The organism is Candidatus Hodarchaeum mangrovi (assembly GCF_975850365.1).
Window position 1 is genome coordinate 1 of the sequence record NZ_CDLCQJ010000017.1, and the last position, 47374, is coordinate 47374.

47 protein-coding genes and 5 tRNA genes are annotated in these 47374 nt (G+C 32.4%); 33 read left to right on the top strand and 19 right to left on the bottom strand.

Annotated features, from left to right (window positions below):
• On the bottom strand, window positions 1-209 hold a 209-nt coding region (locus tag ACWVCY_RS02475; protein ID WP_455140108.1), incomplete at its 3' end, for a hypothetical protein.
• Window positions 210-863: 654 nt separating this feature from the next.
• Between ACWVCY_RS02475 and ACWVCY_RS02480 the strand changes: the two genes are divergently transcribed.
• On the top strand, window positions 864-1349 hold the full coding sequence (locus tag ACWVCY_RS02480; protein ID WP_455140109.1) for a hypothetical protein: 486 nt from the start codon (window positions 864-866) through the stop codon (window positions 1347-1349).
• Window positions 1350-1396: 47 nt separating this feature from the next.
• Entirely contained in the window at window positions 1397-2053 is a 657-nt protein-coding gene (gene hypB, locus ACWVCY_RS02485; protein ID WP_455140110.1) for a hydrogenase nickel incorporation protein HypB, read from the top strand.
• A 20-nt stretch (window positions 2054-2073) separates the two neighbouring features.
• Here the strand turns inward: hypB and ftsZ are convergent, their stop codons facing one another.
• Window positions 2074-3351: a cell division protein FtsZ gene (gene ftsZ / locus ACWVCY_RS02490; protein ID WP_455140111.1), complete on the bottom strand. Its 1278-nt coding sequence runs from the start codon at window positions 3349-3351 to the stop codon at window positions 2074-2076.
• Between the two features lie 171 nt (window positions 3352-3522).
• On the opposite strand from ftsZ, the gene ACWVCY_RS02495 reads away from it, so the two are divergent.
• The 8 genes from ACWVCY_RS02495 (at window position 3523) to ACWVCY_RS02530 (ending at window position 9665) form a co-directional block, all read left to right on the top strand.
• Window positions 3523-3891: a hydrogenase maturation nickel metallochaperone HypA/HybF gene (locus tag ACWVCY_RS02495; protein WP_455140112.1), complete on the top strand. Its 369-nt coding sequence runs from the start codon at window positions 3523-3525 to the stop codon at window positions 3889-3891.
• A 208-nt stretch (window positions 3892-4099) separates the two neighbouring features.
• Window positions 4100-4204 (top strand) — tRNA-Pro (locus tag ACWVCY_RS02500).
• 260 nt (window positions 4205-4464) lie between these two features.
• Window positions 4465-5571, top strand: a complete 1107-nt coding sequence (locus ACWVCY_RS02505; protein ID WP_455140113.1) for an AAA family ATPase — start codon at window positions 4465-4467, stop codon at window positions 5569-5571.
• Window positions 5572-5617: 46 nt separating this feature from the next.
• Entirely contained in the window at window positions 5618-6754 is a 1137-nt protein-coding gene (locus ACWVCY_RS02510) for a DNA methyltransferase (protein WP_455140114.1), read from the top strand.
• Window positions 6755-7061: 307 nt separating this feature from the next.
• A complete protein-coding gene (gene lonB, locus ACWVCY_RS02515) occupies window positions 7062-8978 on the top strand; it encodes an ATP-dependent protease LonB (RefSeq protein WP_455140115.1) in 1917 nt (638 codons plus the stop codon).
• A gap of 338 nt (window positions 8979-9316) precedes the next feature.
• Window positions 9317-9394, top strand: a tRNA-Arg gene (locus ACWVCY_RS02520).
• Between the two features lie 30 nt (window positions 9395-9424).
• Window positions 9425-9529 (top strand) — tRNA-Arg (locus ACWVCY_RS02525).
• A 32-nt stretch (window positions 9530-9561) separates the two neighbouring features.
• Window positions 9562-9665: transfer RNA gene (locus tag ACWVCY_RS02530), tRNA-Arg, on the top strand.
• 78 nt (window positions 9666-9743) lie between these two features.
• Here ACWVCY_RS02530 and ACWVCY_RS02535 read toward each other — a convergent pair.
• Window positions 9744-9968, bottom strand: a complete 225-nt coding sequence (locus ACWVCY_RS02535; RefSeq protein WP_455140116.1) for a hypothetical protein — start codon at window positions 9966-9968, stop codon at window positions 9744-9746.
• Window positions 9969-10257: 289 nt separating this feature from the next.
• On the opposite strand from ACWVCY_RS02535, the gene ACWVCY_RS02540 reads away from it, so the two are divergent.
• Window positions 10258-11388 (top strand): radical SAM protein, encoded by a 1131-nt coding sequence (locus tag ACWVCY_RS02540; RefSeq protein WP_455140117.1) that lies wholly within the window; start codon window positions 10258-10260, stop codon window positions 11386-11388.
• A 12-nt stretch (window positions 11389-11400) separates the two neighbouring features.
• On the opposite strand, the gene ACWVCY_RS02545 is transcribed toward ACWVCY_RS02540, so the two are convergent.
• From ACWVCY_RS02545 to ACWVCY_RS02555, 3 genes are read right to left on the bottom strand one after another with little or no spacing between them, the layout of a single operon-like run.
• Window positions 11401-12519: a hypothetical protein gene (locus ACWVCY_RS02545; protein ID WP_455140118.1), complete on the bottom strand. Its 1119-nt coding sequence runs from the start codon at window positions 12517-12519 to the stop codon at window positions 11401-11403.
• 36 nt (window positions 12520-12555) lie between these two features.
• On the bottom strand, window positions 12556-12792 hold the full coding sequence (locus ACWVCY_RS02550) for a hypothetical protein (RefSeq protein ID WP_455140119.1): 237 nt from the start codon (window positions 12790-12792) through the stop codon (window positions 12556-12558).
• 13 nt (window positions 12793-12805) lie between these two features.
• Complete coding sequence (locus ACWVCY_RS02555; RefSeq protein ID WP_455140120.1) at window positions 12806-13279, bottom strand: hypothetical protein; 474 nt, start codon at window positions 13277-13279, stop codon at window positions 12806-12808.
• Between the two features lie 629 nt (window positions 13280-13908).
• Between ACWVCY_RS02555 and ACWVCY_RS02560 the strand changes: the two genes are divergently transcribed.
• Complete coding sequence (locus tag ACWVCY_RS02560; RefSeq protein WP_455140121.1) at window positions 13909-14187, top strand: UPF0147 family protein; 279 nt, start codon at window positions 13909-13911, stop codon at window positions 14185-14187.
• A gap of 60 nt (window positions 14188-14247) precedes the next feature.
• Here ACWVCY_RS02560 and ACWVCY_RS02565 read toward each other — a convergent pair whose 3' ends face one another.
• From ACWVCY_RS02565 to ACWVCY_RS02580, 4 genes are read right to left on the bottom strand one after another with little or no spacing between them, the layout of a single operon-like run.
• The gene (locus ACWVCY_RS02565; RefSeq protein ID WP_455140122.1) at window positions 14248-14448 is read right to left on the bottom strand and encodes a hypothetical protein; all 201 of its coding nucleotides are present in this window, start codon (window positions 14446-14448) and stop codon (window positions 14248-14250) included.
• 59 nt (window positions 14449-14507) lie between these two features.
• Entirely contained in the window at window positions 14508-15029 is a 522-nt protein-coding gene (locus ACWVCY_RS02570) for an NOB1 family endonuclease (RefSeq protein ID WP_455140123.1), read from the bottom strand.
• Window position 15030: 1 nt separating this feature from the next.
• Complete coding sequence (locus ACWVCY_RS02575) at window positions 15031-15888, bottom strand: NAD(+)/NADH kinase (protein ID WP_455140124.1); 858 nt, start codon at window positions 15886-15888, stop codon at window positions 15031-15033.
• 27 nt (window positions 15889-15915) lie between these two features.
• Window positions 15916-16350 (bottom strand): translation initiation factor IF-5A, encoded by a 435-nt coding sequence (locus ACWVCY_RS02580; protein WP_455140125.1) that lies wholly within the window; start codon window positions 16348-16350, stop codon window positions 15916-15918.
• Window positions 16351-16742: 392 nt separating this feature from the next.
• Between ACWVCY_RS02580 and psmA the strand changes: the two genes are divergently transcribed.
• The 11 genes from psmA to ACWVCY_RS02635 are packed head-to-tail and all read left to right on the top strand — an operon-like array spanning window position 16743 to window position 23473.
• A complete protein-coding gene (gene psmA, locus ACWVCY_RS02585) occupies window positions 16743-17465 on the top strand; it encodes an archaeal proteasome endopeptidase complex subunit alpha (RefSeq protein ID WP_455140126.1) in 723 nt (240 codons plus the stop codon).
• A gap of 11 nt (window positions 17466-17476) precedes the next feature.
• Window positions 17477-18211, top strand: coding sequence for a ribosome assembly factor SBDS (locus tag ACWVCY_RS02590; protein WP_455140127.1), 735 nt, complete (start codon window positions 17477-17479; stop codon window positions 18209-18211).
• A gap of 45 nt (window positions 18212-18256) precedes the next feature.
• Window positions 18257-18979 carry an exosome complex RNA-binding protein Rrp4 gene (gene rrp4 / locus ACWVCY_RS02595; RefSeq protein ID WP_455140128.1) on the top strand — a complete coding sequence of 241 codons (723 nt, stop codon included), beginning with the start codon at window positions 18257-18259 and terminating at the stop codon, window positions 18977-18979.
• A gap of 1 nt (window position 18980) precedes the next feature.
• The gene (gene rrp41 / locus ACWVCY_RS02600; protein WP_455140129.1) at window positions 18981-19739 is read left to right on the top strand and encodes an exosome complex exonuclease Rrp41; all 759 of its coding nucleotides are present in this window, start codon (window positions 18981-18983) and stop codon (window positions 19737-19739) included.
• Between the two features lie 10 nt (window positions 19740-19749).
• Complete coding sequence (gene rrp42, locus ACWVCY_RS02605) at window positions 19750-20595, top strand: exosome complex protein Rrp42 (RefSeq protein ID WP_455140130.1); 846 nt, start codon at window positions 19750-19752, stop codon at window positions 20593-20595.
• Window positions 20596-20649: 54 nt separating this feature from the next.
• Window positions 20650-20922: a 50S ribosomal protein L37ae gene (locus ACWVCY_RS02610; protein WP_455140131.1), complete on the top strand. Its 273-nt coding sequence runs from the start codon at window positions 20650-20652 to the stop codon at window positions 20920-20922.
• Window positions 20923-20945: 23 nt separating this feature from the next.
• Entirely contained in the window at window positions 20946-21512 is a 567-nt protein-coding gene (locus ACWVCY_RS02615) for a hypothetical protein (RefSeq protein WP_455140132.1), read from the top strand.
• A 6-nt stretch (window positions 21513-21518) separates the two neighbouring features.
• A complete protein-coding gene (locus ACWVCY_RS02620) occupies window positions 21519-21779 on the top strand; it encodes a KEOPS complex subunit Pcc1 (RefSeq protein WP_455140133.1) in 261 nt (86 codons plus the stop codon).
• Window positions 21780-21819: 40 nt separating this feature from the next.
• On the top strand, window positions 21820-22179 hold the full coding sequence (locus ACWVCY_RS02625) for a prefoldin subunit (protein WP_455140134.1): 360 nt from the start codon (window positions 21820-21822) through the stop codon (window positions 22177-22179).
• A gap of 35 nt (window positions 22180-22214) precedes the next feature.
• Window positions 22215-22502: a hypothetical protein gene (locus tag ACWVCY_RS02630; RefSeq protein WP_455140135.1), complete on the top strand. Its 288-nt coding sequence runs from the start codon at window positions 22215-22217 to the stop codon at window positions 22500-22502.
• Window positions 22503-22516: 14 nt separating this feature from the next.
• Window positions 22517-23473: a TIGR00269 family protein gene (locus ACWVCY_RS02635; RefSeq protein ID WP_455140136.1), complete on the top strand. Its 957-nt coding sequence runs from the start codon at window positions 22517-22519 to the stop codon at window positions 23471-23473.
• Here ACWVCY_RS02635 and ACWVCY_RS02640 read toward each other — a convergent pair.
• The 4 genes from ACWVCY_RS02640 to ACWVCY_RS02655 form a co-directional block, all read right to left on the bottom strand.
• Window positions 23457-23738 (bottom strand): hypothetical protein, encoded by a 282-nt coding sequence (locus tag ACWVCY_RS02640; protein ID WP_455140137.1) that lies wholly within the window; start codon window positions 23736-23738, stop codon window positions 23457-23459. The two genes, ACWVCY_RS02635 and ACWVCY_RS02640, sit on opposite strands and share 17 nt — an antisense overlap.
• Before the next feature lie 104 nt (window positions 23739-23842).
• Window positions 23843-26008, bottom strand: a complete 2166-nt coding sequence (locus tag ACWVCY_RS02645) for a CDC48 family AAA ATPase (RefSeq protein ID WP_455140153.1) — start codon at window positions 26006-26008, stop codon at window positions 23843-23845.
• A gap of 185 nt (window positions 26009-26193) precedes the next feature.
• The gene (locus tag ACWVCY_RS02650; protein WP_455140138.1) at window positions 26194-26481 is read right to left on the bottom strand and encodes a hypothetical protein; all 288 of its coding nucleotides are present in this window, start codon (window positions 26479-26481) and stop codon (window positions 26194-26196) included.
• 64 nt (window positions 26482-26545) lie between these two features.
• Window positions 26546-26728, bottom strand: a complete 183-nt coding sequence (locus tag ACWVCY_RS02655; RefSeq protein ID WP_455140139.1) for a zinc finger domain-containing protein — start codon at window positions 26726-26728, stop codon at window positions 26546-26548.
• A 244-nt stretch (window positions 26729-26972) separates the two neighbouring features.
• Between ACWVCY_RS02655 and ACWVCY_RS02660 the strand changes: the two genes are divergently transcribed.
• Together ACWVCY_RS02660 and ACWVCY_RS02665 are read left to right on the top strand one after the other, a co-directional pair.
• Window positions 26973-27392: a roadblock/LC7 domain-containing protein gene (locus ACWVCY_RS02660; protein WP_455140140.1), complete on the top strand. Its 420-nt coding sequence runs from the start codon at window positions 26973-26975 to the stop codon at window positions 27390-27392.
• A gap of 154 nt (window positions 27393-27546) precedes the next feature.
• Entirely contained in the window at window positions 27547-28002 is a 456-nt protein-coding gene (locus ACWVCY_RS02665; protein ID WP_455140141.1) for a hypothetical protein, read from the top strand.
• Between the two features lie 337 nt (window positions 28003-28339).
• Here ACWVCY_RS02665 and ACWVCY_RS02670 read toward each other — a convergent pair whose 3' ends face one another.
• Both ACWVCY_RS02670 and ACWVCY_RS02675 read right to left on the bottom strand, forming a co-directional pair.
• Window positions 28340-28756: an archaellin/type IV pilin N-terminal domain-containing protein gene (locus ACWVCY_RS02670; RefSeq protein WP_455140154.1), complete on the bottom strand. Its 417-nt coding sequence runs from the start codon at window positions 28754-28756 to the stop codon at window positions 28340-28342.
• 181 nt (window positions 28757-28937) lie between these two features.
• Entirely contained in the window at window positions 28938-29450 is a 513-nt protein-coding gene (locus ACWVCY_RS02675) for an HIT family protein (protein WP_455140142.1), read from the bottom strand.
• 151 nt (window positions 29451-29601) lie between these two features.
• Between ACWVCY_RS02675 and ACWVCY_RS02680 the strand changes: the two genes are divergently transcribed.
• From ACWVCY_RS02680 to ACWVCY_RS02695, 4 genes are all read left to right on the top strand, one after another.
• Window positions 29602-31080: a hypothetical protein gene (locus ACWVCY_RS02680; RefSeq protein ID WP_455140143.1), complete on the top strand. Its 1479-nt coding sequence runs from the start codon at window positions 29602-29604 to the stop codon at window positions 31078-31080.
• 2 nt (window positions 31081-31082) lie between these two features.
• A complete protein-coding gene (locus tag ACWVCY_RS02685; RefSeq protein ID WP_455140144.1) occupies window positions 31083-32735 on the top strand; it encodes a hypothetical protein in 1653 nt (550 codons plus the stop codon).
• 316 nt (window positions 32736-33051) lie between these two features.
• A complete protein-coding gene (locus ACWVCY_RS02690; RefSeq protein ID WP_455140145.1) occupies window positions 33052-34809 on the top strand; it encodes a Heimdall-CTERM domain-containing surface protein in 1758 nt (585 codons plus the stop codon).
• A gap of 274 nt (window positions 34810-35083) precedes the next feature.
• Window positions 35084-37675 carry a hypothetical protein gene (locus ACWVCY_RS02695; RefSeq protein WP_455140146.1) on the top strand — a complete coding sequence of 864 codons (2592 nt, stop codon included), beginning with the start codon at window positions 35084-35086 and terminating at the stop codon, window positions 37673-37675.
• A 54-nt stretch (window positions 37676-37729) separates the two neighbouring features.
• On the opposite strand, the gene ACWVCY_RS02700 is transcribed toward ACWVCY_RS02695, so the two are convergent.
• Window positions 37730-40321 (bottom strand): ATP-binding protein, encoded by a 2592-nt coding sequence (locus ACWVCY_RS02700; RefSeq protein WP_455140147.1) that lies wholly within the window; start codon window positions 40319-40321, stop codon window positions 37730-37732.
• A 353-nt stretch (window positions 40322-40674) separates the two neighbouring features.
• Between ACWVCY_RS02700 and ACWVCY_RS02705 the strand changes: the two genes are divergently transcribed.
• Both ACWVCY_RS02705 and ACWVCY_RS02710 read left to right on the top strand, forming a co-directional pair.
• Window positions 40675-41637: an NAD(P)/FAD-dependent oxidoreductase gene (locus ACWVCY_RS02705; RefSeq protein ID WP_455140148.1), complete on the top strand. Its 963-nt coding sequence runs from the start codon at window positions 40675-40677 to the stop codon at window positions 41635-41637.
• Complete coding sequence (locus tag ACWVCY_RS02710) at window positions 41634-42152, top strand: 6-pyruvoyl trahydropterin synthase family protein (RefSeq protein ID WP_455140149.1); 519 nt, start codon at window positions 41634-41636, stop codon at window positions 42150-42152. Before ACWVCY_RS02705 ends, ACWVCY_RS02710 begins: the two co-directional genes overlap by 4 nt.
• Here the strand turns inward: ACWVCY_RS02710 and ACWVCY_RS02715 are convergent.
• Window positions 42109-42936 (bottom strand): 6-hydroxymethylpterin diphosphokinase MptE-like protein, encoded by an 828-nt coding sequence (locus tag ACWVCY_RS02715; RefSeq protein ID WP_455140150.1) that lies wholly within the window; start codon window positions 42934-42936, stop codon window positions 42109-42111. The genes ACWVCY_RS02710 and ACWVCY_RS02715 overlap by 44 nt on opposite strands.
• A 1129-nt stretch (window positions 42937-44065) precedes the next feature.
• Here ACWVCY_RS02715 and ACWVCY_RS02720 point away from each other — a divergent pair.
• Window positions 44066-44977, top strand: coding sequence for an MBL fold metallo-hydrolase (locus ACWVCY_RS02720; protein ID WP_455140151.1), 912 nt, complete (start codon window positions 44066-44068; stop codon window positions 44975-44977).
• Between the two features lie 69 nt (window positions 44978-45046).
• Window positions 45047-47242 carry a hypothetical protein gene (locus tag ACWVCY_RS02725; RefSeq protein WP_455140152.1) on the top strand — a complete coding sequence of 732 codons (2196 nt, stop codon included), beginning with the start codon at window positions 45047-45049 and terminating at the stop codon, window positions 47240-47242.
• A gap of 43 nt (window positions 47243-47285) precedes the next feature.
• Here ACWVCY_RS02725 and ACWVCY_RS02730 read toward each other — a convergent pair.
• A tRNA-Val gene (locus tag ACWVCY_RS02730) sits at window positions 47286-47359 on the bottom strand.
• Window positions 47360-47374: the final 15 nt, after the last annotated feature.

Here is a 47374-nt window from a genome sequence, read left to right on the forward strand (position 1 = left end):
TTAATTAAATCATAATGATTTGATGAATGTATAATTTCTATATCTTCTCTTGAGGCCTCTATATTATTATATCCATAGGTGATATTTGGATTGCTCTGTGTTGAGAGCCACGATTCAACTACTTCGATTCTTTGGGCTGATTCAGGATGAAAAGTACCATTTGAATGTTTTTTTCCCTCTGTGTTAAGTAGAAAATGGATAGGAACCAAATTTTATCTCCAAAATTATTTATTTAACAAAATCTGTTATTTATCTTAAAAGTTTTTTAAATTAATATTTCCTTGTGATTGAACTATTTAGTTTAATTAATAGACAAACCAAAGAATAGTTGAATACTTTTGCAGATTGATTAATTACAAATCAAATCAGATATAATATTTATATATTTTGTACCAGATAAAATCTATAGTTATTTTCTAGGGGGATTATCCTAATTTGTTTTCTTGTTCATTATTGCTAATAAATCAATAAGAAAGAGTAGTTTGTATAAATAGCTAATATTTTTACAGTTTTTTTCAAAATACTCTAGTAAAATAAGTTCAAAAATTGATAATATTATATTTTTAATGTTTTTTCTCTATTCTGAGAATTTTTCCAAAAATTTTTTACAAATAACTCTTTTTCTTGTTTTCTAAACTGATGATAGATAACTCTACAAGCTATGATGTTGATATTGTTAATTCTCTGACAATTTAAGTCTTTTATATTTGTATTTCAGGAATTTTAAGATTCTCAAAAAGGAAAGGCTAATGAATAAATTGATATCATATGAAAATTAATGACTCTTTAAAATATCATACAGTCTGTTTTCTTTCCTGATGTTAGATTTCTAGATGTTGCTTAAGAAAGATGAGGAATATTAGGTGTCACCCAAAAAAATTGAAGTAAGTAAAATCTCTTGTCTAAGAGACACAGAACTGGAGAAAACTTCCGCAGGATTTCAAGTTTCAGGATACAAGGAATTTGAATCAACAAATGAACCTGAAAAAGTGGGTTTCATCTTATCCGGGGTGAAACTGATTTCATTTCAGCAAATAATAGTAAAAGGAATTCGGCTTAGGATCAAATGGATACCAAACGGTTTTGAAATCCGAGAAGAATTAAATCAGTTAGATGAAGCCTTACGTGGTTTAACAAGACAAAATAATATCATCTTTGTTAGTAAAGATGATAATACTCCAGTTATTATGCAAGGTGAGCCTCAAGTTGAAAAAAATGGATTTGTTGGGCATTTAATACGAATAAATTGGGAATTTAATGAAATTCAGATTTTCCCTCTTCAAAAATCATGTGTGTTTCAATGTGTGTTAAATTCCAGAAATCATCGTATAGATTGTTTTATCAAATAAGATATATTTTGATTTAGCGAATTTTTAGAAACTTTGAGCTGATTTGTATGGCTAATGTTCGGATTATTGAACTTGATCGAAAAATTCAAGAAGAAAATGACAAAATCGCTAATCGAATTAGGGAAAAAAGAATAAAATTCGAAATCCCTATGATTGATATAATGGGAAGCGTTGGATCTGGAAAAACCTCAATTTTAGAATATTTTACACAAAATTACATAAAATTTCAAAATATTCTAGTAATCAATGGTGATTTAGCAACAGATATTGATGCACAACGAATTGGGCGGTTTGGTGGGACATGTTTACAAATTAATACAGGTAGAGGTTGTCATTTAATGGCCTTTCAAATTGAAAAAGCTCTCGAGGGAATAAATCTAAATGATTATGGAATAATTTTTGTGGAAAATGTAGGAAATTTAATATGTCCATCTGCTACAGATATTGGGGCTGATCTAAAGGTAACCGTTACAAGTGTAACAGAGGGTCCGTATGTTTTTCAGAAACATCCTATAACTTTTAAATTAAGTCAATTAGCAGTAATTAATAAAATTGATTTAGCTAGAGTTATGGATATTGACTTAAGTGATGTAATAGCTAAGGCTTATGACCTTTATCCTCATTTAGAAATCTATCCCACCAGTACAAAATCAGGAGAGGGAATGGAGTCATTTGCTAAACGGTTAGGTCTAAAAGTTCAGTAATAAAGAAGGAAAGGTATTATTCAAAAAAGACCTAAAAATCGTTTCTTTGGTTTTCCTTGCGCAACAGGCGAATCATCATCAATTACAAATCTAGCAGAAGGAAAACCACGTTTTGGTTCAGACTTTTTACCTTTTTGTGAAGAAATTATTGAGAATGGAGAATCAATATCTTCTAGTAATGAGTCCAATTCTCCTTTTGGATAATAATAACCTCCTGAATCTGTAAGAGGAGAATGAACATCACTTAAAACGACGATCACTCGAATCTTATTGCTTAATTCTGGGTCTATTGAAGCACCCCAAATTATTTCTGCTGAATCATCGATTTCAGTCGCAATTTTCATAACAGCTTCTTCCGCATCTTTTAAGGCTAATCCTTCTCCGCCAGAAACACAAATTAAACATTTTTTTGCTCGACTTATATCAAGGTCATCTAATAGGGGGTTCCTTAAAGATTCAAAAACTGCATCATCAACTTTTGTGGTTTGATGGTCAGATTCTCCTAAACCTATCATCGCCATTCCCCCTTTAGTTAAAATTTTTCGGACATCAGCAAAATCAAGGTTGATCAGCTGCGGCCTGGTAATTAATTCAGTGATTGCTTTTACAGATCTAAGTAAAACTTCATCAGCAATACGAAACGCAGCCATCATTGTAATTTCTTCAGATAATTGGAGAAGTTTTTCATTAGGAACTACTATTACGGTATCAGAGGTTTCTTTCAATTTTTTAAGGCCTTTAACAGCATTTTCATATCTTTTGAGTCCTTCCATTTCAAAGGGTAGTGTACATATAGAAACAGTTAATGCACCATTCTCTTTCGCTTGTTTAGCTATAACAGGAGCAGCTCCTGTTCCTGTTCCACCTCCTAAACCACAAGTAATAAAAACCATATTAGCTTGAAGCATATTTTTTATATCATCTAAAGATTCTCGTGCAGCAGTTTCACCGATATCAGGATTATTCCCTGCGCCAAATCCTCTTGAAGAATCTTTACCTATCAGCAATTTTTTATGGGCTCTCGTAGATAATAAATGTTGTGCGTCAGTATTTACTGCAACACACTCAGCTTCTACACCAGAGTTCATCAATCTATAGACTGCATTATTACCAGCACCTCCCACTCCTATAACTTGGACTCTAGGTAATCTTTCCATTAAAATATTGGCGATTTCAGAATCAACTTGAGGTGGAGGGGTATTATATCGAGATACTGGTTCTTGTTGGTTATTACCGAGATTTTTAAAGGATCCAGAGCCATTTAGGGCTTCTTTATACTCACGATAGATAGATTGCATTAGTTATGCCTTCCTTCTTTTCATATGAGGATAACCGACAAAAAAAATAAAGGCAGATGTAATATTCTCATAATATGCTTAGATTTTAAATTAACTAACAAAGAACTCATTTTTTTTATTCAAACCACAATTTTCTTTAAAACTTCTTGAATTACTTATTTTTGAAAAATAATGCACGAATTTTCCTTAGCACAGACTGTGTTAGAAACAATTGTTTCTGTTGCAAAACAAAAAGATTTTACTAAGATTAAAAAGATTATCTTAAAATTTGGTGCCTTTGCATTAATCCAAGAAGATCAATTTAGATTTTGTTTTGAAATTGTGCAAAAAAGTATAAAAATGACTGAAAAAACCGAATTGCAAATTGAATGGGTTCCAGGTGAATTGAAATGTTTAAATTGTAATTTTGAAGGCAAAATTGAAAATCTCCCACAAGATCATAATGAATTAGCTCCTATTTTTCAATGTCCAAAGTGTAAAAGTTATAAAACTGAAATCCTTTCAGGTACTGAAACTGTAATTGACTCAATTATCGTTTAAACAAATTAATTGGATGAATAACTTTAGATACTTCAAAAGACATTTTAGTTAGTTTTCCTTTAGACAATAATTTAATGTAGAGCATAAGATAAGTATATAATATTTATTTTTTCACAGTTAATTGTCTTTTACTGGATATTAAATGCGAATAAATTAATTTATAGGTACTTCAAACGAATTTATCCTGTAACAAGAATTAAAAATTCATGGGTTCGTGGTCTAGTTTGGCTAGGATCCGCGCCTGGGGCGCGCGAGCCCGGGGGTTCAAATAGAAAGTTCAACAAGAATTTTCTTGAAAGTCCCCTCGAACCCACTCCATTTTATATTTCCTCTCCTTTATTTTCATATTCTCAATCTATCTATTATTATGATAAAAGAATTAGAATGCCTTTTTTTAATAGAACTATGATTTCATTCTTTATTATAATATTATCTACAATAAATACATATTTTATTAGGAATTTATCATTTCAATAAGATGTTGAAGATTTGACTAAACTATTTGAAAAAGGATATGAAAGTCTAGTAATCAATATTGATTTGAAATAAAACAATAGGAGACGAACATAGTAAGTGGAATATCAACCGAAAATTCTTCCTAAACAAGATACTCTTCCTGAAAAAGCGAAAAAGGCTATCACATTAGTTCTTAAGCCAGTAGGTTATCCTTTACGAGCAGGTGAAGAACTTACTCCTTTTTTGACAACTGATGATCCAACATTATTTCAGCAATATGCAAGAAGTCAATGGATTGGGTTAGTTGTTCAAAAAGGAAGTTTTTTATTTGATTCTCTCCTATTTCCAGATTATGCTTTTCGTGCAATCACTGTCGAACCTGAATCATCACAGATAACTGAAAAAACTGAAATAAGTCTGATATCTGAACAGGAACCAGAACCTCCTATAATCCAAAAGACTGATAATACTCATTTTATTGACATTGTAGGTCAAGATACCGCAAAAGAAAAATGTAAAGTCATTGCTAAATTCCTAGCCTCTGAAAAACTGATGCGTTCTGAATGGGCACCACGGAATATTTTATTTTGGGGGCCACCTGGTAATGGTAAGACCATGATGGCAAGAGCACTTGCTCAAGAATCAGATTTTCCAATGTTTTTAGTTAAGGCAAGTGATCTACTTGGAATGTACGTTGGTGATGGTGCACGGAAAATTCAAAAACTTTACATTGATGCTAAGCAAAAATCGCCATCAATTGTTTTTATAGATGAGTTAGACACGATAGGATTAAAGCGTAATTATCAAAGTATCCGAGGAGACGTTATTGAGCTCGTTAGTGCTCTACTTGGTGAATTAGATGGTATCGAACGTAATGAAGGTATCATCACAATTGGTTCAACTAATCAGCCTGAACTTTTAGATGCAGCCATTTTAAGTCGATTTGAGCAACTTATTGAATTTAAAATCCCAGATATGGATGAAAGAATGCAAATCCTAAAGAAATATGCTTCAACATCACCAATTCCCTTTATTAAAATTCACTGGAAAACTGTCGTGGAAAAAACTCATGGTTGGTCAGCTAGAGATCTCAAAGAGAAAATTATTAAGAATGCAATTCATTCTGCAGTTCTTAATGATAAAAAATCTATTAATATGTCTGATTTAATTGAGGTATTGAAAAAAAATAAAATTCTTGATGAGTCATTAAACCATTATTCATAAGATTTAATCAAGATCCTCATCCTTATTACAATTAGGAGTTTAAATTTTGGAATCAGATCTAGATCTTTCTAACTTAATATTTTATTTTTTACTTTCTGGTGAAAATCCTGAATTAGCTGAATTCGAATTTCAGACTGTTTTTAATGTTTTAGCAAAAGGACAATTCAAAGAATATGCTATTAATATATTTTCGGATAAACGAATTATTGAGCTTACTTTGAGTATCAATACTAGACAAATAGATGCTCAAAAAATCGTTGAAGATCTTTTAGATCGATTGACACAGGTTCATGTTTGTTTTAAAAGAAGTTTAAATTTAGATTTCATAAAGTATGGTATTAAATCGTATTCTGATTTGTATAGACAAGTTCACAAATCTAACATATATATTCAAAATCCAGAAAAATCATTTGGGATAATTATTAAGCGAATAGGTATACCTAAAGGATTTCTAAAAGATAAATCAATAACATTAGAATTATCTAGGAATTTGGGAGCTAAAATTCAAGCATTATATCCTCAAAAAAAGGTAAACTTGCGAAATCCCGATGAAAAATTTTTAGGTATTATTAGTGAGTATGGATTTTGGTTTGGAGTTCTTATAGGATCTTCATTACGTAAGGAAGTTAGAAAAAGAACAGCTCATACACGTCCTTTTTTTCATCCAAGCTCAATGAATCCCATTTTGCTAAGAACTATGATTAATCTTGCTGCCTTAAAATCAAATGATTTGATGCTTGACCCATTTTGTGGGTCTGGTGGAGGAGTTATGGAAGCTGCACGGATGGGAATTAGGTCGATTGGTATTGAAATAGATAAAAGAATCGTTTGGGGGGCGTTTCAGAATCTAAAATTTTTTGAATATTCAAAAATTACATCATTGATACATGGAGATGCTCTAAATATATGTATTTCAAAAGGGAGTATTTCAGGAGTAGTTACAGATCCTCCATATGGAACAGCAGCTTCTACTAAAGGGATATCTCTTTCTAAATTAATAATAAGGTTTTTTAAAGAAATATCTCCTATTCTTTCTTCAAATCAACGTGTTGTGTTAGCAATCCCTGCCAACTTGGAAATTGAAGAGCAAGCTTCAGAGATCTTGCATGCCTCAGTATATATATTCTACCAGTATGTACATAGATCATTAACTCGAAAAATATTAGTTTTTGTAAAGAAATAATTTTCTTTCAGTTATTTAGAGAAAATTTATAATTCCTGTTAATGAAACATTAACAAGAAATAATGTAAAGGGATGATTTGAAAAACTAAAATTTTATTTGAAGGTAAATATCTAAAATATTGCATTATTCAGTTACATAAAAGCTAGTCATTTAAAGGTAATCTGAGTTTGATTTTAATTGATGGAATATCATCATTAAAGAATTATATGCAATAAGATTCAGATTAATGGATGATTAAAAGTATTCAAGTAACCTTTTAAAAGAAAAATAACAAATTTCAATCTTCTATTATGCAGGAATGAATAAATGGCTGTAACAAAACTAGAATCAATTGATGTGGATATGGATTTCGAAACAACTCAAGAAATTCCCATCCCATCTAGGTTAGTCGATCAGGTTATTGGTCAAGAACTACCTGTTGAAATTATTAAGAAAGCAGCAATCCAAAGAAGAAATGTCTTACTAATCGGGGATCCTGGGACAGGAAAATCGATGTTAGGTCAAGCACTGGCAGAATTATTACCTCGTGAGGAATTGGAAGATATATTGTGCCTTCCAAATCAAAATGACTCCCATAATCCTCGAATAATGACAGTTCCCGCTCTTGAGGGAAGAAAAATTGTAGACCATTATAAACAACTAGCAAGAAAAGCTGACCAACAACGAAATATGCTCCTATTGGGAATTCCTGCTCTTATAATAATTATTGCGATTCTCTTGTTTCCAACAGAGTTGTTGTTTGCATTTTTAGTTGCCCTAGTGGCATTTTTTGTAATTGGTCAATTTAGAAGTAGACGAGAAAATTTGGTACCAAAATTATTGGTTGATAATTCAGAAAGTACTAGCGCACCATTTAATGATGCTACTGGTGCTCATGCTGGAGCTCTATTAGGTGATGTTAGACACGATCCTTTTCAATCTGGAGGCTTGGGAACTCCTGCTCATGATCGTGTAGAAGCTGGGTTAATTCATAAATCTCATAAAGGAGTTCTTTATATTGATGAAGTAGCAACTCTAAATCAGAAAACACAACAACAATTACTTACAGCAATGCAAGATAGACAACTAGCCATAACAGGACAATCTGAACTATCTAGCGGTGCTATGGTGAGAACTGAAGCCGTTCCCTGTGATTTTGTTCTTGTCGCTTCTGGAAATATAGATACCGTTCGGAGGATGCATCCAGCTTTACGTTCAAGAATTCGTGGTTACGGATATGAAATTGCAGTTAATCACTCAATGCCTGATAATATGGAAAACCGTCGAAGACTCGTTCGTTTTGTGGCTCAAGAAATTGTTAAAGATGGGAAAATTCCTCATTTCTCACGAAGTGCGGTATTAGCTATTATTCTAGAAGCAAAAAAACGAGCAGAGCGAAAAAACCGTTTATCTCTACGTTTAAGAGATTTGGGTGGATTAATTCGTGCTGCAGGAGATATTGCTAGAGAGGAAGGTGTTCCTTTTGTTGAACCTCGGCATGTGTATGCAGCACGTGATTTAGCCCGTTCATTAGAGAACCAATTAGCTGATAAACAAGTAGAACATAAAAAAGAGTATCAAGTTATCAACACGAGTGGAGGAAAGCTTGGTAGGGTAAATGGACTTGCAGTTTCATCTGATCCTGCTGGTGGTGCTAGAGGAGGTCATATTACCCCAATTGAAGCACAAGTGACAGTAGCTCAAGGTGTAGGTGGAAGAACTATTGCTACAGGTCAATTGCGAGTTATTGCACGTGAATCCGTGCAGAATGTTTCTGCATTAATTAAAAAATACACAGGTCAGAACATATCAAAAATGGATGTTCATATACAATTTTTAGGAACATATGGCGGCATTGAAGGAGACAGTGCAAGCATCACAATAGCTACTGCGATTATGAGTGACTTATTAAATCTACCTGTTCGTCAGGATTTAGCAATGACAGGATCTCTATCGGTACGAGGTGAGGTTTTACCCGTTGGAGGAATAACGGCAAAAGTAGAAGGTGCTGCTCTAGAAGGCATTTCTGAGGTCATAATTCCAAAGGTTAACGAAGCTGATCTTGTTTTAGATGATAAAATAAAAGATAAAATTAAAATTACTTCTGTAGAAAATATTGACGAAGTATTTGCAATTGCCTTGATTGGATGGAATCAAAAGGACCTAGCTGCTGCATTGAACCAACAACCTCATAAACAAGCGTCAATTCCATCATCCTCAAATCCCACAGGATTTCCTAGTTAAATAGTTATTTTTACCAATGCTTGACATCAATATGATACTCATCAAGCTCCATATTTGATTCTTCTCTCCAATGATCTAAATATTTTAAATTGATGCATTTAAGAAAAAATAATAGAATATCAACTATTCTTGGTTCAAAGTTTGATAGCTATCATAATCCAGCTATATATTTTTCTAATGATTATGAAAGAAGACACAATAAAAAGATTCTATATTGATTCCTAGAAAAAAGCTGGGTAATGACCCAATTTATTAAAAAAAACAAAAATTAAAAATCATTAATAGAAAATGATTAATTTGCAATAAAGCAGGGATTCACACAGTTTAGTATAAATTCAGGATCCGTAGCTCAGCATGGACAGAGCGGCGGCCTTCTAAGTCGCAGGCCGGGGGTTCAAATCCCCTCGGATCCGCCATTTTCCTAAATAATATATATTACGAAATTTGGACTCGTAGCTCAGCATGGATAGAGCATCTGCCTCCTATATGAAAATTTACTAAAGTTCGTTGAGAAAGCAGAGGGTTCGGGGGTTCAAATCCCCTCGAGTCCGTTCTTCAATGATCTTATTTAAATATATAACAAGGGCCCTTAGCTCAGTATGGACAGAGCGCTTGCCTCCGGAGCAAAAGAGTTGGTTATTCATATCTTCTCGAGAGAGGTCGCGGGTTCAAATCTCGTAGGGCCCGTCAAATTGATTTAGTTAAAATAGTCTTATAGGGTTTATTTTTATTAAATTTTTGTTCTACGTCTCATTTTGGTTGTTGTTACTTTTTTGATCCTAGAAACCAATCCTCGTATTCCTTATGTTTTTTTCGCTTTTTTTCATGCTCATCTTCCTGATCGTCTAGTTGAGCTTCCCATAAGGCTGTCTTCTGGCGATGATGCATACGTTCATATTCTCTACGACGTAGTGCTAACCCACAAACCGTACATACATAAAATGGTGATTGCCATTTTGCTTCACCACTACATTCAGGACATCTTGCCACATATTACACCTTTTATTTTGAAATTCTGTTTTTTTTTTCTATATGATGGATTTTAGTTAAGGATTGAAGTCTTTTTCTTAATCCCTTTAACCGATTTTTTAGTAGATCTCTATGGGATTTATAAGAGCTCGAGTATTTAAACCTTAAAGTACAATAATCAAGGTAATATTTTAGTTTATTATTTTATTATAAAAACTGAGGCTTTTTGATGAAAAACTGAAATAAAAATTAAAAAAATAAAATAAAATTATGAATTTTAAGATTAATTAGAATTGTTTGGGATAGGATAATGTTTAGAATTGTTAGCTTCAGAAATGATTCGATCTTACAAAATCCAGCAATAAAAAAACGTTTTGAACACTATCTTGATGTCCAAAATGGAAAAAAAATAGCTCATTACTTGATTGCAAAGAAAACCCCCCTTAGTATAGAAAAACTCAATAATTTTACGATTCAAGAATTATGGGATATTCATAAGAAAACCAGAAAAACATTTAATAAACTAAATCACCAGGTTCAAGACGGAAAATTATCATTTAAAGAAATCCCAACTCCTCAAATTTCATTTTTAGATTTAAAAGTATACATTGCCAGTATTATATTAAATAACTGTCATTTTTGCGAAAGAAGTTGCGGTGTAGATAGAACAAAAAATCAGCGAGGGTTTTGTCGCTTATCTACAGAAAGCGTGATCACCTCGGCTTTCTTACACATTGGTGAAGAACCCCCTTTGATTCCATCAGGAACAATTTTCTTTACAGGTTGCACTTTCAAGTGTATTTTCTGTCAGAATTGGACTATTTCTCAAGAATGGGGGAGTATTAATAAATTGAAAGAAGGCAGAATCATTGATCCTCAATCTATATCCCAAATCATGGCAGATCTATCGAAGAACGGTGCAAAAAACATTAATTGGGTAGGAGGTGAACCTACCCCGAATATACATAATATTTTAAAGTCATTAACGTTTTTCAAAGAAAATGTAATCCAATTATGGAACTCAAACATGTATCTCAGTCCTGAGGGTATGGATTTGATAGTTGATATCATGGATTTTTGGTTACCAGATCTTAAGTTCTATGAAAACCAATTTGCTTATGAGATGACTCAAGCCCAAAACTATTGGGAAATTACAACACGTAATATCAAGCAAGCTTATGATTTTGGGACTAAGGAAATGATAATTCGACACCTTGTTATGCCTGAAAGGGTTGCAAAGGATACTTTTCCAATCTTAGATTGGTGTTCACAAAAGACCGAGCAAGCTTTTGTAAATATTATGGGTCAGTGGAGACCTGAGCATAAAATTCACAGGAATAGTGTTTATCAAAATCTTAATCGGAGACTTAAAGGAGAAGAATTGCAAGATGCTAGAAACTATGCTGATAAATTGGGTATTTTATGGCGAGAAGTCTCTTAGCTACATTTTTTATTATAAAGGGATATATGTTGTTTGAAGTTGATCATAGGTTGGATATTCTTCAGCTATTCCAAGTTTTAAATTAGGGAAATAAACTAGTAATTCATCTTTGAGATCTTCTAATACCCCTGCATTTGTAAGTATTCGATGTTTTTTTGAATCTAAATGTACCCATTCCTCTGGAACTTCAAATTCAGTAATTAGTGTTTCTTTTATTTCTTTCAAATTATCAGACTCGGATTCAATTACCCCTCTGATTAATAACCCTCTATCTATACCTTTTTCAATTATTACATCTGATGGAAGGTGAACAGACTGGGCAATTCGATATAAACGGTTTGATAATTGTACTGTATCTTTTGTGCGTAGTGCACAAAAATGAACTGGAACATTCGAATTTGAATTCGCCCATATCACAATTTCATGCCCTAGTTTAAAGCTTTCTGCTACTGCAGCTTGATTGTGGGGATCACATTTTAACCCATGTGCCAATAAATTACGATAATTAGTTTCACTTACCTCCAACTCATTGAAATTAATAAAATAGAAGTATTTTTTTCCTTCAATAAGCTTTTCAAACTTTTTAATCAACTTTTGATAATATTTAATACCTTTTGTAGGGATTATTGGTACTTCAATCCCAACATCTAATTTTGCTTTTAATGCCAATTCAATACTCCTAAAGTCTTTTTCAATGTTTTTAACATGAAAACGAATTTCTGAAATATAAGGAGCAATAGCAGTTAACTTATATTCATCTAATTCTTTTCCCCTAGTATAGACATGGATATGAAAGGATTTCGACTTTGAACGAAGAAGTTTACAAAAATTAAGGGTCTGATTAAAACTATGTGATTCTAAAGGATCTCCACCAGTCATACTTGCTCCTTTTGCATCCATTATTGTCATTTCTATAATAAGATCATCAATTTCTGTGATTGGCCTTTCATTAGCAAAAGCGAAAGGGGAAGCTTTCCTCTCTAAACTTAAAGGGCAATAAAAACATTTACTAGAACATTCTGTTGAGACAAGAACGACTAATTTTTGCCCAGAGATACATTGTTTACAACCTTTCGATAAAGATCCTGTGTACTTACTCCCCCAAGATGTATTATGAACAGATAGTTTCATCATAAGCCTCTAAAAAAGGAATAAATAAAGAAATAATTATTCTCTATAATATACTTTGAAATGATCACCTTCAGAAACCACACGATAGAATCCAGGTAATTCAGCTTTTCCAAGAACTTTTTTTGCATAAAATTTTATTTTTCGGGAAGAAAGATTATTGACAACAATTGTCTTTCCTTCTTTTTTTGGTTTTAGATTTTCTTTATCTTTAATTGTTTTAATTATTTCATCAATTAAATCAGAATCTGGGATATCAGATAAATCAATTTTCATTTTCATTTCTCCTTCAATTTAAATCAGAGTACATTGGATCAGGAATAATATCATCAAGATAGTTTAATAGAAGCTCATAATTAAAGTTATTCCTTGATTGAATAAGCATTGCTTCTGAAGCTACGTATTTAGAACATTCTCCTGTGCGATTTGATGGGGAGAGCTTTTTAAATGAGCAGGCACGACTAATATCGAGGATTACAGATTCCAGAGGTTTTTCAAGGAGTTCTGTACGGACATGAGATTCCGAAACTAGTCCAAAAGCTAAACCTGTTGAAATTACTGGCTCGCTTTTCATAACATATTTTAGCAAACAATCGACATGACCCAGATATCCTTCTTCCCCTTGTACAATTTTTTCTTCATATAAGTCTTCTAAAGAAAACTTAGCTCCACAATGAGAACAAATTAGTCCAGCTCCACGAATGATTAGATCATAGATAACATATAGGTCGATTTCTAAATCTTCGATGTCCAATTGATCCATTGCTCCAAACTGTACCCTTTAAGGAGTTTTAGCTTCAATTAGTTCTCCCATCTTATCGGTATTTATACTATTTTCTATCCGAATCCTTTACCATAATCATAAGAGAAGATATTTAGGGTATTTCTTTTAATTAAATAATTAGTTAATAAAGAAAATAAATTGAAGAATGGCATTAATTTTTGTTCTCCTTATAATAATCATAAAGGAAGCTGTTCTTTTCACCTAAATTTTAGATAAGAGTCTCAAATTTTCTTACAAAAAGGCTGAATAAAATCATTTTCGATAAAATTCTATTTAATTCAACTTAGTTTATTTTTTAATTAAACCCAACAAAAGGATTTCTTAAATATAACCTAATTTTTGTTTTGTATGCTGTTTTCTATTGTAATTATTGATTATTAAATAATTTTACTAGAAAATAGACGCTCTTTCATTCTCTCTGCTTTTCAAAATAGACTTTTCAGAAACTATAATTTAATCAAAGAGCAAGATTTATCTAAATTATACAAAAATCTTTCAAGTGCTAAAAAGAGAGCTTGATTCGAGAATTTAATCCTTAATCTCAAATAATCTGATATAAAAGACGTTCTAACCTTTTCCAGAGAAGTATAAAGCGTGGTGGAAGTAAAATGGAAGATAAAATAGAAAATTCAAAAATGCTTTTACAACAAATCTCGAATGATCACTCTGTACCTAAAAATATTAGACGTGCAGCTAAAGAAGCCTACATGGCAATCATTGGTAAGAATAGCCAAGATGATGACCCCCCTGAAGTCAGAGCAAACCTTGCTATTTCCATCTTAGATGAAATCAGCCAAGATCCAAACTGTCCTCTTTTCGCACGAACAACTATATGGAATGTTTTATCTCTTCTCGAGACAATCACAACAGATTCTTCGAAGGACTAAATAGTCCCTTAATTTTTCGACTTTCGCATTAGTCATTGCCCCAATAGTTTTAAGTACGAGTTATAGCTCTTCTACTGGGATATTCAGACTTTGGACGATCTCATTTGCCTCTTTAGGAGAAGTTTTAAAGGTATAGAGTCTTTTTTTTGTACGAAGTTTTAATTTTACAGTTTCAGAGTTTTTAACTCTTTTAACGTAACAGATGGAGGCTAAACCAAGTGTAGCCATAAATTCTTCCTTTGTTTTCAATTCCTCAGGCATAAAACAGTCCTCATGAAAAATAATCTCGTTTCATTCTATTTTGGTTTGAATTTTTATGGTTATTTACTTTTAATTTCATCTACATAATACTTAATTTTTTTCAGTTTTCCATTACAATTAGAACAAGAATCAATATTATTTTTTTCTATTTGTCCACAATTTCTACATTTTAAGTACCATTTCACTGTTTTTGTAATTTTTTTACCCGATAAATTATCAATTGCAGTGTTTAGAAGAATAGCTAGATTTTGTAATCTATAATCATTAGTTATTAAAGTTGCTCCAATCCTCCATGATAAAGCTAATATTTCAATGTCTGAAGAAGATAATAAGGTATTTGGATCAATTTTTTCAATTTTTTTTTGTGTTAATATCAAATCCTTATAATCTGGATGAGATATTATAATTTTTTTAGTTTCTTGTAAAACTTTAAAGTTCATTCTTGATTTAAAGTCTTTTAATTCATTTAAAATACTGGGAGTGGTATAGAATTGAGAGTTTTCTAGTTTTTGTAGCAATTGAAAATCATATCCAATAAATACTGTTGCATCTAGAACATATTTTTTTTTGTAATCATTCAAATTAATCCCTTATTTCTGGATGGATATGCTGTCTCCATCTTTTCATGAATTTCTGGGATCGATAAAAGCTTACAGTTTTATCAGATAGAAAAAATTCTAATTCTATTGGAGTGGTGAAATCTTGGGAAACTTGACCATCAATTACGATTTTTATTAGATTTACGCGGGTAGCACAACGTACTGCTATTCTTCGAAAATGTGCAAGAATTACTGGGCGTATTGCTAAATTTATAGGATTTATCCAAGAAAGTTCGATAATACCTAAGGCAGGATCTACTATTGGCCCCCCGCTGGATAGTGCATGCCCAGTGGAACCAAGAGCAGTTGAGATAATTAAACCATCCGCTAAAGTACCAGAGGTAACCATATCATCAATTAAAACTTTAAATTCAATTGGTTTTAAAAGATCTACAGATGTAATAACAATTTCATTAATAGCTGAACCAATACTAACTCCATTTAGAAAAGCTTCCACTCTCTGATGTTTTTCTAATTTAAATTTGTTATTAAAAAATGATTTTAGGTTTTTCTGAATTTCATCAGATTCTATTTCGGTCATAAAGCCTTTTCTCCCTTTATTGATTGATAATATCGGGATATCAGGACGAGACCGAGCTGCACGTAATATAGTTCCATCCCCGCCAATCGTTATGAGACAGTCAACTTTCATTTCTTCAAGAGTAACGCGATGAACTTGTTCTGGTAATTTTGGGGTTGATTTTAAAATAAAATCATATAATTCGGGATTTAAATAATAAGAGATCGATGATGTTCCTTTAGCTGATAAAATTTCATTGAAAATACCAATTGTTTCTTGAAAGAGAACATGGCTGAAAATACCTATTCTGGATACTTTCACCAATTTACACCTAACATATCAGCTGATCTAAACGTCCATTTCACGTACCTGGATGATTTTTATTCTATCCATAACAACCCAGTACTCTATTTCTACTGTTTTTCCTTCTTCAAACAATGCAGTTAATTTAGATTTCAATTCATCTTCAGAGGGAGGTTCTGCTTCAAACATACCATAAGTCTCATTATCCATGACCTGAACGAAACCACTCGGATCAATATTAGTCACCTGCCCTGTTTTTTTTTCAATGATGGGGACATTAATTCGTTTGTCAACAGGTGAAATAAATTGCCTTTTTTGGTTATCAAATAAACCTACCATCATTATTCGCGCTTTTGCTGCCCCATGTTTTCCTGGTTTACTCTTATCGATTGAAATTACCTTACATGGTTCATTTGAATCTGGGTCAATCATATAACGGCCTTCTTTCAGACTACCCACTTTCTTTGGTTCATAAGACATCATTTTGCACCATTTTTCTATTATCCACTGATCAAAAAAGTGATCTGGGTGAATTCTATTTGCAAACTGCTAGAATTTTGTTGTTTTTTATTTTTTGGGAAAAACTATAAGTTTGATAAAGAATTATATCAGAGTTTTAAGCAGTCAATTAAGATATATATTTTTCCTTAATCGAGTATTAAATAGTATGTATTCCTATCAAACTCAAAATAAAACTCTTTTTTACTCATTTTTCTTTCTCATTTAATCTTTTATCTCATTAAAAGAATATCCTACTTTTATTTCTATTTAAAAAACAAAGGCATTCATCAATAAATCGTTATAAATTCGATTTAAAAGAGTAGTAAATGAAAGTACTGATAGAATAAAGATAATAATACGGTGGTATAAAATTGTTTGCACCTAAGGGTTTAGGTTATGATAGAGGGAGTACAATTTTTAGTCCAGATGGAAGATTATTTCAAGTTGAATATGCAATCGAAGCGGTTAAACGTGGTACAACTGCGATCGGAATTAAAACTGCTGAAGGATGTTGCTTGGCTGTTCAAAAGCGATTACATACTTCTCTAGTTGAAAAAGAAATGGTAAAAAAGATTTATGCTGTTGATGACCACATAGCTGCAGCAATTGCTGGTTTAACGGCGGATGCGCGTATATTAATCAATCAAGCGCGTATCCAAGCTCAAATTCACAGAATTACATATAAAGAAGCTATTACAGTTGAAGCGCTTACTCGGCAAATATCAAATGTAAAACAAATTTATACACAGCATGCAGGTGTTCGACCTTTTGGAGTCTCATTATTAATAGCAGGCTGTGATGAAGTATCAGGGCCTCAACTTTATATGACTGAACCAAGCGGTAGTTACTGGGGCTATCGTGCAATAGCAATTGGTTCGGGGGCACCTGCTATCATTGAATTTTTGGAAGGAGAATATCCCGAGACGTTTAAAACCATGGAAGAAGGAAATAAATTAGCTTTAAAAGCTTTAAACCAAGTCTCAGAAGAGCCTTTAGATGGAGATATGATTGAAATTGCAATTATCACAACTGAAAAACGTTCTCTCGAATATCTTGATAGAAAAACAATTGATACTTATATTAAGAACTTATAGGAGACGATTTTATGTTACGGGATACAAGAAGGGTTGATTTAACAGGAAAGTCCGTTATTAGAGCAAAAGTTCAAGGAAATAGATTTGAAATCATCGTTAATCCTGAATTGGCACTGAAATACAAAATGAATCTTTTGGAAGATTCAATTAGTATAAATGAAATATTAGAAACAGATGAGATATTTCAAAACGCCAGCAAAGGGGAGAAAGCACCTGATGAGCTTCTTATTACTTGTTTTGAAACTAAAGACACATTAGATGTGGCAAAAATCATCCTAGAAAAGGGAGAGCTTAATTTAACCGCAGAACAGAGGCAAGAATTCTTTGAAAAGAAGAGAAAACAAATTATAAACATGTTAGTTAAAACCTGTATAAATCCTCAAACTCGGACACCACATCCAGCAACGAGGATCGAAAACGCTATGAAAGAAGCTAAAGTAATGATAAACCCCGCAATATCCGCAGAAAGCCAATTAAAAGATATTATTAAAGAATTACGACGGATTATTCCGATAAGTATGGAAACTGTGAAAATGGCGGTAAAAATACCTCCTGAATTTACAGGTAAGGCTTATGGAGAAGTGAAACGAACTGCTGATATTGAAAAGGATGAATGGCAAAATGATGGCCATTGGATTGCAGTTGTTTCTATCGCAGCGGGATTACAAGGTGAATTTATTGATCATGTCCAATCAATGACAAAAGGACATGCTGAAATAAAAATTTTAGAACGAATTCGTCTTTAATTTAGTGTTGAATATTAATATTCTTTGAATTATGAAGTGAAAAAAATGGAAATATTAGTTAACAGAAATCAATTAGTAATCCCTGGTGATTTACTGGCAAGAGGATCAGGAATTAAACCAGGTGGGGGTGTTTATAGGAAAAAAAAGGGAGACATTCATGAAGTCTATGCACTTATGATCGGTCTTGTAAATATTCGAAAGAATTTTATTGGTGTAGTTCCTTTAGAAGGATGTTATGTACCATTAGAAGGTGATATAGTTATAGGAATGATTACAAGAGTTGGTTTTACTTCATGGACCGTTGATATTAGAGGACCTTATGTAGGTAATCTTAGAGTTAATAATGTTCTGGATAGAGATTTCGATTCTACACGGGATAGCTTGGAAAGGATTTTAAATGTTGGAGACATAATTAAGGCTCAAATTACTAATTTTGATAGAACTAGAGATCCAGTTCTCTCGCTTCATGGACGTGGTCTCAGAAAAATAGATAGTGGGCGGTTAATTGAAGTCGATCCTGTCAAAATTCCTCGAATTATTGGTAAAAAAGGTAGTATGATTCAATTATTAAAAAATATGACCAATTCTCATATTATAGTAGGTCAAAATGGTCGGATAGTTGTAAACGCTGATAATTTTGATATAGAGGATTTAGTTATTCGTGCTATCCGAAAGATCGAGTTTGAAGCTCATACAAGTGGATTAACTGATAGGATTCGTGAATTTTTAGAAGAAGAGAAAGTAAGGATAAAAAATAAAGGTGAATAATATGAATCAAGAAACAAAATCACTTCTCAGAGAAGACGGTAAACGGTTAGATGGTAGGGATTTATATGAATTAAGACCAATTTCAATGAAAACAGGAGTTCTAAAAAGAGCAGATGGAAGTAGTTATTTAAAATGGGGTAATAATAAAATTCTTTGTGCTGTTTATGGTCCACGAGAATTACATCCAAAACATTTAGCTCAACCTGACAAAGCCATAGTTCGAGTGGAATATCGATTAGCAACATTTTCAGTGGATGAGAGGAAAAGCCCTGCTCCTAAACGTCGTGAATATGAACTTAGTAAACTGATTAAAGAATCATTAGATGCCATCCTCTTTCTAGAAAAATTTCCTAATGGTACAATAGATGTTTTTGTTACAGTATTAGATGCAGATGGAGGAACAAGATGCGCAGCAATAACTGCAGCCTCATTAGCTCTGGCAGATGCTGGGATCCCAATGAGAGGATTGGTTACTGGATGTGCAGTAGGGAAGATTGGTGGAAAAATTGTTGTTGATCTATCTGACATTGAAGATAAGGAAGGAGAAGGGGATATGCCTTTTGCTATTATAAGTAATTCTGAAGATATTACATTGCTTCAATGCGATGGACAGCTACATCCTGATGAGGTTAAAGAAGGAATAAGATTAGCTAAGGAAGCTATAAAGAAAATTTATGTGATTCAACGAGAAGCACTCTTGGCTAAATACTCTACAATAGAAGAAGTAATTGAAGAGATTTCAGAAGACGAGGAAGAGTAGGTAGAAAAAAATGCGATCAGAAGAAATTATTGGTAGTTTAGAGCGAAAATATCTTTTAGATTTACTTTCAAAAAGAAATCGAATGGATGGACGTGGATTTTTTGAGTCTAGACCCATAGAAATCATTCCAAATGTTATAAAAAAGGCTGAAGGTTCAGCAATGGTTAAATGGGGAGATACAATTGTATTAGCAGGAGTTAAAACAAGTGTAGGGGCTCCATTTCCAGACACTCCAAATGATGGAGTTATAACAGTGAATGCTGAAATGTCTCCTATTTCATCTCCAACACAAGAAAGTGGTCCCCCTGGTCCCGATGCCATTGAACTTGCAAGAGTGGTCGATCGGGGCATACGTGAGAGCAATGTCATACCAATAAAGGATCCAAAAATCTGTATAATTCCTGGAAAATGGGTTTGGGTTATATTTGTAGATGTTTACATACTTGATGATGGAGGGAATCTATTTGATTCCTCATCTTTAGCAGCTATGGCAGCATTAGCTAATACAAAAATAAATAAGATTGAAATTGATGATGAAAATGGTGAAGTTTCTCTATTGGAAGAAAAAGAGTATTTACCACGAAACGGGACAGTTTCAAGTTTAACCTATGTTAAAATTAATGAGAATATATTATATGACCCAAACTTGCTGGAAGACCGTGGTAAAGAAGCCCGATTCTCATTAGCCATTAAAGACAATGGTATGATTTGTTCGATGCAGAAAGGAGAGTCTGGTGTTTTTTCTGAAAAAGAAATTTCCAAAATAATTGAGCATTCAATACCACAAGCAAAAAAGATACATCAGTTAATTGAAGAGGCATCCAAAAAAGATTTACTTCATGAAATGTTTGAATGATTTCTATAAGTTAATAATTTCAAGGTATCTTTAAAACGATTAGTTGATGATAAAATGGGAAAAACTAAAAAAGTTGGTTCTACAGGCCGATTTGGGACAAGATATGGTGCCACTATAAGAAAAAGAGTTCGAAAAGTTGAAGAAACATTACGCATTGCCCATAAATGTCCATCATGTGAATCCGTTAAGGTTAAAAGAGCCTCAATTGGAATTTGGGAATGTTCTTTTTGTGGTTATCGTTTTACTGGTGGTTCGTGGGCTCCAGAAACACCTGGTGGTAAAATTGCCCAAAGAACGGCAAAAAGACTTTCTGGCCCTGAAGTATGACCATTTAAAGCAAATTGGTACCAATGGACTCAGAGTTATTCCTAAAAAATTGGGTTTTGATTACAACATCAAGAAATCCCCCTCATTTTCTTAGAAGAACTGCGAAAGTTCTCAACTACTCTTTACCTGGTTCTATCCGAAAAAATCGTGGTTCAAATAATTTAAATCAGCTCTTTTCCTATTGCTGGAACAATGGCATTCCACGAATTTATATCATCGAAGGCCAAAAAAAAGAAGATACGGTTCGATTAACAGTTTACAAGCTAAAAGATAAAATCGAACCAACAGCTCTTATGATAACGATGGATAATATCATCAATCTTCAAAGACATAAGGCTGATACAAGGATTAATATTCAAAGAATTAAAATTAGAATGGTTGCTGAATCAAATGAATTTGTGGATTATGTTCTGGATGAATTATACTTTTCCTACTTTTATAAAACTTTTAACCACAATCGACAAAAAACTCTGTATTTAGATTTTAAATTACTTTCTGAAAATGTGATTTCGTGTGTTGCAAGGTTATTAGTCAACGATATGGATAATATTTTGTTTCAATTAACTATATGTAAAACAAATCAGGAATAATCGTCAATGGATAAGCCATACAAAGTCATTTTCACCTTACATTATTCATTAGAGAGTCATGCTCAAATAGTTTTTCAATCTTTAGCTCCTGAGCTTAAAGAAAATCGTTTTGAAAGATCAGTTGTATTAATTGATCTACATCAAAACAAATTGATTGTAAGAATTAAAGCTAAAGATCCAATCGCGGCAAAAGCATCAATGAATTCGTTATTTCGTTGGATAACTGTTTCAAATAGGACTCTTACAACTATCTCAAAAGAAACTTAACTATATGAAAAGCTTGTATAAAAATAGAGGATTTTGAAAAATGGCGTTCAAAGAACTTTCAGCAGCTCAACAGGAGCAATTAATGAAGCTACGGCAACTTGAAGCAACCCTTCAGAACATTAGAATCCAACAAGCAGAGTTTAATCGTACATTACAAGAAAATAATCTTACAAAAAAAGAGCTTGCTAAGTTGGATCCAGAAATGCAAGTATGGAAATCTGTTGGGTCGGTCATGTTTCCTAAAAAAGTTTCCGAAACTTTGAAGGAACTCACTGATCGTATTGAATTAATCGAATTAAATCTAAAAAGGTTATCAAAACAAGAAACTGAAAGTAAAGAAAGACTTGAAGACCTTCAAGCTCGTTTGAGTAGTCAATTAAGTTCAAAAACATCAAACTAATCCGATCTTTACCTCATTTTAATGGGGAATAAGTAATGGATGACGAATTAGATGAAATTATTGATCTGATTTTTACTGCAATTCAAAATTATATTGAAGCTGAATTAAAGAATAATTTGAATGAGGATTCTATTTCAATTGATATAGAACAAAATGATCTAGGTGAAATAGAGGTGGGGATAGAAATTTATGTCGAATCATTTCCTTATAACAAGATAGATCTTCAAAATATTGTTGACCAAGCTATTTTACATGGGATCAATGTTGCTGATCAGAAATGTCCAAATCTTGTTGTAAAAGCTAAGAGTAAATTTTTAAAATAAATAGATGTTGAATAATGTTACCTTCTAGCCATTGTTGTAGTAATTTACCCTTTACAAAAACTAGCCATTCGCAAATGGTATTATGTAAAAATCATTTCATTGAAATGATTGAAAAACGGGTTAGAAAATCTATTACTAAGTACAACATGCTTGAAAAAGAAGATCACATTGGTCTTGGGTTTTCAGGAGGAAAAGATAGTGTTGTCTTGATTCATATTCTCTCTAGCTTTCTTAAGAAGTATCCAGATTCTAAATTAACAGCTATCACCATTGATGAAGGTATTAAAGGATATAGAGACAAATGTTTGAACTTAACACGTAAAATTACGAAGCATTATCAAATTAATCATATAATTTTATCATTTAAAGATTTATACGGTGTTACATTAGATCAAATAATAAATATTAGTCAACAAAAGAATTTTTCATTATCAGCATGTGCGATGTGTGGAATATTACGACGAAGAGCTATTGATCATGCAGGAAAAGGGATTAAAGTATCTAAAATAGCTACTGCACACAATCTAGATGATGAAGCACAATCAATTCTACTGAATATTGTACGAGGCGATTCCAAAAAATTCATTCGATTGTCTCGTAACCCAATTCAGAAACATAGAGAATTAATTCCTCGTATAAGACCTTTCGTGAGGATATCTGAACCTGAAATAGTCTTGTATGCTCATGCTAAATTACTAGAATATCATTCATTTCCTTGTCCATATGCCTATTCTGCAATGCGTAATGACATTAGAGGATTTCTTTCAGAAATGGAAAGAAAAAGATCCCAAACGTTGATTAATATTGTAAATCTACATGATAAAATCCTTGATTTACTTCCTAATACTGATATAATGACAATTCCACCAAATAAATGCAGTAAATGTGGAGAAATTTCAAATAAAATACCTTGTCCAGTTTGTAAACTATTTGATGAGTTAGGGATAGAGAAATCTAGTCTTCACCAATAGTAAGGAATTTTTGATCCTCATCGATCCTTTTAATCACTCTTTGATTTTTTTTAATCGATTGTACTAGAATAAGGCCATCAACTTCAAGTTGCATAAGCGCTTTATTTAATTCCCTCTCAGAAATTTCCCCAATGTCATTTTTAAGTAACCTAATTAAATCATCTTCAAGAAGAACGCCTTCACGTCTTTCTACTATATTCATAATAGAGAAAGCTAGCGGAAATGGTCTCCAATAAGGATATTTGTCGTCTGATATTTTAATCACCGAAGGTACTACTTTATAAGTTCATTTTAATTAGTTATAATGTTTAATGACCGTATTTAAGGTTTATATGTAAAATATACAATTGTTTTATGGATTGATCTATTCTACCCAAATAGTGGGATAGTTTGCTGAGAATCGATTCCAATACGTCTACGGAATTGTGATTCTTGATTTTCATACCACTTCATCATTTCTTGAGTACATGAAGAATGCACTCGGGAAAGTGCAGCCTCAAAATGTCTCCACTCAACGAATTCACGTTCCTCTCGAAGAGCAAGCATTCCTGCTTCTCGACATATTGCTTCTAGGTCAGCACCAACATAAAATTCGGTTTCTTTCGCCAATCTATCAAGATTTACATCTTTAGAAAGAGGCATTTCATTTGTATGGATTTCAAGAATGACTTTTCTACTCTGTTCATCTGGTGGAGAAATGTACACAACACGATCAAACCGACCAGGACGTAATAGAGCAGGATCTATCATATCTGGTCTATTTGTGGCAGCAAGTATTACTACATCTCGAAGTGGTTCGATACCGGCTAATTCAGTTAAAAGCTGACTAATTACACGCTCATTTACACCAGATGAATCGCCTGATCCTCTTCTAGCGGCCACAGCATCAATTTCGTCGAAGAAAATTAATGCTGGAGCGGCGATGCGTGCCTTCCTGAAAACTTCTCGAATAGCTTTTTCACTTTCTCCCACCCACTTTGATAGCAGCTCAGGACCTTTAACGCTCAAAAAATTCACTTTACTTTCAGTAGCAAGCGCTTTAGCTATTAATGTTTTACCAGTTCCCGGAGCCCCAAATAAAAGAACTGCACGAGGTGGATTTATACCTAATTGCTTGAATTTTTCCTTCTTCTTTAGGGGCCACTCCACTATTTCAATTAATTCTTGTTTTATTAAATCCATTCCCCCTATTTCTTCCCATCTAACATTAGGAATTTCTATAAATACTTCTCTGATAGCTGAAGGATGTATTTCTTTCAGAGCAGCTTCAAAGTGTCGATCTTCAACTTTTAAGTTATCAAGAACAGAAGGTGGAATTGTATCCTCACTTAAATTTATTTCTGGTAAAATCTCTCTCAACTTTTTCATTGCTGCTTCTCTTCCTAGAGCTGCCAAATCTGCCCCTACAAATCCATGTGTTATTACTGCAAGTTTTTCAATATCGACCTCTTCTATGCCTGGCATTCTTCTAGTATGGATTTGTAAGATCTCTAATCTTTCATTTTTATCTGGAACTCCAATTTCTATTTCACGATCGAAACGTCCAGGTCTTCGTAATGCAGGATCCACTGCGTTAGGACGATTAGTAGCACCAATAACAATTGTTTCTCCCCGACTCTCTAAACCATCCATTAAAGCTAAAATTTGTGCTACAACTCTTCTTTCAACTTCTCCTGTTACTTCCTCACGTTTAGGAGCGATTGCGTCAATTTCATCAATGAATATAATGCTGGGAGCATTATCTTCAGCTTCTTTAAAGATATCACGTAATCTTTGTTCGCTTTCTCCATAGAATTTAGACATAATTTCAGGCCCTTGAATAGGTATAAAATGAGCTTCTGATTCGTTAGCCACTGCTTTAGCGATTAAAGTTTTACCTGTACCAGGTGGACCATGTAATAAAACTCCTTTTGGTGGATCAATTCCTAATTTTTTAAACAATTCTGGATGTTTTAATGGTAACTCTACCATTTCACGAATTTTTTGAATTGCTTCTGATAACCCACCTATATCCTCATAACTTACTCCAGGCATGCCAGTTTCCATTTCAGAAACAGGTTTTTCTGAAACATTGAGCTTCGTTGTGTCGGTAATTAGAACAATTTCAGTTGGGGTTGTAGCATTTACGATAAAAGGAATTGAACGGCCTAAGATTGGGATTAAAACAGTATCATTTTTAGATACAGGATAACCGAGGAGTTTTCGTTTGACAAAGGCTTCAAATCCATAATCTAAGGAAATTTGGCGTGTCGGAGCAATATTCACAGTCTTAGCTACTTTTATTTGTGCTTTTCGAATACGTACATTTTCTTCCAATGAAACCTTGGCATTTCGTCGAATTATACCATCCATTCTAACAATTCCTGCCCCTTGATCTTCAATATATGCTGGCCAAGCAATTGCACCAGTTTTTTGTCGTCCTCTAATCTCAACAACGTCTCCTGTAGTAATTCCAATCTCTCGCATGTTAATATCATCCATGCGTATTTTTCCCCGACCAACATCTCGTTGCCTGGCTTCAGCTACTTTCAACATTACTTCCTTTGACAAATTTCTCAACCTGCTTGTGGATCTGAAGACATCAAATATACTATAATAGTATAAATTCACTGTTACTTTAAATTTAATTCTAATTTATTTCGTCAATATTTAAGGATTTATGATATGAAACTCAATATTCATCCTTCCCCACTGGATTCCACTCCGAATTGATTTATTTATTAATAATCTATAATCGTTTGACGCTCAATTTCACAGTTATCCACATCATCAAGTTCAAGAAGACGATCCTCAAACAATTGTAGAGTTGCTGTTCCTTCATCTGAATCAGACGTTTTCACATATAGCTTTATGGCAATTAAACCAAAGAAAAGAGGTTCTTCTTCTCTCTTCAATATCTCGATCTCAAGTCCACTACTTAAGTCTTCTTGGGCTCGTTTAACAATTGCTTCTCTATCTACTTCTGGTGAAGTAGGAATAACCTTCAATATTGATAAAACATTTGACATGATTTTTTCCTCTGGTATTCCAAGAATATATCAAAAAATTATAGATATCCTTAGGAGAAAAATTTTAAGGCCCCTCAAATTCACAATTTGGACATTTATATCTGTTACCCAGTTTTCGACAGCGTTCACAACGAACTATTGTGATCATTCCACAATTTGGACAAAGAAATTTAGTTGTACCATGTTCACTGGGCATAACCGCAACTTGACAAGGATTACATCTCTGCATTCGGATGGTTTCACTCATAAAATCGACCTCACAGTCTAAATCCCTCTAAAAAAGAAATCATAATAAAGCCTTCTCAACATTATTGAATTTTCAACCACATATGATAAGTCAGATTTATTCTCTCAGAAGTGAGAAGAAAGGATAATGATTGATATCAAAAATAAAATCATCTGAAATTATAATTATAAAATTTTGGTGCTTAAAAATGAAGAAGATGATCAGATTATAGAATTTCTAATAATTCATTTAAAATGTGACCGAAATGGCAGCTTTTGGACATTTAACCTCTAAGAGATCTGAGGATATATCATCAACTGAAAAAATACAGAAAATATTAGATGAATTAGGAGCGAATATGGGTGTAAAAAAGGCACTCTTAGTAAGTGAAGAAGGTTTTCCTATTATGTCAGCACGTACAGCTCTAATAACAGATGAGATCGAGACTTTAGTGTCTGCCATGGTTGCAGGAATAGTAAGTACATTCTCTGGAGCCTGTATTCAGCTTGATCTTGGGAGTGATATTGAATATATAAATGTTAAAACCCCTTTAGGTTTAGGATTAATGTGTAGTGTTGGGGCAACTATTCTAGTGTTAATCACTAGTAGCGATGTGAGAATCGGGTTGATGCAATACCTTCTTTCAACAAATCGAGAAAAAATGCTAAAAGTACGCGATTTTTAATATTTACACACATTTTATTTCTATGTTTCAAAAACGTAAATTTCTTATTTCTACGAAATTTAAAAAAGTTTAATAATTCCTTAAAAGGTCATTCATTAATAGTCAAGTCATAATACCTCGATCAATAATCTAGACATAATAGGTGATTATGAAATTGACTCTTAAAGAAACTAATTTGATTTTAAGGACAATAAAATGTCCAACAGGTATGGAACCAATTTGTATCCTTGATCCAGATCACCCTTGTTGTGAAGACATACCTAGAGAAACCATTGGTTTTGATAATGGAGAATTAATTCGTCAAGGAAATTCTGCGATTGTTTCACTTAAAATTTCTTTTAATGATCCTGTGGAAGAATTTATTTTTGAAAGAATAAGAAACGAATTGTGGAGAGAACCAGGTTCAAAAGTTAAAGTGATTCGTGCTCCTGAAGAAGGGTATGCTATATCATTTTTTTTAAATACTGAAATGGTTAAGACCAAAGAACAAAGAGAAGCTTTAATAACATATTGGATGAATTTTGAAGTTAATTTGAGACAAGTTCTCACTGATGGTAAAATGGTTATTAATAAATTTGTTCGGAGTCGATCAGATATTTGTCGTTTCTGATATCTCTTTCAAAAATCTGAAAAAAAAAGGGATTATTTCAGATTATAATGAAATGAGGAGGCATCAATGTAAACATTCACATCATTGCTATTTATAATATTATCCTATCTGATACTAAATCAAATAGGATCAGGTGAATTCATGTTGGGAACATTTGAAGCATCAGGGTCATAGTAAATTGTTACTGACCATATCCATTGGGCGCTTAAAAATTCCCCTCTGGTTAAAATGACAAAAAGTATACTAAAAGAATAAAATTCACCATATTTTTGTTGAAAAGGGCAAGCTAGTAACTTAGGACCAGAAAAAAGAAAAAAAAAGAAAATCGGTGTGTTTATTACGAAACAGTTAAAGGCAATACAAGATCCTCTTGGACTTCTCCCTCGACAGAGAATTTAACGGTAATTACCCAATTTCCAGCAGTAAGGGCTTCTGCGAATGTATAATCTTTTATTTGGGCACCTCCTCCAATGACGTTAAAGCCAATGAATGTAAAATTCGCATAGACTCCACCATTCGAAATAGTAATATTTGTGACGGATGCATCCTTTACACCATCATTTCTCAAGGCAATATGAGCTCCAGTTGCAGAGAGAGTGGTTGATTCATCGAACACCAATGAACCACCAGGAGCTGAGATCATTGGTAGCACAACTACAAATAATACAGCTCCAGCTGCAACAGCAAGACCAATTAATAGAATTGCAGCGATGATAGGACTAACTGCTCTTCTTTTACGTATAATTCGTGGCATCTTCAAGGTTTATTTTCCTCCAAACAATTTCTTTATAATTTAAATAACATTATATGCTTTTTTTGTTGTTTATGCATTTGTGAACTAATTATATTGATATGACTATTTAAATAATTTTTTTTCCGAGAGATTACTAAAAGCAGTTTTTCTTTTAATACAGCGAGAACTAACATTCATTGTTTTAAAAAGTGTTTTTACGAAGGATTTCAATTTCCTTTTGTAGTTTAATTAATGTTTGAGGTAGAGTTTCTACCATAACCCGTGTTCCAAGTATTTCCAAGAAATTATAGTCTCCAAAGTAGCGAGGAACTATATGCCAATGGATATGACGAACACTAGCTCCTGAAACATTCCCAATATTTAAGCCAATGTTAAATCCTAAGGGGAAATGAGTTTTTTTTAATAGTTTTATTGAACTTTGAATTAAAATAGTTAAATGACTGGAAAGGGAGGCAGACAACATATCGAATTCTTCAAAGTGATCAAGTGGAACTATAAGGAGATGTCCAGGATTATAAGGATATTTATTTAATAAAATCATCGCTTGGTCATCTCTAAAAACCTCCCAAGCAGTAATGCTTTTGTTCTTATTCGCTATTGCGCATAAGATACATTCATTTGAATCTTTCTTTTTTCTAACATACTCAGCTTTCCAAGGAGCTGCAAGATAGCTTTCAAATGGAGATTTTTTCATTGATTTTTCCTCAATTTATCACTATTCTATTTTAAATATAAAATAGTATTTGATTGTCTCTTGAAATAAATAAGCTGATTGCGGTTTATTGTTTCAGAAAGGTTTTTTTTGAACAACCACAATTAAAGGAATAAACAGGTGTAACTAAATAATGCTCTGGTCAAGACACATTCCATTTAGTATTTTCCTTCTTTTGATTATTTTGATCAGTGGATTTTGTGTTCTAAATTCCAAGACACTACAAATTATGAATTCTAAGGCACAAGAGGATAAAAACGTTAATATAGCCATATTTTTTGGATCAGATCGTGATAAAAAGCTTGGAGAGGAGTTGATTAAAGATTTAGATGGAAAAATTTCATTTTATAACATCTCCTCTGTTCTTACCAATGAATCTTTTGGGTTGGATAATACTAGTATCACAGCTGTTTGGTGGTTGAATGAACTCCTTCTTCCAATAGACTTCTCTATTTTTGGAGATATAGCCCAATGGATAAAGGAAGGAAGAGGTATATTTATTTTGAATCAATTCTTTCAAAAAACGCCACTTCAAGAATTAAGACAAATAGGTATTGAATCATATAGTCCTTTTATTTATCCCTTAAACCAAGATGAAACACAACTTGACCTAAAATTAAACAAAGACGCCCAATCAATGTTAAACATTAGTTTAGAAGAAATAGAATTCAATGGTAGCTGCGGATGGGTACAGCTAAATAATCAAACAACAATACTGGCAGAAATTCCTTTGCCAATAGAAATTCCTCTGAATAATCATCTTACATCTGGAATATGGTTACACGGATCTAAAATTGTCGTAGGAAGTTTTTCTCTAAGATTTGATCAAGCAATAAATAGTATGTATTCCCTTCTCGGAATCCATAATGTAATGGAATATACAATAATCGACATCATCCGACAATCAGCTCTTCTTTCTATTTCAGATATACCTACCGGAGCACATCTTCAATTAACCGGATTTGAATATATATTTAATGTTGCTATATTGTCTATTGGGATAATTTTCGCAATATTTCTATCAATAAAACTAGGAATCCTCTCTAAGCTGAATGAGCTAATTTTTGGTTTATTTACTGGTTTTATTTTCTTTATCGCTCATGTTACCTATTCACCTCAGAGAAGAAGAATCAGTGAGGAAGAATTACTAGATAATGAGCTAAGAGGATCAATTGTCGATTATCTAGAATTAAAAGGAGGGCAAGGAGCTCATCTCAGAGAAATTCAAAGGGAATTAGGCTGTGGAATCTCTACCCTACTTTGGCATTTACAAGCACTGGATGATTTTAATTTTGTAACCCATGAAAAAATTGGAAAATACCATATTTTCTATATTACAGGAGAAAAATCTATTCAAACTTCAGAAATAGCGTTAGCATTGAAAAGTGATGTAGCAAAAGATTTATGTAGATTATTAATTAGAAAAAAGAAGCCTGTTTCTTTGTCGAAGATTTCTCGTGAAATATCTGTCCATCATTCTAGTGTTCAGCATCATATAAAGAAATTATTGGATTTAGAGGTCATTTTATTAATAAAAGAAAAGAAAAGGTCATATTATGGAGTCAATCCTAAACAAATTCGTTGGTTAAAAGATCACTTGGAGATTGCGTAATAATGAAAAGGAGATCAATATTGATTAAGATTTTTTCTGTTGGATTAATTTTTGTAGTTGCTACTACAACTGGAATGCTTAAATCAGAAAACTCATTTCAATTCGCTCAGCTGGATTTTTTCTTTTCTGAGCCTCTTGCAGGAATAAAAGCTGATTATAGTCCTGGACTTTCTCCTGAAGAATCATTAAATATTTTTTTTGACATAATAAATAATCAGTCGATCACAAATGGGAATGATACTGATCTACAGCAGGATAACATTTTCACATTAATGAAGCACTCCAAGTTTGGATTCAATTCATTAGTTTTAGTACTTGAACATATTCGAAGAACACAAACGATTTTCCCTCTTCCAACCATTGAGTGGAACGCCACAGTACCTTTTATAAAACTTCTCCATCAATTTCAACTTGATTCAGGCGAACAGATCGTTATATCTAAGGATATTTTGGGATTTGCTTTGAAATTAAATAGTAGCGATTTTAAGGCAAATGAGTACCAGTTAGGCTATCCTAATATTCCAATTGAATTTTTAGAATTCTTGATCACTGAATTTAGTCAAGGCTTTAGCATAAAACAAGACCAGATTGATACATCTGGGACTATTTTTTCAACAACCTCAAATTGTAGTATCGCTTTGGAAGAGACAATGAACGAAGTGGTCGTAACAATTAATTTTGAGAATATAACTTACCTATTTCAAAATAATAGCATTGATCTTGATGAGATTACTCCTAATAAATTTAATCTATCAAGGAAATTTCTAATTATCCAATTTAAGAATATAGCTTTTACAATTTGTCTTAGAAAATTTAGTCCTAATGAATTAGTAGGCATGGAGACATTTACACAAATATCTATAGGTGATGTATTAAATTTAATAATTAATGAACCATTGCCAACTGAAGGTTCTTGGGACTGGTCTATTGAACATACCATTCAAAAAGACTTTCTAGGTTTGATTCCAATAGAAGAAGTTTTATCTTGGTACTCTGGACCTGATATTCAAAAGAGATTAAGCCTTTTTAGTGAGACTCAATTTTCTTTTCTAACCTCCTATCAAATAGCAATATTGAACGGCACAGAGAGATTAAAGGACAAAATTCTAATTGATAATACTCCTATAACAACATTGGAATTAGCACAAATGAATGTACCAGTCAATGAGGAAATCAAAATTAATTATAATGAAATTCCCTATTTTGTAAAAAAATTTATTGGATTTGATTTTGTAAATAAAGATGAGAATCAGATTGATCAATTAGAAAGTAATTTGATTGCTCTTTCCCAACAGTCTGGTTTTTCTGGAAATAAATTATTTCTTGAAAAGACAATATTAGTTCGAGATCTTATTAGTGAGGGGCTTAAACGATTTATCAATAAACCTGAGATTATACAATTAACTAGTGACCAGCTTTACCAATTATGCGGATTATATTTTACTTATTCCAGGTTTATTCAAGATTCATCTATTAAATCGTGGGATGGAAAGAAATTCTACTTCAATTCGATAGAAGAGGGAATTAGAAAAATTGGTTTACAAATATCAGGAAAAAATGATCAAATTACATCATTTAACATTGTTCATTGGATACTTGTTATATTAATTATGATCCCACTTTCAAAAAGACATAGAATTATCCTATTCAAATAAATAAGCTTTTAAATTAGCAAAAAAACTCCTAAGCTCATTCCAATTGCTTAAGATTATATACCAAAGTAATTAAGAGTGATACAGGATTAGTAATATGTTTTGAATCTTTGAACAGCTGATAAAAAATACAAATCTGCGGATAATTTACCTAGCGGTTAATCTCTTTGATGTTATGCCGAAATTTATTCCATACTAGTTTATATATGAGACATGAGTGATATTTCATAGATTAAGGACTCTGGATAGAAAAAGAATGATTTAAACATAAAAATCTAAATTCCTATTCTTTAAGTCCAAAATTAATGGTGATAAAGTAATGAAAAGGAAAATTCTATTTGGATCGTCAGTAATCCTATTACTGATGATTCTAACCTTTACATCTCCAGCATCTGCTGCAACATTTGCAGGTCATGATTTTACAGAAGAATATTTTGCAGTAGAGGTTGATTTAGCTGTTCCTGATCCTAGTCAACCTGATGTCATCTCTGACCTCTTAAATGCAGCTGCACCTATTGGAGATTCTAATGAAGATTTCGATATCCAATTCTATATGAATTATATGAATAATTCAGGGATCGAAACTGCCTTTTCCGCATTAGAAAAGGTAGAATACGATTTGAAATTTGGTGATCTTTTATCAAGCGATGTCAAAACTGTTCTTGAAATGAACCCCGCTTATGATGAGGCTTTAGAAGCAAGTATTTTTCATATTAATGCTACTGCACCGTTTCAACAATTAGTACAACACTATAAAACACCTTGGGCCGAAGATGTCTTTGTTACAAATAACTTCATGTCATTGATTGCATACTCTTCAAGTCCTGATGACCAAATTATGGATTCTGGAGATGAAATTTTCATGGGATATACTTTTAGTGCTCAAGAATTAATTGATGCAGTAAATACAGTTCTATCAAATAACGGTAAAACTTATCAAATCGGTTATTTTGATTATAATCCTTATTTTGAGAAAACCGCAACAGGCTTTAAATTTGGGATTGACTATTCAAATATGTTCGTTCTATGGCAAAGTCTCGCTATAAAACCAAGAGGGGTTAATATCTTCGGACAGTCTGTTCCAACTGCTGCTGTTCAATCTGAAACAAATGGAATAATCTTTGGACAAGACATTGTTGCAGCAAGTGTTCTTGATTTTCTCAATTTTGAGTATATATTTGAAACTCAAACAATAACTGGTGCAAATGAATATGTTTTAGGAACCGTAACAACCCATTATAACATTGGAGAAACGAATTTATTAGTTGTGAAAGAAACTAGTATTCCAAGCGAAGAATGGAGTTTTAGTCCATTTCTAGCAACCCCTTCCTACACCTTTAATATACCTTCAGTTCTTGTTGGAACTCCTATTCCTATAGCAGGAGTTAATATTCCCTCATCTGTAACCATAAATCTTCCTGAATTAGCATTCTATATTGATGATGATGCAAAGACAAGAATGCGCTTGGCAAACAGTTTTGGCCTTACAGTAGCTACCGCGACAACAACATTTGGTCTTTCAGTTTCTGATCCAACTTATGAAGACAATCTAGATCAAACTACTAGCACAATTGATATTGCAATGGGTGGAAATACCTTTTTCTTCACAGAATTTACTGGAAAAAACACCTACAAACTGCTAGGTCTTCAAAGTCTGTTTGGTATTGACCCAACAGTTGATCGTCCTGTACATATTCTTCCCTTTGATCCAGCTGGTTGGATAGTAACCAATGTTGCACATGCTTACTTTGTGGTTGAATTTGCTTTAGCTTATGGATTTACAAAATTCCTAGCTGAACAATTATCACCTCAGCTATTTACAATGCCATCTAAAGAACTTTATATCAATTGGGTGTTATACTTTACATTCACTGAATTCCCAGAGTGGTACGGTGGTGAGATCTTACACGATCCTTCATACTCAGCTGTTGCAGCACTATCTGTTTCAGGAGCTTCGTCTACTACTGCTCCTCCAGGTAGCGATACAACGGGATTAGGAATACCAGGATTTGAATTAATCTCAGTTCTCCTTGCAATTCCTCCCCTATATGCTTTATACCGTAAAAGACGGCGATAAAGCTTTTCTTCCTTTTTTTTCAATAAAGTCGGGTAGGGATTTCTGAAGTAGTTTTAGCTTGTTAAGTCCTCACAGTCTTAGAGTCTAATGGAAATAGGTGATTTAATTCTTACTTTTTGAAGATGAAATTTATGGATGAAATTCTTGAATAAAAAATAGATCAAAATTTTTTTAATTTGAATTCCTTTAAAATGAATTAATGAAATTATTAATTATCTCAATTAAAAGTTAATTATTCTCATAAAATTAATACGAATAAAGCGAATGATCCATTATGGCAATTATAGATCCCCTCTTAGACCCTTTTAATTTAATTATTTCATTTTTTCTAAGTTTTTCACCTGTTATTATTCTTTTTCTTCCCTATCTATTGACCAGAAGGAAAAATGAGAACTTTATTGCCATTCTTTATAATCGTGCATATATTGGATTTTTTGTGTTTTATCTTGCTTATTTCATTTTTCCCAGTATATTAAACTTCTTAGTACCTAATCCAACTGGTTATCTGAATAAGGAATATTATTCCGTACCAGGAACAAATCAATGGACGACGGTATGGGATTCCGCAGCTGTGGTAAGATTTGGATTAATCTATCTTCCCGTCCCTTTACTTATAAAATATTTGATTGGACACTTCGTTAATTCAATTATTATATATTTAACATATCCTGTGGTAATTTTAGCATTTGTTTTCGGTATTTCACCTTTAATTTCAATGTTAATTTTGCTATACCAGACATGGGGAGAAAAAAGACGTGAAAAAAGGCCTATTTTACGATTAATTAAACAGAATAATGATGAAATTCAAAGCCTTCGGAAAAAAATAGGGAAAAGCCCAGAGAATGAAGTTTCAGAACTTCAAATGCAACTAAATGAGATTGAAAAGGAAAAATCAGAATTAATGATGCAATTACAGGAGATTCAAACTGTAAAAAGCCGATTAAAAGATATTCAATATGAAATGGAAAGCTCACCTTTTCAAGAAGTAATAAAGAGGGTTAAAGAGAAGAATTGGGATAATGAAAAAGAACTATTAAAAATACTCATAGCGATCTTGCCTATTACTTTATTCTTATTAATGACAATATTACAATTATTGGGAGAAGAGGAAAATCCTAGCTTACTTCAAGGAACTTCAATGGGGTGGTTTTTAGAGATATTCTTTGCGTACATTGCTATGATTGTATTTAGTGTGTACCTGATTAAAGCAAGTCGTTTATCACGAAAAGGAAAATTTTTAGGGAATCAGCTATATATTGCAATGGTTCAGAGCTTATCGACTGTTGGAGCTTTTATGTCAGGTCTTGCAGTAATTCTCTTTTTATTAAATTATTTTCAACAAATTTTTGTAATTTCATACTTCGTGGTTTACTTTATTATGGTTTCATTCTTTTTTGTTCTGTTTCTAGATATTTTTGAACCATTTTCAGTATATTTACTCATTAAATTCATAGAAACCTCGAAAAATGTCCGACAAGCCTTCAAAAGAATAAATTTTAAGAATACATTTTACTCTTTATCTACTGGTGTTGTGGTTGGGTTTCTACTAGCAATTGGATTCTTTACTTACCGTGTATTTATTGCTAGTGTTTTTATAAACTGGGAAACAGTTCAATATGAAACATTTTTCTGGTTAACACAAAATTACACCTCATTTCTTCTCGCAGCGATCTTGATTCTATTTATCCGTAGATGGAACTGGAGTATTATTGGAACAGCAATCGTTTCGTATATCTCCTTGATTCTCGTTAGTATTATTATATTTGGCTGGTATACAAATCATTGGTATACACTTCTGGGTTTTAATGTCGCTGATCTTTTTCCAAATTTTAATGGATTTGTTTTGATAGAGCCCTTTACGACAGTTACCTCAATATTTGCAGGAATTATTGAGTCAAAAGATTTATTTTGGTTAACTTCTATATTTAAGGAAGGAATGTTTAATGAGATCCATTTTATCATTCCTGAATTAACCCAGATTCCAGTCGAATGGAAAGGAACTGGAGGAACATTCTTAGGAATATTATCAATTCCTTATAATTTACTCCATCCATTAGCGATTATAATGACTTGGGGTTCAATACTGTTTCTAGCGGGAAGGAAATTTCTGGTTGAAATCCAACGAGGAGATGAAACTGGAAATGAGAAAATTCATTATAAGGCTATATATTCTGAAATTAATTCCTTACCTACCTTAGGAGAACTCATAAAGAAATCTGATATTATTCTTATAGAATTAGTACAACCTATTGATCCAAATTTAGAAACTAAATTGAAAAATGCTCTAATTAAGGTCGATAGAGGAGAAGAGATATTTAATGCGATATCTAAAGGCAAAATTAGGGTAGGAAATATATCAGGACAATATCAAATAGAACTAAAGCATTTTCATCACGTTTTGGATGAATTGGAATTTGAATACGAGATACCATTGAATAAAATATTAAAAATATATTATCGTGAGTTTGCTTATTCATACGAAGAGGTTACTATTGACTCTCTCCATGTAATGATGCTAGACGGACGTGCTGTCTTGTCTCATACATTTGGAGATCAATCTAAGGTTGAACCCGCACTTGTAGCAGGCCTTTTTTCAGCAATCACTTCTTTTGCTAAAGAAGCGGTCCGAAGTGAACAGTTATTAAAAACAATTGACCACGGTGACGTGGTACTTACTATTGAATATCAAAAACATGTTTTTGCAGCCATATTTGCTGATAGCACATCTAGTGAGCTCCGAAGAAAATTAACCGACTTTTTGGGTAATTTTGAAGCACGGTATGCTAAAGTTCTTCCCGCATGGCTTGGAAATTTAGATATATTTGAAGGTGAAGAAAAATTAATCGAATCTCTATTCTCGGTTTGAACTTTATTCTCTGAATTATATCAATCAAATAGTAAGAATCCTTCAGAGTCTCTCTTAGTGATGTACAGAAGCAATTGCAAAAATATAATCCTTATCGGAATGGAAGGCAATTGAACATATAATTAATTCTTCTCCAGATTGAAAGGTAATTTTCTGGCCATTAATGGGATTTTTTTTCATTTCTTGGATAGTAAATCCTTTATTATCCATGATTCTTGCCCATTTTTGTAATTCTGCCAAGGAATAGATGTCTATCCTCAGTGTATTCGCGTTTACTCTATAATTTGATTCAAAAATTAAATCACGTTTCAATATATCCATTTTTACAGCATTTTGTAACGGATTTGGTTGTATAGAAGTAATTATCTGCTCAAACCATTCTGGATCCTCCCTTGAGACTTGATCTATCCTTAATTCAGCTTCATCTTCTTGAGTAAAACCATTTGATAGAATATCTAAATGTGATTCAATTGATTTACTAGACATTTGAGGTAATTTTCGATTCTTATTTGTTAAAATAACTATTCCTTTCATAAACATGCTGGCAATTGCTTCCAAAATTTCACGATAATTATATTCGGAGTTTAAAAGACAGATATTAACTATTTCTTCTAGAAAAACTCCTTCAGTTGTTGCAAGTTGTGATAATTCTTTCAAAATTATGTCACATAAACTAGTATGAATTGATTCCTCTTGGATTCCTTCATTTAATTTAAGAGGTGTAAGAATAGCTAATCCAAGATGTTGATCAAGGAGTTCATTAACAGTCGAAAAATCATCAAGTACTCCCATAAAATTTTCTAGAAAGGAACTAAATTTAGTTTCAAAGGAATAAACAAAATTTTTAAGCCTTTGTTTTAATCGATTTGGATATTTTGGAGATTTTGAAAGGATTAAAGCTGAAACAGAATATTTCCCTTCTACTGAGAAAATCTTAAATGCTTGATCACCAGTACCAAGTTCTTCTGTAAATTCACGAAATTTGGTTCTATCCTTAACCCCTTTTTGAGATTTGAGTTCGCTAAAAAGTCCAGAAATAGCAGTTAAAAATCCTGAAACTAATTGTGGATCAATTTCTAGCATTGTTGTCCCCAATTCATATAAACAAATTCCTGTTTTTTTATGAAGTAAAATGACATGATTCATAGCGAGTAAATTTGAAAGATCTTTAGCATCGAAATTTTCTAAAGGAGCGAGAACATCTTTCATTGTTTCATTTTCATCTTTAGAATCAAATAATTTAGTAGTTTGTGGACTTCTGTCTAATTTTTTGGAAAAATAAGGCAGTGATGTCGGAGGACTATCAACTTGAGGATTAATATGTTTCGTCATTCGTTGTCTTACTTTTATTTTAATTGGTTGTTGAATCTTGGTTTGAGGACTAAAAATAATTGCTTCTCCTCGGTTTAAATGGGGCATTGACGCGATTACGTTATTACTAATACCTTCCATCAGACGGATCTTTGTTAAATCTTTATCTGATTTTATTCTTAGAGCAATTAATGTATTCATATTCGCGATTATGTCATCTGGAAAGTCTGCAGGTCTCTGTGAGATTAAAATAGAATAAATCCCAAATTTTCTTCCTTCACGTGACATTCGAGTAATTATCTCATTTGCCATTGAGAAGCGATGGGCTTCTTCTATAACAAAAATTATTTCTTGATCTTTCTCAATTCTTCCTTGAATTTTTTCTAAAAAAACTTTTGTAAGGATTTCACTTACAAGAATTTGTCGTTTTTTATCATCTACAAATTCATCTAGACGTACTATTGAAATTTGTCCAGGAGAAACTAAACTAGTAATTTCTAGTTCCTTTTCAAATAAATCTAAATTGATAAGAGTTGTTATTTTTGAAATTAAATTATCTCGAGTGCCTGGATGAAGATCTGAGTCTAATATATTATTTTTTAAGTCAATTAAAGATAATGGTTCTTTTACTATATTAATCAATGAATTCTCTTGAGCACTAGTAAGATCTAGCAACCTACGAAGTCTTTCTAAAGAGAATTTTGAGTTTAAACCGATTTCTGATTTACTAAATATTAATACATTATCATAAAAGGCTCTAGAGGAGTAACCATCCTTTTTTATGCTAGATTGATATTCTTTGTTTGGAAAACAAAGCCCCCAATATTCAAAATGAATATCGAATAGGATGACAGCTGCGGACGGAGATTTTAACATTATTTCTTCAAGTAAAACGCCTATACAGTATGATTTTCCTGCGCCCGTACTTGCGACACATAAAACATGCCTTTCAATAAAATTCGCAGGGATTAAAAAAGGTTCAGTTCTACCAAAAGAAGTAACAATATCCCCTAAATAGATGCTTTCTTCTTCTTTAGAAGATAGGATTTTAGAAACTATCCCCTCTTCAGGTAAATTTATGATCGCATCATGAGAAATTGGAAAATTACAGGGTGTTAATGTAAAATTATTGAAATTAATTTCTCCAATTATCTCTGCGTTTCCCTTGATTTCTCCTGATTGAGATTGAACAAGAGTTTCAATACGGCCAAGAAAAAAAAGGGATTTTGAATCTCTTATATCTTCAATAATAATAAAATCTTGTTCTCGAAAGTTCTCTTTATTTGGATCAATTATAAAGAATATTTCTGAAGTTGAAGATTTTGTTAATTTCATATCTGAAGTCAACCATCTGAATAAAAAGACCAGGATAATTCTTTAGAATAATAAAACATTTGGTTAAAAAAGCAATTTAGGACTATAAAAATAAATCCAATTTTGTAATCCCCAAACCATTATAAGTTCGATTCAATCAGATAATCATGCTTTCATCCTTTATTTTATGTTTAAAGGAACTCTTATTTATTTTTTGAAGATTGAAGAAAATTAGATTTCATATTAATTCTATTATTAAAGAAAATCCAAAAAATTAGTGATAATGAAATATTGTTCAAAAGGGTTAAAATAGGATGTTCAAATGATTGTAATAGAGACTGTTCCCCACATTTATCCTCGGAGTGACAAGAAATATGGGAATCTCAACTGATTATGACATGGTTATTGTTGGTGCAGGGCCCGCTGGAATGGCTGCTGCTATCTATGGTTCAAGAATGGGATGGAGAACATTAGTTTTGGATAAAGTGGCTGTAGGTGGGTTGGCGGCCACCACATCTATTATAGAAAATTATCCTGGATTTTCTGAGATATCAGGAATGGAATTTGCGGAAAGACTTCGTAAACAGGCTGAGAAATTTGGTGCAACCATTCGAGAACTCGTTGAAGTAACTGATATTGAATGTAATAAGTTTCCTATAAAGGTTATAACTAGTTCTGGAGAATTTTCTACTAAAGTAGTCATCATCTCCACTGGGACAAATCATCGTCATCTGAACGTTACTGGTGAGAGTGATTTCGAAGGTAAGGGGGTTTCTTTTTGTGCGACTTGTGATGGAGCGCTTTATGAGAATAAAATAGTGGCAGTTATTGGAGGGGGTAATTCAGCAGTTACAGAAGCACTTTATTTGAGCAATGTTGCCCGTAAAGTTTATTTAATTCATCGAAGAGACTCTCTACGGGCCGAAGAATCGTTACAGAAGCAAATCTTAAATACTTCTGAGGTAGAATTTATATGGGATACAATTGTCGAGGAGATCGAGGGTAATGAACTTGATGGAGTAAAACGAGTGAAAACAAAAAATATCAAAACAGGAGAAGAAGATTCAGTCAGGGTTAAAGCAGTGTTTATTGCAATTGGTATAATACCAAACAATGAACTAGCCAAGAAAATAGGAATAAATTTAAATGAAAATGGTTTAATTATAGTAGATAAAAATCAGAGAACAAATATTCCTCGAATATATGCTGCTGGTGATATTACACCAGGACAAGGACAGATTTCAGTTGCTGTGGGAGAAGGTACAACCGCTGCTATCTCCGCTTTTCTTGACATGAAAGGTGGCGATTGGTATGGTCAAGAGACCAAAACTGGTTGACTGATAAGTTGGGAGAATTCCTTTCACATTCAAGTATAGCTTTAGCAAAATATTTATTTCATTTTAATGCTTCTCATATGATATTTACACCTCAATATAATGAAGGTATTCATGGACATTCTTATAATATCTCAATTGAAATCTATGGTGATCCTGATGATTCAGGAATGATTATTGATTTTATCCTTCTTGAAAATATTTTGAAAGAATCCATTACAGAATGGGATCATTATGTACTAATGCCCAAAGATAATCCTAATGTCACAATTATAGAAAATGGTTCAAATTTTGATATCCAATATGGAGATCGCTTTTATTCAATTCCTCAGAGTGATATTATTCTGTTTGAAGGTATAAATATAACAACTGAAAATTTAGCCAAGTTTTTAGCCAAGAAAATTCAATTTATCTTAGAAAAAGTAAAACCTAGTATTAAATTTTCAAAACTTAAGGTAGAGGTATGGGAAACTCCTATTTATTGTGCCTCGTATACCATTCATCACAAACCGAACTAAATTTACTCATATTCATCATAGAAAATCCTGCGATGTCTTCCCCCTGCTCTGTTAAATTAAATCTTTCTCCATTATGATTAACACAGGCTGCTTTTATTAATTCCTTCGCAATCTCGAACTTTATAATTTTTTTTGCTGTATTTTTTTGCATTTGGGAGTTTTTCATGCTATATTCTCCAATAATTTCTCCGAAATCAAAACCAATCAATCCAATTATTGGAACATTGAAGTGTAAAGCAGTAATAATTGCCCTATCACCATCTGTAAATCCCCCAAAATTAAAAAGTCCATCTCCAGGTTGGGATTGTGTTGATCCCCATACCATTGATCTGGATATTGTTTTAGCATTTTTGTTCAAATAGTCAGAAATTTGAACCTTATTGTCACCATGTCCATGGATAATTAAAATAGCTCCTTTTTTCAAAGCCCAAATTAGTGCAGACTGATCGCCATCTAAATCAGAGAAGATAATATTAGGTACTGAACCAAATTCTTTAAAAAGAAGACAAGCTCCATCACAAGCTATGAAGGATATTTTATTTAAAAAATTGAATCTTCTTATGCGTATAAAATCTGTTTTGAGTGAGGGACCTGCTCCTGCAATAATAGTTGGTTTCAAAAATGATTGTTCGATGTAATTTAATATTGTTTGTTTTGTAGAAGGAGATAATTTTGATTTTAGCCATTTTAGAAGCAAATCAGATGAAATATTATCTTCTTTTTTATCTAATTGAAGTTTTAACGCAATTTTCTGATAATAATTCTTCCATTCATCCCAATACATTATTTAACACAGATTTAAATATTAATATGGATTACTACTAATCATCAATTCAGAAGATTTAATATTTATTCCTTGAAAAAAATAGAAAATTAAAAAAACTTCAAAATTTGTTAATTTTTTGATTAAAATCAATTAGAGATTGGTTTATATTTTGTTAGTGAATACATTTGAGTGGTTTGAGACACCATCATTCAGATGATTAATGATTCTTTCTCCAAAACTGAGGTAATAATGGATTTCAAAATAGGATATATATTCAAAATGAAAAACTAAGGGTTTTTCACATCAATCTCATTATTAGTATCAGTTCCTGATTCAAGTATAGTAGATTGACTTTTTAAACTTTGATTTACTTAAAATTCTATATCAAATCGGTTTTTTATTTATAATAAGTAATTTCATCTTTTAATTTTTATTCTTAATCTTTTGCATTCTTTCATAGCATCTATGATTCTATTGATAGGTTTATAGCTATTAAAGTTCTATATTTCGAATGAGAAGAAAATAATTCAATAAAAAAATTTATAGTTTTTCCATTTTTAGACTAGAATTGTTTCCAAGAAAATGCATTAAATATATAACACAGAACGAAATTGTCCTAAATGTGAGTTAATCTCATAGAGAACCATATTGATGGTTCAAAAATGTGAGATTCTGCTGGACGTTAAGACAGGTTCCGTTCCAATTTGTACTGATCTTCGCGAGAGTTCGGGAAGATTGGAAAGCTGAGTATTGCTCGGCCACAGGGCCTGGGTAACACCTGGACTCATCCGAAACCAGAAACAGAATCTCCAAAATTTCTATTTTTTATTTATGATTCCTTCAAGTTTATTTACTAGACTTTAATGTACTTACCAAAGTTTCATAAGAATAAAAAATTAAATAGATTACTGTTACTCTTTCTGCTTTTAGTATCCTATTTTATTATTTTTAAAGGAATTTAATAGAATATTATTCTAGAGAAATTGTCTAATTCAATAAATAAAAAATGCTATTTTAAATGGTGATTAATAGAAATAAATTTTATGTTTTATCAATCTTGATTTTTTCATCACAGAATTATTAAGAATTAAAAAATTAAGGTAAATTCGCTGTATTATGGTTTAAATGACTTTTGGTGAATTCTATTATGGTTTACTCTTCTATTGCTAAGAGTTATTTCGATGAATTTCCATTCCGTCGACGTGATAAACGTAAACCATCTTCTGGATATTTTTTTCTTTCCCATGCACATTCTGATCATACTGTTGGATTAAAATCTATGTCTTCTGATCCCGATCCAATTTTAGTATGTTCACGAGAAACAGCAGCAGCTATTCAGTTCTTGTATAGGTTTCCTAAAGAAAGAATATTGGAAATCAACTCTAACCAATCATTAGATTTTGATGATTTTATAGTACATGCTTTAGATGCCAATCACTGTGTTGGTAGCTTGATGTACGTTATAGAATCAAAAAATGGAACTAAAGAAGTATTTACTGGAGATTTCAGGTTTCACAGTAAAATGAAAGAAGAATTTGATTTGATTCAGGGAGCAGAAACACTTTGGGTAGATTTTACATATGGAAAAGATCCAATCTTTAATTTTCCTACTCGCGAGGAAATGATCTCGGATATAATTACTTTTATCCTATCTAGTGAAAAATATCCTGAAAATACAGTTTGGGTTGCAGCGTATCAAATTGGAAAAGAAAATCTTCTAAAAACCTTAAGTAAAGTCTTTAAAGTAAAATTATGGGCTCCTGATTCTAAATTGAGAATTTATAAAGAGATTGGAGGCGAATGGGATATTTTTACATCTAATGAAACATCAAAATTTCACGTGGAAAGCCGACGTTTTGTAGAGGATCTCCATGGTGTTGAAGACGAGAAAAAACTGAGTATGCTTAGTGCGTTACGTATTTCACCAACTGGTTGGGCTTTAAAATTAAAGGATAAGCATTTAGATGTCCATTTTTTTCCTTATTCCGATCATTGCTCGTTTCCCGAAGTTCATGAATTTATTAAGCTAGTAAATCCAAAAAATATAATAAAAATTTAACTTTTATTTAATAAGATAAAGCTATAGAACTAAGATTAATATAAAAAGCCATATAATACTAAAAGGTTGTTGAGAAAGATAAAACTAAGAGATATTCGTGGAATTGGTCCTTCTGTTGAAGAAAAATTATTAAAATTTTTTAAAAATGAACAAAATGTATTAACAGCTTTACATGAATCTAGGATTGCTGAAATTTCTTCGATTGAGGGTATTGGAGAGCGTTTTGCGTTAAGTTTATGTAGAAATCTCCATTATCAAGAAACAAATGAAAAGTTAGAGACTTTTCTTAAAACTGAGGATGCAATTTTACTCTATAATAGAATAATTGAAATAATTTCTCATTTTGGGAATACTAGTTATGCAAGATCTAAATTATTCTTATTTTATCCATTACCAATTTCTCTGAAAGAGAAAATTCTAGAAAGACAGGGTAGATCTAAAAAGGCATTAGAATTAGTTAAACTAATTGAACAGTCCAATTACACCTTACAAGATTATAATTCTTATTTAAAAGCTATTTCACCTTTGAAAGAGAAAACAAAAACTTTCGATACAGCTTCTAGGCTAATAGCTACAACAGAAAAACATATTTATAATGAAATCCTTTTGAATGAGGTTGGAAAGCACTGTGAAGTCATCTATATTGAAGATATAGAACAAGTCCCTCAAATTATATACGATTATGATGAGATAATCTGGATTGGATCAGATATTCTTTTAGAGGAAAGCTATCCTAATGTTATTAATATTTCAGAATCTAAAAAGAATGATATTGTTCAAATAATACCTGAAAAAATTTTACAATATTTTGGGACAAATAAGAGAACTTTAGTTGCTCTATCCAGGTTAGCAAATTTACTCCAATCGATTTCTCCATCTGTATTACCTAGTTACATAGGTGACCTTGATTTATCCATGCTTATTAAGATGGGTAGTGATTTAAACAACTTAGATGAGTCTGGAGAACCAAATCAGAATATAAATGTAGAGTACTTAAGGTTGTTTAATGCAGAAAAAAATTTTGAGATCAAATTAACAGAAATCCAGATGGAATTAAATGATGAATTGCAAAATAAACTCCAAGGAACAACTGTTGAACTTGGAGGAGAAAAAATATTAGCATTATTAAAAAACATGTCATATACAGATCCAAATTATTCTGAAAATGGAGTAAAATCTGATTTACGTGAATATTTGGATGATGAGCTTCATTTAGCTTTTGAGGAAATTATAACAACAGCTGAGGAAAAGCTAATAATTCAGCTAGATTTAAAATCAGACGAAATAGAATATTTTACAGGGATTTTTCCAAGAGAACTTAGATTTCCAATCGATCGGAATGAGGAAAATTATCAAAAAGCAAGTACTTTTTTAAGACAAAAGAGGGGAATGAAAGCTTTTGAATTAAAGGTAAAAATCGCAAAATCACTTGAAAAATTTACTGAGATATCAAAAAAGGGACTAAATCTGTTTCTTGAATTAGATTATCTTTTAATGATAGGACGATTTACCCAAGAGTATAAATTGGTACTTCCTAAAATGATTGATGACCATGGTACTGGCTTAGTAGTTGAAGAAAGTCGAAATTTGTTCTTATGTCAGCAGGAACTTCGTGGGAAAATAAAAGTAAGCCCTGTTTCATATGCTTTAGGTGAAATAGGTGCCTTATCCAATAAGGTTAAAGGAGAACGGGTAATTCTTCTTTCTGGGGCTAATAGTGGAGGAAAGACTTCTTTATTGGTTTCAATCGGGATTATAATAATATTAGGCCATATGGGTCTTCCTATTCCATGCAGAGAAGGTATCATAGGAGGATTTAATGAGTTCCACTATTATCGAAAGTCTTCAGGTCAGATGGATGCTGGAGCCTTTGAAAGTACTTTGAAGACACTTTCTAATATGATAATGAGCCCCAAATCACGATTAGTACTAGCAGACGAAATGGAAAGCATTTCAGAACCAGGTGCTTCTGCTCGTGTCATTGCAGCAGTTTTAGATTTATTAAATCATTCACCGAACTCTGTAGGAGTCTTTGTGACGCACTTGGCACAAGAAATAGCTAAATATAATAGAGAAGGTTTGAGAATCGATGGAATAGAGGCACAAGGACTTTCTGACGATTTGGAATTATTAGTGAATAGAACTCCAATTTATTATAAGTATGCGAAATCAACTCCAGAATTAATTGTTAGAAGATTAGAAAAGATCTCGAAAGGTGAAGAAAAGGCAATCTATTCTTATATTCTAAAAGCATTTGATTCTTAATGATTTATTTTTTTAGAAGCCATTTTTTGTCTTTTTAAAGTAGTGGGCCGGACCAGATTTGAACTGGCGACCTATTGCGTGTGAGGCAATTGTCATACCGGGCTAGACCACCGGCCCTTGTTTATAAAAGAA

Coding starts and splice junctions, on each gene's coding strand:
- hypB (WP_455140110.1), top strand. CDS start 1,397: ATGGCTAATGTTCGGATTATTGAACTTGATCGAAAAATTCAAGAAGAA.
- ftsZ (WP_455140111.1), bottom strand. CDS start 3,351: ATGCAATCTATCTATCGTGAGTATAAAGAAGCCCTAAATGGCTCTGGA.
- ACWVCY_RS02495 (WP_455140112.1), top strand. CDS start 3,523: ATGCACGAATTTTCCTTAGCACAGACTGTGTTAGAAACAATTGTTTCT.
- lonB (WP_455140115.1), top strand. CDS start 7,062: ATGGCTGTAACAAAACTAGAATCAATTGATGTGGATATGGATTTCGAA.
- ACWVCY_RS02540 (WP_455140117.1), top strand. CDS start 10,258: ATGTTTAGAATTGTTAGCTTCAGAAATGATTCGATCTTACAAAATCCA.
- ACWVCY_RS02545 (WP_455140118.1), bottom strand. CDS start 12,519: ATGAAACTATCTGTTCATAATACATCTTGGGGGAGTAAGTACACAGGA.
- ACWVCY_RS02550 (WP_455140119.1), bottom strand. CDS start 12,792: ATGAAAATTGATTTATCTGATATCCCAGATTCTGATTTAATTGATGAA.
- ACWVCY_RS02555 (WP_455140120.1), bottom strand. CDS start 13,279: ATGGATCAATTGGACATCGAAGATTTAGAAATCGACCTATATGTTATC.
- ACWVCY_RS02560 (WP_455140121.1), top strand. CDS start 13,909: ATGGAAGATAAAATAGAAAATTCAAAAATGCTTTTACAACAAATCTCG.
- ACWVCY_RS02565 (WP_455140122.1), bottom strand. CDS start 14,448: ATGCCTGAGGAATTGAAAACAAAGGAAGAATTTATGGCTACACTTGGT.
- ACWVCY_RS02580 (WP_455140125.1), bottom strand. CDS start 16,350: ATGTCTTATGAACCAAAGAAAGTGGGTAGTCTGAAAGAAGGCCGTTAT.
- ACWVCY_RS02590 (WP_455140127.1), top strand. CDS start 17,477: ATGTTACGGGATACAAGAAGGGTTGATTTAACAGGAAAGTCCGTTATT.
- rrp4 (WP_455140128.1), top strand. CDS start 18,257: ATGGAAATATTAGTTAACAGAAATCAATTAGTAATCCCTGGTGATTTA.
- rrp41 (WP_455140129.1), top strand. CDS start 18,981: ATGAATCAAGAAACAAAATCACTTCTCAGAGAAGACGGTAAACGGTTA.
- rrp42 (WP_455140130.1), top strand. CDS start 19,750: ATGCGATCAGAAGAAATTATTGGTAGTTTAGAGCGAAAATATCTTTTA.
- ACWVCY_RS02610 (WP_455140131.1), top strand. CDS start 20,650: ATGGGAAAAACTAAAAAAGTTGGTTCTACAGGCCGATTTGGGACAAGA.
- ACWVCY_RS02615 (WP_455140132.1), top strand. CDS start 20,946: ATGGACTCAGAGTTATTCCTAAAAAATTGGGTTTTGATTACAACATCA.
- ACWVCY_RS02620 (WP_455140133.1), top strand. CDS start 21,519: ATGGATAAGCCATACAAAGTCATTTTCACCTTACATTATTCATTAGAG.
- ACWVCY_RS02625 (WP_455140134.1), top strand. CDS start 21,820: ATGGCGTTCAAAGAACTTTCAGCAGCTCAACAGGAGCAATTAATGAAG.
- ACWVCY_RS02630 (WP_455140135.1), top strand. CDS start 22,215: ATGGATGACGAATTAGATGAAATTATTGATCTGATTTTTACTGCAATT.
- ACWVCY_RS02635 (WP_455140136.1), top strand. CDS start 22,517: ATGTTACCTTCTAGCCATTGTTGTAGTAATTTACCCTTTACAAAAACT.
- ACWVCY_RS02645 (WP_455140153.1), bottom strand. CDS start 26,008: ATGTTGAAAGTAGCTGAAGCCAGGCAACGAGATGTTGGTCGGGGAAAA.
- ACWVCY_RS02650 (WP_455140138.1), bottom strand. CDS start 26,481: ATGTCAAATGTTTTATCAATATTGAAGGTTATTCCTACTTCACCAGAA.
- ACWVCY_RS02655 (WP_455140139.1), bottom strand. CDS start 26,728: ATGAGTGAAACCATCCGAATGCAGAGATGTAATCCTTGTCAAGTTGCG.
- ACWVCY_RS02660 (WP_455140140.1), top strand. CDS start 26,973: ATGGCAGCTTTTGGACATTTAACCTCTAAGAGATCTGAGGATATATCA.
- ACWVCY_RS02670 (WP_455140154.1), bottom strand. CDS start 28,756: ATGCCACGAATTATACGTAAAAGAAGAGCAGTTAGTCCTATCATCGCT.
- ACWVCY_RS02675 (WP_455140142.1), bottom strand. CDS start 29,450: ATGAAAAAATCTCCATTTGAAAGCTATCTTGCAGCTCCTTGGAAAGCT.
- ACWVCY_RS02680 (WP_455140143.1), top strand. CDS start 29,602: ATGCTCTGGTCAAGACACATTCCATTTAGTATTTTCCTTCTTTTGATT.
- ACWVCY_RS02685 (WP_455140144.1), top strand. CDS start 31,083: ATGAAAAGGAGATCAATATTGATTAAGATTTTTTCTGTTGGATTAATT.
- ACWVCY_RS02690 (WP_455140145.1), top strand. CDS start 33,052: ATGAAAAGGAAAATTCTATTTGGATCGTCAGTAATCCTATTACTGATG.
- ACWVCY_RS02695 (WP_455140146.1), top strand. CDS start 35,084: ATGGCAATTATAGATCCCCTCTTAGACCCTTTTAATTTAATTATTTCA.
- ACWVCY_RS02700 (WP_455140147.1), bottom strand. CDS start 40,321: ATGAAATTAACAAAATCTTCAACTTCAGAAATATTCTTTATAATTGAT.
- ACWVCY_RS02705 (WP_455140148.1), top strand. CDS start 40,675: ATGGGAATCTCAACTGATTATGACATGGTTATTGTTGGTGCAGGGCCC.
- ACWVCY_RS02715 (WP_455140150.1), bottom strand. CDS start 42,936: ATGTATTGGGATGAATGGAAGAATTATTATCAGAAAATTGCGTTAAAA.
- ACWVCY_RS02720 (WP_455140151.1), top strand. CDS start 44,066: ATGGTTTACTCTTCTATTGCTAAGAGTTATTTCGATGAATTTCCATTC.